General features: G+C 73.8%; 48 protein-coding genes and 1 riboswitch (1 of these 49 running past the window's edge). Of the genes, 26 read left to right on the forward strand and 22 right to left on the reverse strand.

Annotation, left to right across the window (positions count from 1 at the left end; all coding sequences use genetic code 11):
* From ACGFNF_RS23320 to ACGFNF_RS23335, 4 genes are all read right to left on the reverse strand, one after another.
* A partial coding sequence (locus tag ACGFNF_RS23320; protein ID WP_357579502.1) for a non-ribosomal peptide synthetase occupies positions 1-1,820 on the reverse strand: 1,820 nt, incomplete at its 3' end.
* Positions 1,821-1,973: 153 nt separating this feature from the next.
* Entirely contained in the window at positions 1,974-2,576 is a 603-nt protein-coding gene (locus tag ACGFNF_RS23325) for a cysteine hydrolase (protein ID WP_357579503.1), read from the reverse strand.
* An 11-nt stretch (positions 2,577-2,587) separates the two neighbouring features.
* A complete protein-coding gene (locus tag ACGFNF_RS23330) occupies positions 2,588-4,669 on the reverse strand; it encodes a glycogen debranching N-terminal domain-containing protein (RefSeq protein WP_357579504.1) in 2,082 nt (693 codons plus the stop codon).
* Complete coding sequence (locus ACGFNF_RS23335; protein WP_357579505.1) at positions 4,662-5,033, reverse strand: SCP2 sterol-binding domain-containing protein; 372 nt, start codon at positions 5,031-5,033, stop codon at positions 4,662-4,664. Before ACGFNF_RS23335 ends, ACGFNF_RS23330 begins: the two co-directional genes overlap by 8 nt.
* 193 nt (positions 5,034-5,226) lie before the next feature.
* On the opposite strand from ACGFNF_RS23335, the gene ACGFNF_RS23340 reads away from it, so the two are divergent.
* On the forward strand, positions 5,227-5,988 hold the full coding sequence (locus tag ACGFNF_RS23340; RefSeq protein WP_357579506.1) for a sulfite exporter TauE/SafE family protein: 762 nt from the start codon (positions 5,227-5,229) through the stop codon (positions 5,986-5,988).
* A gap of 87 nt (positions 5,989-6,075) precedes the next feature.
* On the opposite strand, the gene ACGFNF_RS23345 is transcribed toward ACGFNF_RS23340, so the two are convergent.
* The gene (locus ACGFNF_RS23345; RefSeq protein WP_357579507.1) at positions 6,076-8,763 is read right to left on the reverse strand and encodes a sugar-binding protein; all 2,688 of its coding nucleotides are present in this window, start codon (positions 8,761-8,763) and stop codon (positions 6,076-6,078) included.
* A 417-nt stretch (positions 8,764-9,180) separates the two neighbouring features.
* Here ACGFNF_RS23345 and ACGFNF_RS23350 point away from each other — a divergent pair, with 417 nt between their 5' ends.
* The 11 genes from ACGFNF_RS23350 to ACGFNF_RS23400 all read left to right on the forward strand — a co-directional run bounded on the left by ACGFNF_RS23350 (position 9,181) and on the right by ACGFNF_RS23400 (position 23,015).
* On the forward strand, positions 9,181-10,350 hold the full coding sequence (locus tag ACGFNF_RS23350; protein WP_357579508.1) for an ROK family protein: 1,170 nt from the start codon (positions 9,181-9,183) through the stop codon (positions 10,348-10,350).
* 50 nt (positions 10,351-10,400) lie between these two features.
* Positions 10,401-11,453: an extracellular solute-binding protein gene (locus tag ACGFNF_RS23355; RefSeq protein WP_357579509.1), complete on the forward strand. Its 1,053-nt coding sequence runs from the start codon at positions 10,401-10,403 to the stop codon at positions 11,451-11,453.
* Between the two features lie 92 nt (positions 11,454-11,545).
* Entirely contained in the window at positions 11,546-12,619 is a 1,074-nt protein-coding gene (locus ACGFNF_RS23360) for an ABC transporter ATP-binding protein (protein ID WP_357579510.1), read from the forward strand.
* A complete protein-coding gene (locus ACGFNF_RS23365) occupies positions 12,616-14,409 on the forward strand; it encodes an iron ABC transporter permease (RefSeq protein ID WP_357579511.1) in 1,794 nt (597 codons plus the stop codon). Before ACGFNF_RS23360 ends, ACGFNF_RS23365 begins: the two co-directional genes overlap by 4 nt.
* Positions 14,406-15,380, forward strand: coding sequence for a creatininase family protein (locus ACGFNF_RS23370; protein ID WP_357579512.1), 975 nt, complete (start codon positions 14,406-14,408; stop codon positions 15,378-15,380). The genes ACGFNF_RS23365 and ACGFNF_RS23370 overlap by 4 nt, the downstream gene beginning before the upstream one ends.
* Complete coding sequence (locus ACGFNF_RS23375; protein ID WP_357579513.1) at positions 15,377-16,330, forward strand: amidohydrolase family protein; 954 nt, start codon at positions 15,377-15,379, stop codon at positions 16,328-16,330. Before ACGFNF_RS23370 ends, ACGFNF_RS23375 begins: the two co-directional genes overlap by 4 nt.
* Before the next feature lie 63 nt (positions 16,331-16,393).
* A complete protein-coding gene (locus tag ACGFNF_RS23380; RefSeq protein WP_357579514.1) occupies positions 16,394-17,851 on the forward strand; it encodes a lyase family protein in 1,458 nt (485 codons plus the stop codon).
* Between the two features lie 40 nt (positions 17,852-17,891).
* On the forward strand, positions 17,892-18,821 hold the full coding sequence (locus ACGFNF_RS23385) for an ROK family protein (protein WP_357579515.1): 930 nt from the start codon (positions 17,892-17,894) through the stop codon (positions 18,819-18,821).
* A gap of 271 nt (positions 18,822-19,092) precedes the next feature.
* On the forward strand, positions 19,093-21,516 hold the full coding sequence (locus tag ACGFNF_RS23390) for a carbohydrate-binding module family 20 domain-containing protein (protein WP_393170594.1): 2,424 nt from the start codon (positions 19,093-19,095) through the stop codon (positions 21,514-21,516).
* 181 nt (positions 21,517-21,697) lie between these two features.
* Positions 21,698-22,342 (forward strand): dihydrofolate reductase family protein, encoded by a 645-nt coding sequence (locus ACGFNF_RS23395; RefSeq protein ID WP_357579517.1) that lies wholly within the window; start codon positions 21,698-21,700, stop codon positions 22,340-22,342.
* Positions 22,343-22,454: 112 nt separating this feature from the next.
* Entirely contained in the window at positions 22,455-23,015 is a 561-nt protein-coding gene (locus tag ACGFNF_RS23400) for a dihydrofolate reductase family protein (RefSeq protein ID WP_357579518.1), read from the forward strand.
* Positions 23,016-23,046: 31 nt separating this feature from the next.
* Here the strand turns inward: ACGFNF_RS23400 and ACGFNF_RS23405 are convergent, their stop codons facing one another.
* From ACGFNF_RS23405 to ACGFNF_RS23415, 3 genes are all read right to left on the reverse strand, one after another.
* Complete coding sequence (locus ACGFNF_RS23405; protein WP_357579532.1) at positions 23,047-23,379, reverse strand: hypothetical protein; 333 nt, start codon at positions 23,377-23,379, stop codon at positions 23,047-23,049.
* A 165-nt stretch (positions 23,380-23,544) separates the two neighbouring features.
* On the reverse strand, positions 23,545-24,000 hold the full coding sequence (locus ACGFNF_RS23410; RefSeq protein WP_393170597.1) for a hypothetical protein: 456 nt from the start codon (positions 23,998-24,000) through the stop codon (positions 23,545-23,547).
* A 157-nt stretch (positions 24,001-24,157) separates the two neighbouring features.
* On the reverse strand, positions 24,158-24,643 hold the full coding sequence (locus ACGFNF_RS23415) for a hypothetical protein (protein WP_357579521.1): 486 nt from the start codon (positions 24,641-24,643) through the stop codon (positions 24,158-24,160).
* A 380-nt stretch (positions 24,644-25,023) separates the two neighbouring features.
* Between ACGFNF_RS23415 and ACGFNF_RS23420 the strand changes: the two genes are divergently transcribed.
* Together ACGFNF_RS23420 and ACGFNF_RS23425 are read left to right on the forward strand one after the other, a co-directional pair.
* Positions 25,024-27,456, forward strand: coding sequence for a M14 family zinc carboxypeptidase (locus ACGFNF_RS23420; RefSeq protein WP_393170599.1), 2,433 nt, complete (start codon positions 25,024-25,026; stop codon positions 27,454-27,456).
* A gap of 162 nt (positions 27,457-27,618) precedes the next feature.
* Positions 27,619-29,223: a Na+/H+ antiporter gene (locus ACGFNF_RS23425; RefSeq protein ID WP_357579523.1), complete on the forward strand. Its 1,605-nt coding sequence runs from the start codon at positions 27,619-27,621 to the stop codon at positions 29,221-29,223.
* A gap of 15 nt (positions 29,224-29,238) precedes the next feature.
* Here the strand turns inward: ACGFNF_RS23425 and dinB are convergent, their stop codons facing one another.
* The 12 genes from dinB to ACGFNF_RS23485 all read right to left on the reverse strand — a co-directional run bounded on the left by dinB (position 29,239) and on the right by ACGFNF_RS23485 (position 41,866).
* Complete coding sequence (gene dinB / locus ACGFNF_RS23430; protein ID WP_393170602.1) at positions 29,239-30,426, reverse strand: DNA polymerase IV; 1,188 nt, start codon at positions 30,424-30,426, stop codon at positions 29,239-29,241.
* Positions 30,427-30,526: 100 nt separating this feature from the next.
* The gene (locus ACGFNF_RS23435; RefSeq protein ID WP_393170604.1) at positions 30,527-31,051 is read right to left on the reverse strand and encodes a GNAT family N-acetyltransferase; all 525 of its coding nucleotides are present in this window, start codon (positions 31,049-31,051) and stop codon (positions 30,527-30,529) included.
* 70 nt (positions 31,052-31,121) lie between these two features.
* Positions 31,122-32,696, reverse strand: a complete 1,575-nt coding sequence (locus ACGFNF_RS23440) for a glutamate synthase-related protein (RefSeq protein WP_393170606.1) — start codon at positions 32,694-32,696, stop codon at positions 31,122-31,124.
* Positions 32,697-32,798: 102 nt separating this feature from the next.
* Positions 32,799-34,019, reverse strand: a complete 1,221-nt coding sequence (locus ACGFNF_RS23445; RefSeq protein ID WP_357579528.1) for a GAF domain-containing SpoIIE family protein phosphatase — start codon at positions 34,017-34,019, stop codon at positions 32,799-32,801.
* A gap of 99 nt (positions 34,020-34,118) precedes the next feature.
* Positions 34,119-36,266, reverse strand: a complete 2,148-nt coding sequence (locus tag ACGFNF_RS23450) for a glycogen debranching N-terminal domain-containing protein (RefSeq protein ID WP_393170608.1) — start codon at positions 36,264-36,266, stop codon at positions 34,119-34,121.
* A 215-nt stretch (positions 36,267-36,481) separates the two neighbouring features.
* A complete protein-coding gene (locus ACGFNF_RS23455) occupies positions 36,482-36,895 on the reverse strand; it encodes a VOC family protein (RefSeq protein ID WP_393170610.1) in 414 nt (137 codons plus the stop codon).
* A gap of 121 nt (positions 36,896-37,016) precedes the next feature.
* Entirely contained in the window at positions 37,017-38,147 is a 1,131-nt protein-coding gene (locus tag ACGFNF_RS23460; protein ID WP_393170612.1) for a peptidoglycan-binding protein, read from the reverse strand.
* Positions 38,148-38,253: 106 nt separating this feature from the next.
* On the reverse strand, positions 38,254-38,997 hold the full coding sequence (locus tag ACGFNF_RS23465) for an amino acid ABC transporter ATP-binding protein (protein ID WP_393170614.1): 744 nt from the start codon (positions 38,995-38,997) through the stop codon (positions 38,254-38,256).
* The gene (locus ACGFNF_RS23470) at positions 38,994-39,773 is read right to left on the reverse strand and encodes an amino acid ABC transporter permease (RefSeq protein WP_311413527.1); all 780 of its coding nucleotides are present in this window, start codon (positions 39,771-39,773) and stop codon (positions 38,994-38,996) included. The genes ACGFNF_RS23465 and ACGFNF_RS23470 overlap by 4 nt, the downstream gene beginning before the upstream one ends.
* A 40-nt stretch (positions 39,774-39,813) precedes the next feature.
* Positions 39,814-40,668: an ABC transporter substrate-binding protein gene (locus tag ACGFNF_RS23475; RefSeq protein ID WP_357580727.1), complete on the reverse strand. Its 855-nt coding sequence runs from the start codon at positions 40,666-40,668 to the stop codon at positions 39,814-39,816.
* A gap of 110 nt (positions 40,669-40,778) precedes the next feature.
* On the reverse strand, positions 40,779-40,910 hold the full coding sequence (locus tag ACGFNF_RS23480) for a hypothetical protein (RefSeq protein WP_357580726.1): 132 nt from the start codon (positions 40,908-40,910) through the stop codon (positions 40,779-40,781).
* Between the two features lie 31 nt (positions 40,911-40,941).
* Positions 40,942-41,053, reverse strand: a riboswitch (SAM riboswitch).
* An 81-nt stretch (positions 41,054-41,134) separates the two neighbouring features.
* The gene (locus tag ACGFNF_RS23485) at positions 41,135-41,866 is read right to left on the reverse strand and encodes an RraA family protein (RefSeq protein WP_393170618.1); all 732 of its coding nucleotides are present in this window, start codon (positions 41,864-41,866) and stop codon (positions 41,135-41,137) included.
* Between the two features lie 250 nt (positions 41,867-42,116).
* On the opposite strand from ACGFNF_RS23485, the gene ACGFNF_RS23490 reads away from it, so the two are divergent.
* Entirely contained in the window at positions 42,117-43,352 is a 1,236-nt protein-coding gene (locus ACGFNF_RS23490) for an MFS transporter (protein WP_357580724.1), read from the forward strand.
* Positions 43,353-43,446: 94 nt separating this feature from the next.
* Positions 43,447-44,286, forward strand: coding sequence for an SPFH domain-containing protein (locus ACGFNF_RS23495; protein WP_393170620.1), 840 nt, complete (start codon positions 43,447-43,449; stop codon positions 44,284-44,286).
* A gap of 21 nt (positions 44,287-44,307) precedes the next feature.
* On the opposite strand, the gene ACGFNF_RS23500 is transcribed toward ACGFNF_RS23495, so the two are convergent.
* The gene (locus tag ACGFNF_RS23500) at positions 44,308-45,909 is read right to left on the reverse strand and encodes an ATP-binding protein (protein WP_393170622.1); all 1,602 of its coding nucleotides are present in this window, start codon (positions 45,907-45,909) and stop codon (positions 44,308-44,310) included.
* 231 nt (positions 45,910-46,140) lie between these two features.
* On the opposite strand from ACGFNF_RS23500, the gene ACGFNF_RS23505 reads away from it, so the two are divergent.
* From ACGFNF_RS23505 to ACGFNF_RS23520, 4 genes are all read left to right on the forward strand, one after another.
* The gene (locus tag ACGFNF_RS23505) at positions 46,141-47,766 is read left to right on the forward strand and encodes a protein kinase (RefSeq protein WP_393170624.1); all 1,626 of its coding nucleotides are present in this window, start codon (positions 46,141-46,143) and stop codon (positions 47,764-47,766) included.
* 46 nt (positions 47,767-47,812) lie between these two features.
* Positions 47,813-48,862 (forward strand): hypothetical protein, encoded by a 1,050-nt coding sequence (locus tag ACGFNF_RS23510; RefSeq protein WP_393170626.1) that lies wholly within the window; start codon positions 47,813-47,815, stop codon positions 48,860-48,862.
* A gap of 52 nt (positions 48,863-48,914) precedes the next feature.
* Complete coding sequence (locus tag ACGFNF_RS23515) at positions 48,915-49,964, forward strand: hypothetical protein (protein WP_393170628.1); 1,050 nt, start codon at positions 48,915-48,917, stop codon at positions 49,962-49,964.
* A 193-nt stretch (positions 49,965-50,157) separates the two neighbouring features.
* Positions 50,158-51,558: an MFS transporter gene (locus ACGFNF_RS23520; RefSeq protein ID WP_393170630.1), complete on the forward strand. Its 1,401-nt coding sequence runs from the start codon at positions 50,158-50,160 to the stop codon at positions 51,556-51,558.
* A 158-nt stretch (positions 51,559-51,716) separates the two neighbouring features.
* Here ACGFNF_RS23520 and ACGFNF_RS23525 read toward each other — a convergent pair whose 3' ends face one another.
* The gene (locus tag ACGFNF_RS23525; protein WP_393170632.1) at positions 51,717-52,478 is read right to left on the reverse strand and encodes a FadR/GntR family transcriptional regulator; all 762 of its coding nucleotides are present in this window, start codon (positions 52,476-52,478) and stop codon (positions 51,717-51,719) included.
* Between the two features lie 146 nt (positions 52,479-52,624).
* On the opposite strand from ACGFNF_RS23525, the gene ACGFNF_RS23530 reads away from it, so the two are divergent.
* The 6 genes from ACGFNF_RS23530 to ACGFNF_RS23555 all read left to right on the forward strand — a co-directional run.
* Complete coding sequence (locus tag ACGFNF_RS23530) at positions 52,625-53,914, forward strand: ABC transporter substrate-binding protein (protein ID WP_393170634.1); 1,290 nt, start codon at positions 52,625-52,627, stop codon at positions 53,912-53,914.
* A gap of 77 nt (positions 53,915-53,991) precedes the next feature.
* Positions 53,992-54,942, forward strand: coding sequence for a carbohydrate ABC transporter permease (locus ACGFNF_RS23535; RefSeq protein ID WP_207914545.1), 951 nt, complete (start codon positions 53,992-53,994; stop codon positions 54,940-54,942).
* Positions 54,939-55,754: a carbohydrate ABC transporter permease gene (locus ACGFNF_RS23540; RefSeq protein ID WP_151453636.1), complete on the forward strand. Its 816-nt coding sequence runs from the start codon at positions 54,939-54,941 to the stop codon at positions 55,752-55,754. The genes ACGFNF_RS23535 and ACGFNF_RS23540 overlap by 4 nt, the downstream gene beginning before the upstream one ends.
* Before the next feature lie 7 nt (positions 55,755-55,761).
* Positions 55,762-56,910, forward strand: a complete 1,149-nt coding sequence (gene dgoD / locus ACGFNF_RS23545; RefSeq protein WP_393170637.1) for a galactonate dehydratase — start codon at positions 55,762-55,764, stop codon at positions 56,908-56,910.
* Between the two features lie 4 nt (positions 56,911-56,914).
* Entirely contained in the window at positions 56,915-57,553 is a 639-nt protein-coding gene (locus tag ACGFNF_RS23550; RefSeq protein WP_393170639.1) for a bifunctional 4-hydroxy-2-oxoglutarate aldolase/2-dehydro-3-deoxy-phosphogluconate aldolase, read from the forward strand.
* Positions 57,550-57,671: the 5' portion of a sugar kinase gene (locus ACGFNF_RS23555; protein ID WP_393170641.1), read on the forward strand. The gene runs 832 nt beyond the window's last position; the window shows 122 of its 954 coding nt (coding positions 1-122); it begins with the start codon at positions 57,550-57,552; the stop codon falls past the right edge of the window. Before ACGFNF_RS23550 ends, ACGFNF_RS23555 begins: the two co-directional genes overlap by 4 nt.

Below are 57,671 nucleotides of genomic sequence, written 5' to 3' on the forward strand. Positions count from 1 at the left end.
TCGTTCTCGCCGCCGGCGGTCGTCGGATCGGCCAGCACTTCGTCCCGTAGGCGGTCGGCCATCGCGGCCACGGTCTGCGCCTCGAACACGATCGCGGCGGAGATCGGCAGCCCGAACCGCTCGCGCAGCCGGACGGCGACCATCGTTGCCCGCAGCGAGTGCCCGCCCAGGGAGAAGAAGTTGTCGTCGCGGCCCGGCGACCTGCCGAGCACCTCCGCCCACACCTGGGCCACCCGCCGCTCCAGGTCGTCGCGGGGCGCCTCGCCGACCCGCTCCGCCGGTGCGGGGAGCGCGGCCCGGTCCAGCTTGCCGTGCGGCGTGAGCGGCAGGGCGGCGAGCCGGACCCACGCGGCGGGAACCATGGTCGCCGGCAGGTACCGGGCCGCGTGCTCGGCGAGCGCCACGTCGTCCGGGCCGGCCTCGGGCACGACGTACCCGACGAGCCGGGGGCCGGCCGTGCCCTCGTGCAGCCCGACGGCGGCGGCCCGTACGCCCGGATGACGCAGCAGCACGCTCTCGATCTCGCCCAGCTCGATCCGGTGGCCGTGCAGCTTCACCTGGTCGTCGACCCGGCCGGCGAAGTGGTAGGTGCCGTCCGGTAGCTGGCGCGCCAGGTCGCCGGTGCGGTAGAGGCGGCTGCCCGGCGGCCCGTACGGGTCGGGCGGGAAGCGCTCGGCGGTCAGGGCGGGACGGTCGTGGTACCCCCGGGCCACGCCCGGCCCACCGATGAACACCTCGCCCAGGCTGCCGGCGGGCACCGGACGCAGGTCGTCGGTGAGCAGCCGGATGGTGGCGCCCGCGGCCGGATGCCCGAGCGACGGCGGGCCGTCGCCCTCGACCGCCACCTCCCCGGCCATCGCCAGCACGGTGGCCTCGGTGGGCCCGTACAGGTTGACGGTGGTGAACGTGTGCTCGGGGCGGGGGCGGGCCAGCAGCTGCTGGCCCCCCGCGCCGAGGATGCGCAGTGCCCCGTCGGGCGGCGTCGGCCGGGTCAGCACGGCCTCGGCGAGCGGGGTGGGCAGCGTCGCCGAGGTGATCGCGTGCGCGGCGAGCCAGTCCACCAGCCGGTCGGGATCGACGCGGGTCGCGTCGTCGGGCATCCAGAGGCTGGCGCCGGCCACCAGCGGCGCCCAGATGTCCCACACCGACGCGTCGAAGCCGGGGGAGAACAGGTGCAGGCAGCGGTCGTCGGGACCGAGGCGCTCCGCGTCGGCCCGCCACCGGGCCAGCCCGCGCAGCGAGCCGTGCTCGACCATGACCCCCTTCGGCAGGCCGGTGGACCCGGAGGTGTAGATCACGTAGGCGAGGTCACCCGGGCCGACCGGCACGGCCGGCGGGCGGTCGGGGTACGCGGCGAGCGTGGCCCGGTCGTCGTCGAGCAGGACGACCGGGGTGCCCGCAACCACCAGGTCGGGCCGGACCAGCGACCGTACGGTGACGAGCACCCGCGCCCGGGAGTCGGTGAGCATGTGCCGGACCCGCTGCGGCGGGTAGCCCGCGTCGATGGGCAGGTACGCCGCGCCGGCGGTGAGCGCCGCCAGCACGCTGACGATCCCGTCGACACCGCGGGGCAGCAGGACGGCGACGAGGTCGCCTCGGCGTACCCCGGTGGCCCGCAGGTGCCGGGCCAGCCGGTTGCTGCGTGCGCGCAACTCCCCGTAGGTGACGAGGGCGTCGTCCGTGCCCAGCGCCACCGCGTCGGCGGGATGCCGGCCGATCGCCTCATGGACGAGGTCCGCGTGGTGTGGCTCGCCCCCGGCGGGCTGGCCGGACGGCCGGGCGGGGACGGGGGGCGCTGACCAACCGCTTTCCTTGATCATGATGCGCCGGATGCTGCCAGCGCGGCACGTCCGTCGTCAATGCAAACGGGCCGGGCTAGGGGCTGTCCGGGCAGTTGTCGGGGCTGGCCGGCCGCCCACCGGAGCGGCCCGGCCGGGGCGGCCGCCGGGCGACGGGCGGCCCGGCCCGACTGCTCACCTCGACAGGCGGTCGACGGCCTCGGCGGTGGTGACCACCTCGCCGAGTTGCCCCAGCGTCTCCAGGCTCGCCCGGTGCGCCTCGTCGGTCGCGGCGGTGCACGCGTCGGAGACCACCACCGGCCGGTAGCCGAGGTTGACCGCCTCGAACGCGGTGCCGGTGACGGAGAGGTTGGTGGCGACGCCGGTGAACAGGACGGTGTCCACGCCCCGGCGCCGCAGCACGGTGTCGAGTTCGCTGCCGAAGAAGCCGGTGAGCCGGACGTGGGTGATGACGACGTCGCCGGCCTCCGGCGCGAGTTCGTCGACGATCCGGGCCTTGGGCGCGCCCTCGAGGAAGGCCTGCCGCTCCCGGAGCATGGCGAAGCTGGGCGTGTTGGGGATGAGGTCCGGGTATCCGGGCCGGTGCGCGACCCGCGTGTAGATGACGAGGCCGCCACTGGCGCGCACCGCCGCGGCGACCTGCGCCGCGTACGAGGCGACGCGGTGCCGGGAGACCTGCGCGGCGAAGAACGGACCGAACACCCCGTCGGGACTGACGACCTCGTGCTGCCAGTGGACGCCGACGACGGCTGTCCGCATCGGGTCGAGTTCTCGCATCGTCCCTCCCGTCACGGGGCGGAGAGCTGCTGCGGCGCCGGCTGGTGGCCGCGTCCGCCCGCGCCGGCCGGCCCTCTGCCGTACGCGTCGAGGCGCCCCCACCGCCCGGGAATGTCCAGCAGCGCCACGAAGTCGAGACTAGCGGGCAGAGCGGGCCTGATCACGAGGTCTTCGCCGACCGGTTGCAGCCCGAGCATCGTGCGCAACAGCAGCAGGGTGGCCCCGGCGGACCACGCCTGCGGGCTGCACGCGGTGGGATAGTTGACCGGATACTTGGTCTCGGCCCGGGGGTAGCCGGCGAACGCCTCGGGCAGCCGGCCGTCGTAGAAGGCCGCCGCGTCCAGGATCCCGGCGGCGATCCGGGCCGCCTCGTCGGCGTACCCGTAGCGGCGCAGGCCCCAGGCGATGAACGAGTTGTCGAACGGCCAGATCGTCCCGACGTGGTACCCGATCGGGTTGTAGCGGCTCGCGCTCTCGGCCAGCGTGCGCACCCCCCAGCCGCTGAACAGCGCGGGCGACATCAGGTGTCGCGCCAGGGCGGCGGCCTTCGGCTCGTCGACGATGCCGCTCCACAGCAGGTGGCCGATGTTTGACGACAGCGCGTCCACCTGGCGGCCGTCACCGTCGAGCGCGAGGGCCATGTACTGCCCGTCGGCGACCCAGAAGTCGCGGTTGAAGCGCTGCCTGAGCTCGGCGGCGTCCCGTTCCAGCCGGTCCGCGTACGCCGGGTCGTCCCAGATCGTCCGGGCGAGCCGGGCGGTGCGCATCTTCGCGTCGTACGCGTACCCCTGCAGCTCGCAGGTCGCCCGGGGGAAGCCGGGCAGCCGCCCGTCCTGGTACGAGATGCCGTCCCAGGAGTCCTTCCAGCACTGGTTCTCCAGGCCGTTGCGGGTGTTGCGCCGCTCGTAGGAGATGTAGCCGCTGCCCGTCAGGTCGGCGTAGTCGTCGATCCAGTCGATCGCCGCCCGCGCCTCCTGTTCGACCGAGCGGACGAGCGCGGCGTCGCCGGTCCAGCGTTCGTACTCGTCGAGCAGCACCAGGAACAGGGGAGTGGCGTCGGCACTGCCGAAGTAGGGAGTGTGCGGCGTCTCCTCGAACACGCTCATCTCCCCGTACCGCATCTCGTGCAGGATCCGGCCGGGCTCCTCCTCCCGGAAGTCGTCGACCCGGCTGCCCTGCCGCAGCGCGAGCACCCTGAGGGTGGTGGCGGCGAGATCGGGCGCGAACGGCAGCGCCTGGAGGCTGGTGAGGATGCTGTCCCGGCCGAACAGGCTCATGAACCAGGGCAGGCCGGCGGCCGGCACGCTCCGGTCCTCGGCGAGGAACGGGCTGAACCGCAGCGCGGCCAGGTCGATCAGGCTGCGCCGGTACGCGCCGCGCAGGGGCTCGAAGCCGGATTCCAGCCGGGGCGCCTCCGCCAGCCAGTCCTTGAGCCGGCGCTCCTTGTCCCGGCTGCGCGCCCGTCCCGGAATCGTGAGCCGTTCCAGCCCTCGCGGCATCGGCAGGTCCGGCTCCGCGGTCAGCCTGGTCCGCCACCTGCCGTGCGGTTCGAGGTGGACCGCGAACGTCAGCCCGTCCTCGTCCAGTTCCGCCGGCGTCGTCGCGGAGACGATCGTCTCCCGCCGGAACCGTTCCCGCTCGTAGCCGAGGACGAGGCGCCCGTCGTCGACGCGCCGGTAGTGCCGGCCCTTCTTCCGCGCCGTCGCGTCCTTGACCTCGAAGACGTCCGCGAAGTCGGCGTCCACCTCGACCCGGACGGTCAGGTCGACCGGCTGGCCGGCATGGTTGGTGATGCTCAGCTCCTCGTGCAGGCCGGCGTCGAGCGTGTGTGCCCGCCGCACGGAGAGCGTGCTGTTGACGTAGACGTCCTGGTGGCCGGGGACCAGGTAGAACCGGTTCTCGAAGTAGTGGATGTCGTCGATGGCGAGGGTGCTCAACCGCTCCCCGTCGATCGTGAGCACCCACTTCGACAGCAGGCGCGTGTCGTGGGCGAAGAGGCCGAGCGGGGTGTCGGGCGACGGGAGGATGTCGCCGGCCCGGTCGCAGACCAGGAACGTGGTGCCGTCCAGGATGCCCACCTGGTCGTCACTCATGGCCGCCTCCCCGGCGGCGCGCGTCCCGGGACGTGGGCGGCGGCGGAAAGAGCTTCCGGACGGTCGCGAAGAGCCGGGGGCTGCCCGCCACGGCCGCCTCGCCGCGCAGCACGGTGGTCAGGAAGTACGCCTCCCCGCTGGCGATCCGGTCGAACACCGCCCGGTCCGCCTCGACGACCGCGTCCCCGCCGGTCGCCTCCTCGGAGACCCTGACGTCGCCCTTGTCGATGGAGACCAGCCAGTGCGCGGTCCGGCCGTCACGGCTGATGTCGAAGCGCACGCTGCCCTCGTCGATCGCCCTGAGCCGGCGGTCGTGCCCACGGCGCGCGAGGCCGTGGAAGAAATCCTCGGTGGCATCCGCCATCGCGACCCTCCTCACCGGCCACCATTCCCCGGAAACGTCGCCACCGCCTCACCCGGAGAAGGTGAACTTCGCGCGGCCCCACCGGGGGTCGCGCCCACCGCCGGCCGGCCCCGAACCGTCCCACGCGTTGCGGGCCGGGCGGCCCGGCCGACACCCGCCCCGCCGCCGGGCATCGCCACTAGCCTGGGATCCGATGGATCCCATCCAGGCGACGCTGCTCGTCGCCGCCGGTGTCGCCACGGGCGCCTTCAACGCGGTCGCGGGCGGCGGTTCCCTGATCGCCTTCTCGGCGCTGATCGCTGCCGGCATCCCGCCGCTCACCGCCAAGCTGACCAGCACCGTCGCCGTCTTCCCCGGCAACGTGGCGAGCGTCGCCGGAGGGTACCGGGACCTGCCGCCCCGCGGCGACGTACGACGCGTCCTGCCCGCGGCGGTCGTCGGCGGCGTCGCCGGGTCGGTGCTGCTGCTGGTGACGCCCACCCGCGTCTTCGACATGATCGTGCCGTTCCTGGTGCTCGCCGCGTCGGCCGTCCTCGGTCTGCGGGGCTGGCTGGACGGCCTGGTCCGGCGCTCCGCGCTGCGGGACCGGCGGGCACACCCGGCGGCCCTGCAACTCTCCGTCGCCCTGGGCGGCCTCTACGGCGGTTACGTCGGCGCCGGGTTCGGCATCGTCCTGGTCGCCGGCCTGGCGCTCCTCCAGCACGAGCCGCTCACCAGGACGATCGCCCTGAAGAACCTGCTGTCGGCCGTCATCTCGTTCACGGCGGTGGTGCTCTACGTCCTCTTCGGCACCGTCAACTGGGCGGGGGTGGCAGTCGTCGCCCCGGCGACCGTCGTCGGCGGCTACGTCGGCGCCCGATTGCTCCGCAGACTCCCCGAGGGCCCGCTCAGGGCGGTGGTCGTCGCGTTCGGGGTGCTCTTCGGGCTGTTCCTGCTGAGGCGCAACGTCCTGTAGACCGCGCTGCCGCCGGGGAGTCTCGGCCCCGACGACGGTACGGGCCCCTGCCGTCCGCTCGGATGGCAGGGGCCCGTCGCGCACCGGTCAGGCCAGCGGGACCTGGCGGGCGAGCGCGGCGCCGCCGGCCTCGAAGGCCGCCAGGACCGAGGTGGGCGTGCCACCGGTCGCCGGGACCACGACGGTCACCGGCCGGCCGGAGGACACCTGCACCGAACGCTCACCGAGCGACCGGTCGCCGTCCCAGGTGTGCAGGTACACCGTGCCGGCGCGGTCGGCCCGGACGGTCACCCGCACGCCGCCGGCCACCTGCCGCTGGTCGGTCAGCCGCAGCGCCCGCTCGGGCAGCCGGGTGACGGCGGCCGGAGCCACGCCGTCCACCGCCGACTGCGCGATGGTCTGCGGGCTGTGCACGCTGCGGGCGGCGGTGTCCGGGAAGACCGGGGCACTGGGCTGCCGCTGGGCCGGGGTGAGGCCGGGCAGGGTGACCAGGCCGTAGCGGTACGGGTCGGCCCGCACGCCGGTGAAGGTGGACCAGCCCAGCCGGGACTGGGAGCTGAGGTCCTGGGTGTCCGAGTCGTACACCAGCACGTTGAAGCCCATCCGCGCCGGGTCGATGGCGTCGGGCAGCACCGCGAACGGGATGCGCGCCTCGATGGTGTAGCCGGTGTACGGCGCGGTGACCTTGCTGACGACGGTCATCCCCGGGGCGGTCGTGGCGCCCGGTCCTTGTCGGTTGTCGGCGTCGCGCTGCCAGCAGGGCGGGTCGCCGTTGGCGGGGTCGTCGGTGACCGGGAAGATGCCCGCCTTGAACACGGTGGAGGTGTCCGTCGAGTTCCCCTTCGGGTCGACGATGATCTCCACGCTGTCGGTGCGCCGCTGCCGCTTGCAGTCCTGCGGCACCACCTTCTTGCCGAGCACGTCGTCGGTGACCTGTACGAACACGACGAGCGCGTCCTCGGTGAAGGCGATCCGGCCGGTGGCCGAGGCGTCCTGTGGCGTGGTGGCCTGTCCCTCCCAGATGCGGGACAGGTCCAGGTCCTCGCCGGGGTACTCGCCCGGGGAGGCCACCCCGTCGACGGCGTGGTCGTGCCCGGCGTGCGGCACCTCGCTGGTCGGCACGATCTCCAGGGCGCCGGTCTCCACGGTGCTGCCGGCGGCGCTGGTGGTGGTGATGGTGATGCCGTAGTCGCCGCCCTCGTTGGCGGTCGGCAGGCTGGCGTCGCTGTTGGTGACGGTGAAGGTGACCGCCCCGGTCGCGCCCGGCGCCAGGGCCGCGTAGCTCTTGGTCGGCGCGTCGGCGGTGAAGCCGGCCGGCAGGCCGAGGGCAACGGTGCCACTCTGAGCGGTTTCGCCGTGGTTGCGCAGGTCGACCCGGACCGTCCGGCTCTTGCCGGAGCCGAGGGTCAGCACCGGCTTGATCAGGGTGTCCAGCTGCGGGTAGCCGCTGTCGCCGGCCCAGGTGCGGAACAGCCCCACCTCGGGCAGCGGCTCCAGGGTGCCGCGCACGTCGGCGACCACCCGGACCGCGCGGTCCGTACGGCCGGCGCCCTGCCCGGTGGTGAGGGACGCGCCGACGAGGTGCTGCTCGTTGGTGTCGGCGCCGGCGGGGACGGTCACGGTGAAGGTGACGGTCCGCTCCTTGCCGGCCGGTACGGCGCCGCGCACCGCACCGGAGCCGCTGGCGGTCCAGCCCTGCGGCAGCCGCAGGGAGACCCGGGGCGAGGTGAGGGCCCGGTTGCCGGGCGCCCGCACGTGCGCGGTGACCTCGACGCTCTGCCCGGGGGCGAGGTCGAACCGGTCGGCGGTCAGGTAGAGCTCGGTGCCCTTGGGCAGCCCACCGGCGGCCGGGGGCAGGACCGAGCCGCGCAGGATCGCCTCGGGCGAGGTGTCCGCCGGGTCGTACGGGACGCGGCTGTCGACCAGGGTGTAGAAGTCGCAGCGGATCTTCGCGGGGTCGGTGGGGGCGGCGGCGGTGTTGGCCCAGCCCTGGGTCACGTAGTCCCGGCGGGCGTCGACCTCGACCTCGGCCCAGGTCTTGCCGCCGGCGCTGCGGGCGCCCTCCCAGACGCCGAACACCTGGTCGGTCGGGACGGCCGGCACGAAGCCGGTGGCGCACTGCGGCCCGGTCGTCGAGCTGCCGCTGCCGCCCGTACGCAGGAACTTCGCCGCCCGGAACGGCTTGAGCCCCTCCTTGGTGACCTGCTCCGGGAACGCCTTCGGGTCGGCGGCGGCGTGGAACGCCTCGGCGGCGAAGCGGGCGGCCTGCTGGTGGTTGCCGTGGTTGCCGGGCGTGGGCGACGGGTTCATCGTCATGACGATCTCGGGCCGGGTCTGCCGGATCACCCGGACGATCTGGGCGAGGGTGTCGTCGTGCCCCCAGATCTGCTCGGACAGGGGCGCGGACGCGGTGTACCAGAAGTCGACGCGGTCGAGGTTGTAGAGGTTCTCCACCCCGGCGCGGCCGATCGCGGTGCGTTCCTCGCGCTCGCGGATGATGCCCAGCGGCGGGCCCTCCTCCAGGCCGACGGCGTTGCCGCCGCCCTCGCCGCGGGTGATGGTGACGACGCCGGCCTTGGCGCCGTGCTTCTCCTTCCACTGGCCGAGGGTGGCGAGGCTGCCGGCCTCGTCGTCGGGGTGCGCGCTGACGAAGAGGACGTCCAGGTCGACGGCGTCGGTCGGCCGGGCGTCGGTGGGTGCGGCGAGGGCCACGGCCGGTGTCCCGGACAGGGCCAGGGCGAGCGCCGTGGGTAGCAGGAACGCCTTGAGACGCATGCGGATCCTTTCGCGTGACGCGAGGTCCGGGCAGCGGCCGGCGACGTCGGACGCGGGGCGTCGACGTGGGGGTCGCGGTCGGACGGTGAGAGGGCGGGCAGGGGCGCCGGGGCACGAGGGAGCGCCGGCGTCACCTCAGGTACGCAGCGGCACGGGGGTCCGTACACACTGGAAGGCCTTCGCCCGGTGACGCTAGGGACCGGCGCGAGGGCCCGTCAATGCTTTGCAAGGTCTTTCTTTATTTGCGAAAGAAACTAACCCCCCGCCGTCCGAGGTGTTGCGGGTGGTGAGCGCGCCCGTCCGGCGGCCTCCCCGAGGCCCAAGGAAGGGCGTTTCTGCTGCTCAAGAAGGAGGCCGCAAGGTAACGAGACGGTTTCGTTACTTGACTCGATAGTTCGTTCGCCGTAGGAAGGAAGTGTGACTGACGTGGTGACGCCACCAACGAGCCCGGTGAGCCGGGAGCGGTCGAAGGAGATCAAGCGGTTGTCCGTGATCTCCACCGCCCGCCAGGTGCGGGTGCTCTCCCGCGCCGAGCTGACCGAGCTCACCGGGCTGAGCCCCGCCACGCTCACCCCGCTCGTGCGCGAGCTGATCGCCGAGGGGTACCTCATCGAGCGCGGGCCCGGGACCGGGACCTCCCGCACCGGCCGACCACGGGCGATGCTGGAGTTCAACCCCCGGGCCGAGCTGGTCGCCGCCGTCTCCCTGGAGCCGTCCCGGATCAGCTGCGAGATCGCCGACAGCGACGGCGCCGTCATCGCCCACCGCGCGGTCCGGCTCGCCGGCGACATCGTCGACACCATCTGCCGCTCGGTGCCCGAACTCGCCGGCGACGGGCTGCCGGCGCTGCGCGGGGTGGCCATCGCCGCGCCCGGCATCTCCACCGGCGGCGCCGTGCGCCTGGCCCCCTCGGTCGGCCTCGTCGAGGGCCGGCCGGTGGGGGAGTCGGTGCAGCGGCGGCTCGGGGTGCCGGTGGTGGTGGACAACGACGTGAACCTGATGGCGGCCGGCGAGCACGCCGTCGGCGCGGGCAGCGACGTCGCCGACCTGCTGCTGCTGCACGTGGCCGACGGCATCGGCGCCGGCCTGGTGCTCGACGGGCAGGTCCGCCGGGGCGCCGGCGGGGCCGCCGGCGAGGTCGGCTTCCTGCCACTGGACCCGACCGACCGGGGCCACGACGGGATCGGTCCGTTCGAGGCCCGCTGGTCGGAGAACGCCATCGCCGAGCGGATGGTGGCGCTGGCCCCCGGGCGGCGGCCGGATTCGCCCGTGGCCGACCTGGTGGCGCTGGCGGCCATCGACGACCGGGCCGCCGCCTACCTGGACGACGTGCTCGCGGCCTGGTCGCGGCTCATCGTCTCCTGCGTCTGCGTCGTCGACCCCGGGCGGGTGCTGCTCAGCGGGGCCGCCGCCCACCTCGACGACGCCGCCGTCGACCGGCTCCAGGCGCTGGTCACCGCCGCCGCGCCGAGCAGCACCGAGGTGCGCCGGGCCGTGCTCGGCGACCGGGCGGTGCTGCACGGGGCGGTCAGCTACGCCCTCTCCGCGGCTGCCGCCGGCATGCCGACCCTGCTGCCGACTCCTTGACCACACACCACGCACACCGCAGTTCCCCCCACACCCCTCGGAGGTACCCCATGAGACGTCGACTTCTCCTCGCCGGTGCGCTCGCCACCGTGCTCGCCGCCGGCACCGCCTGCGGCGGCGGCGGTGGTGGTGACGACGCGGCCGGCGGCGCGAGCGCCGAGAAGCTGACCATCTACACGGCCCGCGACAAGAAGGTCTCCACCTACGTCGTCGACCAGTTCACCGCCAAGTACCCCGAGTACAAGGGCAAGGTCGAGATCCTCAACCTGGGCGCCCAGGAGATCCTGGAGCGGGTCCGCGCCGAGAAGGCCAACCCGCAGGCCGACGTCTGGTGGGGCGGCACCCAGCAGGGGCTCTCCGCCGGCGCCGGCGAGGACCTGCTGACCTCCTGGCAGCCGGCGTTCGCCGCCAAGATGGACCCGAAGTACAAGGACGCCGAGGGCCGCTGGTTCGGGGAGATCCTGCTCCCCGAGGTCATCATGTACAACAACAAGGCGCTCACCCCGGAGCAGGCCCCGAAGGACTGGGACGACCTGCTGAAGCCGGAGTGGAAGGACAAGATCATCATCCGGGACGTGGCCGCGTCCGGCACGATGCGGTCGATCTACGCCGCCATGATCATGCGGCAGTCCCCGGACGGCAGCAACCCGCAGCCCGGCTACGACTGGCTCAAGAAGCTCGACGCCAACACCGGCGCGTACGCGGCCAACCCGACCGACCTCTACCTGAAGCTCTCCCGCCAGCAGGGCGTGCTCAGCGCCTGGAACCTGCAGGACGTCCTGCTCCAGGCCAACCAGTCGAACATGCCGTTCGGCTACGTGATGCCCGCCTCCGGCGCCCCGGTGCTGGTCGACGGCATCGCCGCGGTCAAGGGCGGCAACACGACCGGCGCCCAGAAGTTCATGGAGTTCCTCTTCGACGACAAGCTCCGCGCCGACCTGGCCAAGGACTACTACCAGATCCCGGCCGTGGACATCGCCGAGAAGCCGGAGTGGCTGGCCCAGCTCGGCCTCAAGCCGCTGGACGTCAACTGGGACGTCATCGGCAAGAACGAGACCGAGTGGATCAACCACTGGAACGGCCAGATCAAGAACAAGGGCTGACCGCCCGGGCGTTTCGGGGGCGGGCCCGTCCCGCCCCCGCGCCCCCACCTGACGACCGTCCAGGTCCGGTACCGCACGAAGGAGAGGACCTCATGATCGATGTCACGCTCGAGTCGGTGAGCAAGCGCTTCGCGCGCGGCGGCGACACCGCGGCCGTGGACGACGTCGACATCACCATCGCCGCCGGGGAGTTCTTCACGCTGCTCGGCCCGAGCGGCTGCGGCAAGACCACCACCCTGCGCATGGTGGCCGGGTTCTACTTCCCCACCTCCGGCCGGATCCGGTTCGGCACCGAGGACGTCACCCGCCGGCCGCCGAACAAGCGCGACACCGGCATGGTGTTCCAGAACTACGCCCTCTTCCCGCACATGAGCGTCGCGCAGAACGTCGCGTACGGCCTGAAGATCCGCAAGGTCGGGCGGGTCGAGGCGCGCCGGCGGGTCGAGGAGGCGCTCGGCCAGGTGCACCTCGCCGGCTACGGCGACCGGCGCATCGACGAGCTCTCCGGCGGCCAGCAGCAGCGCGTCGCCCTGGCCCGGGCGCTGGTGATCCGGCCCCGCACCCTGCTGCTCGACGAGCCGCTGTCGAACCTCGACGCCAAGCTGCGCGAGGAGACCCGGGTCGAGATCCGCCGCATCCAGCGCGAGGCCGGCACCACCTCCATCTACGTCACCCACGACCAGGCCGAGGCGATGGCCATGTCGGACCGGATCGCGGTCATGCAGTCCGGCCGGGTGCAGCAGATCGGCGCCCCGCAGGAGATCTACCACCGCCCGGCGACCAGCTTCGTGGCCCGCTTCATCGGCCGCAGCAACGTGCTCACCCTGCCGGTGGTCGCCGCCGACGCGCAGAGCGTCACCGTGGGCCTGCCCGCCGGCGGCGAGATCGCCGCGCCCGCCCCGACCGACCACGGCCTGCGCCAGGGCGACACCGCGTCGGTCTCCGTCCGGCCCGAGCACATCGGGCTGACCTCGGCCACCGAGGCGGGCGCACTGCCCGGCCGCGTCACCGAGGTGGAGTTCACCGGCATGGCGACCAACCTCGTGGTCGACGTGGCCGGCGAGCCCGTGCAGGTCGCCGCGATCGACGTGCCGGCCGGGATCGCCGCCGGCGACCAGGTCGGGCTGCGGCTGAACCGGGAGCGGATGTGGGTGGTGCGCCCGTGAGCACCCTCCCCGCCACCCCCAGCCCGGCGACCGTCGCGCCGATCACCGGCGAGCCAACGCCGCCGCGCGGCCCGCGTCGCCGGTTCGCCGACCGGTTCGCCGGCGGCACCGGCTCGCGCTGGTTCCCGTACGTCCTGGTCTTCCCGCTCGCCCTGATCCTCTTCGGGTACGTGGTGCAGCCGATGTTCGCCACCTTCGCCGAGAGCGTCGGCGTGGACGGGGTGGAGAACTACGGCAGCTTCGTCACCGGCGGCGGGGTCGCCCGCTCCTCCCTGGTCACCTCGCTGATCATCTCCGCGGCCAGCGTGCTGCTCTGCGGCGTCGTCGGCGTGGCGATGGCCTTCCTGCTCAAGCGCTTCTCCTTCCCGGGCCGCAAGCTGATCGAGGCGATCATCCTGGTGCCGGCGGCGCTGCCGCCGCTGATCGGGGCGATCTCGTTCCAACTGCTCTACAGCGAGACCGGCATCCTGCCGCGCGGCCTCCAGCAGCTCTTCGGCGCCGAGAACCCGGTGCTGCCGTTCAGCGGCATCGCCGGCGTGCTGGTCGTGCACACGTTCACCATGTACCCGTACTTCTACCTGTCCGCCTCGGCCGCGCTGTCGGGCATGGACCCGTCGGTGGAGGAGGCGGCGTACAACCTGGGCGCCGGCCGGGTCCGCGTGTGGCGCACGGTGCTGCTGCCGATGCTCACCCCGGCGCTGGTCTCCGCCTCGCTGCTGGTCTTCATGACCTCGCTGGCGTCGTACACCGCCCCGCTGCTGTTCGGGGTGGACCAGACGATGACGATGCAGATCTACATCAACCGCACCAACGGCGACCTGCCGATGGCCTCCACGTACGCCTCGGTGCTCGGCGTGGTCTCGGTGCTGTTCCTGCTCGGCATGCGCTGGTACGAGGGGCGGCGCAGCTACCGCTCCCAGTCCAAGGGCGTCGCCGCGCACCGGCGCGAGATCACCAACCCGCTTGGCAAGTGGCTCGCCCTGGTCGCCTCGGTCCTGGCCACCGCGGTCCTGCTCGCGCCGGTGGCGACCATCGCCCTGGTCGCGTTCTCCGAGGACGGCTCCTGGACGACCGAGGTCATCCCGGCGGCGTACACCACGCAGAACTTCGTCACGATCTTCTCCGACCCGGCGGCGTTCCAGCCGATCCTCAACTCGCTGCAGATGAGCCTCATCGCCACCGTCGCCTGCGTCGTCGTCGGCGTGCTCATCGCGTACGCGGTGCGCCGGCTGGACTTCCGCGGCCGGGGACTGCTGGACGTGGCGGTCATGCTGGCCTGGGCGCTGCCCGGCACGGTGGTGGCGATCAACCTGATCTCGGCGTTCAGCACGGGCAACGCGTTCAGCTTCGGCCAGGTGCTGATCGGCACCTTCTGGATCATGCCGCTGGCGTACTTCGTGCGGTTCCTGCCGCTGGTGTTCCGGTCCAGCTCGGCCGCCCTGGCGCAGCTCGACCCGTCGCTGGAGGAGGCCGCGCGCAACCTGGGCGCGTCCTGGTGGCGGGCGTTCGGCACGGTCACCCTGCGGTTGATGCTGCCCGGCGTGGTGGCCGGCGCGCTGCTCGCCTTCGTGCACGGCGTCGGCGAGTTCGTCGCCTCGGTGCTGATCTACACCTCCGACACCGCGCCGATCTCGGTGGAGATCAACAATCGGATGTACTCGTTCGAGGTCGGCACCGCCGCCGCGTACGGCATGCTCCAGGTTGTCCTGATCTTCGTGGTGATGGTGGTCTCCGGTCGCCTGGAGGGCGGCCGGCGGTCGAGTCGGGAGGCGGCCAAGTGGACGGCGTGAGCGCGGCCTGGCCGGCGGGCGGCGGGCTGGTCCCCGCCGCCCGGATCCCCGGCGGGGAACTGGCGGCGGTCGCCGAAGCGGCGGACTTCGCGGTGCTCCCGGTCGGCGCGGTCGAGTGGCACGGCCCGCACCTGCCGCTCGGCACCGACCTGATCCTCGCCGAGGGCTTCGCCGCCGAGAGCGCCCTCGGCGGCGACGACGCGGCGGCGCCCGGCGACGGCGGCGCGACTCCGGCCGGCGATCGGGCCACCCCGGCGGGCCCGCGCGGGGTGCTCTTTCCCGCCGTGCCGTACGCCGCCTGCCCCGGCCAGACCCGGCCGTGGCCGGGCACGGTGTCGATCCGGCCCGAGATCGCGGTCGGCTACCTCGCCGACGTGATCGAGGGGATCGTCGCCGCCGGCTTCCCCCGGCTGCTGATCGTCAACGGACACGACGCGAACATGTCGACCGTCCGCGCCGCCATGGAGTGGGTCTCCGGGCGGCGCACGGCGAGCCTGCTGCTGGTCAACTGGTTCCAGCTGGTCACCCCGGCCGAGACCGCCGAGCTGTACGGGCCGCTGCCGGCGCGCGGGCACGGCGGCGCGTACGAGACCTCCGGTGTGCTCGGCTTCGACCCCGGCGCGGTCCGCCTCGACGCGGTCGCCGACCTGCCGCCGAAGCCGAAGCTGCCGGTCACCCACCCGTACGTGCTGGTGGAGTCCCGGCCCGACCCGTGGCAGGGCTGGTCCGGGCACATCTCGCTGGCCGGCGAGGAGGTGGGCCGCCGCGTCCGGCAGCTGGCCGGCGCCCGGCTGCGCGAGGTGATCGCCGCCTGGGTGGCCGCCCCGCCGCCCGCCCCGCCCACCGACGCCCCGCTGCCCACGGACGTCCCGCTGCCCGCCGAGGCCCCGCTGCCCACCGTCGCCCCGCCGGCCGCCGACGCGCCACCGGCCGCGCCGGCCGGCGGACCCGAGCCCGAGGAGGCGCCGTGACCGTCGACCGTGGACTGGACGTCGTCGACTTCCACCTGCACTTCCGCATCGGCGCCGACGAGACCATCCGGGCCTGCGAGCACGCCGCCGACATGCACCCCGGCGGCGAGCACGAGCGGGCGGTCCGCGCCGCCGGCTCCGCCCCGTACGCGCGGCAGTGGCGGCAGGCGTGGGGCTTCCCCGACCCGGAGCCGCCCGCCGAGCGCTGGCAGGACGAGGCGGACCGCTGGGCCGAGGAGCTGCGCGCCGTGAACGTGCGCCGGGCGGTCTTCGTCACCGGCGGCGGCAACGACACCGTCGCCGACGTGGTGGACCGCCACCCCGACCTGCTGCTCGGCTTCGCCCACCACGACCCGTACGGCGCCGGCGCCGCCGCCGAGCTGGAACGCGCCGTCACCGAGCGCGGCCTGCGCGGGCTGAAGCTCTTCGCCCCGCTGCTGCGCGGCCCGCTCGACGACGAGGCCCTCGACCCGCTCTGGGGCGCCGCCCAGCGCCTCGGCGTCCCGGTACTGATCCACATCGGACACTACGGCAGCGCCGGCGGCCTGTCCCACGGCCGGTACGGGGGCCCGGACGAGCTGGCCCGGATGGCCCGCCGCTTCCCCGAGCTGGCCGTGGTGGTGCCGCACTTCGGCGTCCAGCACGTGCAGGACCTGCTCTTCGCCGCGTGGGGCTGCCCGAACATCCACGTCGACACCTCCGGGTCTAACCAGTGGGTGCGCTGGATGCCGTACAAGCTGACGCTGGACGAGCTGTTCCGGCGCTGCTACGAGACCATCGGCCCGCACCGGATCGTGTTCGGCAGCGACTCGTCGTGGTTCCCGCGCGGGTACGTCACCCGCTACCTCGACGACCAGCTGCGGATCTGCCGCGAGCTGGGGCTGCCCGACGACCACCTACGCGCGATCTTCGCCGGGAACGCCGAGCGCCTGCTCGGCCTGGACGACTGACCGGCTGACGCCCGGACGCGACGCGCGCCGCCGCGCCCGGCACGGAAGGAAGTAGAGACCGTCATGAGCACACCCGCGCTGACCACCTATCAGCGGCACCACCTCCGGCCGACCTACGACCACCACGTCGGGTACCTCTTCCCGGCGATGGTGCGGGCCAGCCAGGCCCACGTGGTGATGCTGGTCGAGCAGGGGCTGGTGCCCGCCGAGCGGGGCGCCCGGCTGCTGCGCGGGCTGGCCGAACTGCGCGCCGACACCGCCGGCGCGCCCGAGTTCGACGGCACCTTCGAGGACACCTACTACCTGATGGAGAAGCGGCTGGCGCAGGCGTGCGGCATCCCCACCTCCGAGCTCGACGTGCAGATGGCCCGCAGCCGCAACGACCTCGACGCCGGGGTGTTCCGGATGCTGCTGCGCGAGCAGCTCCTCGGCGTCCTCGACCGGGTGCTCGCCGCCGGCGCGACCGCCCTGGACTCCGCGCACCGGTACGCCGACGTGGTGATCACCGGATACACCCACCGCCGGCCGGCGCAGCCCACCACCATCGGGCACGCCCTCGCCGGCTACGCCGAGGCCCTCGCCGGGGAGGCCGTCGCCTACGCCGAGCTGATCGACCAGCTCAACGTCTCGCCGCTGGGCTCCTGCGCCTTCGCGGGCACCGACCTCGACATCGCCCCCGCCCGGGTGGCCGAGCTGCTCGGCTTCGACGGCCTGGTCACCAACTCGTACGAGGCGGTGGCCGGCGCCGATCATCTCGTGCGGGTCGGCACCCTCAACGCCCAGGCCCTCGCGACCGGCGCCCGGCTGGCCCGCACCCTCATGGACTGGCTGAGCTGGCGCTGGGTGAGCACGCCCGGCGACTTCACCCAGGGCAGCAGCATCATGCCGCAGAAGCGCAACCCGGTGGTGCTGGAGCACCTCGTCTCGATGGCCGGCGCCACCGCCGCCGACGCCGCCAGCGTGCTCAACAACGTCGGCGCCGCCTGGTGGGAGGACTCCAACAACGCCACCACCGACGTGCAGGTGCGGCTCTGGGAGAGCAACGACCGCACCGACCGGTTCTTCGCCCTGCTCGGCGGCTTCCTCGCCGAGATCGAGCCGCTGGAGCCGCCGTCGGCCGAGGAGATCGTCGCCTCCGGCGCCACCACCACCGCCGCGGCCGACGCGCTGACCCGGCACGGGGTGCCGTTCCGGGCCGCCCACTCGGTGGTCGGCCGGCTGGTGCGGGGCGGGGCCCCGGCCACCTGGACCGCGCAGACCGTCCGGGCGGCGGCGGAGGGGATCGCCGACGGGCTGACCGACGCGGCGGTCGCCGACCTGATCGCCGCCGCCGTACGCCCGGAACTCGTGCTCGACCGCGCCCAGGTCGACGGTCCCGGCGCGGACGCGGTGCGCGCCCAGGTGGCGGTGCTGCGCGGCACGTTCGACACCGTCGCCGGCCGGCTGGCCGCCGTCCGCGACCGCCTCGCCGCCGCCGACGAGGCGCTGGATGCGGTCGCCGCGCAGGGGGCGGCCCGATGAGGGCCCGCGACGCGGCGGCCGGGACGGCGGGGGTGGTCCGGTGAGCGTGCGACTCGCCGGCCGGGCCGCCCAGTCCGCGCCGCCGGCCGGCGACGAGGGCGTGCTGCTCGGCATCGACTTCGGCGGCACCAAGATGGCGGTCGGGGTGGCCGACGGCGAGGGCCGGCTGCTGGCCCGCGAGCGGGTGCCGACGTACGCCGAGCGGGGTGCCCCGCAGGCCCTGGACCGCGCCCTGGAGCTGGCCGCGAAGCTGGTGGGGGAGGTCGGCGCGCCGGTCGCGGCGGCCGGGATCGCCTCGCCCGGCGTGGTCCGCTCCGACGGCATCGACCTGGCGCCGAACGTGCCCGGCTGGGACGGGCTGCGCCTGGCCGACGCGGTCCGGGACCGGCTGGCGGTGCCGGCAGTGGCGGTCGACAACGACCTGAACGCCGCCGCCCTGGCCGAGCTGCGGCTCGGCGCGCTCCGCGACGCCGACCCCGGTCTGGTGGTGGGCCTGGGCACCGGCGTGGCGGCGGCGGTCACGGTCCGCGGGTCGGTGCTGGCCGGTCACCACGGGGCGGCCGGCGAGATCGGGTACGCCGTGGCCGGTGGCCCCTGGCCGGGCACGATGCTGGAGCTGGGCTTCTCCGGCCGGGCGCTGGACCGGCTCGCCGAGTCGCTCGGCGTGCCGGGCGGGGCGCGGGGGCTGGCCGCCGCCGCCGAGCGGCCCGGCCCGGCCCGGGACGCGCTGACCGCCCGCGCCGACGAGCTGGCCCGGCACCTGGTCACCTGCTGCCTGCTGCTCGACCCGCAGCGGGTGGTGCTGGTCGGCGGGGTGGCCGGCAACGCGTTGATCCGCGGCCTGCTGGGGGAGCGGATGGCGGCGGTCCTGCCGTACCCGCCGGAGGTGGTGCTGTCGCGGTTCGCCGACGACGCCGCGTTGCTCGGCGCCGTCATCCTCGCCCGCGAGGCGGTGCCGACCCCCCGCTGACCGGCCCGGCCGGCGCCGCCGTCAAGCACGCCGGCGCTTGCAAGGACTTGCAGAGTGCGAAGCCGACGATCCACCATGGACCGTCGGCTTCGTGGCTTTTGGGGGCTATGAACGAGACCTGTTGGGGCCGTCGGCAATGTTGCCATGAAATTTCGAGAAGTTTGCTGCAAGGTATTGCAGGGCCTGCCGTCAATCGAGCATTGTCTTTGCTACCCGACGGCCGTCCCTTCTCGTCAGTGCCTCTTCGTCCCCGGAAGTAGGTCCTCCTGTCATGGCACGATCCACACCGCCGCCCCTGCGCGCCCGCATCCCCCGCCTGCTCCTCGCCGCCGCCGTCGTCGCGTCCGGCGCCACCCCGCTCGTGGCGACCGCCGCCGCGCCCGCCCACGCCGCCGTCGCCCTCAACGACAGCGAGGTGACGGCCAACCTGTGGGAGTGGAACTGGAACTCGGTCGCCGCGGCCTGCACCGACCACCTCGGCCCCGCGGGCTACGGCGCCGTCCAGGTCGCGCCGCCGCAGGAGTCGGTGAGCCTGCCCAACAGTGCCGACGGGGCGCACCCCTGGTACGAGGTGTACCAGCCGGTGTCCTACAAGCTGGAGAGCCGCTTCGGCAACCGCCAGCAGTTCGCCGCCATGGTCACCGCGTGCCACGCCGCCGGCGTGCGCGTCTACGTCGACGCGGTCGTCAACCACATGGCCGGCGTCAACAACGCGGCCGGCACCGTCGGCTACGCCGGCACGACCTTCACCGGCTACGACTACCCGGCGGTCCCGTACGGCTACGGCGACTTCCACCACCCCGGCGACAACTGCCCGACCTCCGGCGGCATCACCGACTGGAACAACGAGTCCCAGGTGACCAGCTGCGAGCTGCTCTCCCTGTCGGACCTGTACACCGAGAAGGAGCACGTCCGCAACAAGATCGCCGCGTACCTCAACGACCTCATCGGGCTGGGCGTGGACGGGTTCCGCGTCGACGCGGTCAAGCACGTCAAGAAGGCCGACTTCGCGGCCATCCTCGGCAAGCTGAACAACACCGTCGCGGAGAACAAGCGCCCGTACGTCGCCCAGGAGATCTTCGACGGCGCCTCCAACGACGCGCTCAAGGCGCGGGCGTTCATCGGCAACGGCGACGTGCTCGACTTCGGGTACGCCAAGGGCCTGCGCTCCAGCTTCCAGGGCTCCATCGCGAACCTCGCCAACGTTCCCAACTGGAACCTCGACGCGCCCAGCGCCAACGTCTTCGCCATGGTCACCAACCACGACCTCGAACGCGACGGGGTGGTGCTGTCCTACAAGAACGGCAGCGACTACACCCTGGCCAACTACTTCGCGCTGGCGTACCCGCACGGCAAGCCCTCGGTCTACGACAGCTTCACCTGGTCGAACCGCAACCAGTCGCCGCCGGCCACCGGCAGCGGCCACGTGACCGACACCGTCTGCGGCGGTGCCTGGACCTGCCTGACCCGGTCCACCGGGATCAAGGGCATGGTCGGCTGGGCCAACACCGCCCGCAACGTCAAGACCGTCTCGGACTTCACCGTCGTCAACAGCAACGTCATCGGCTTCCACCGGGGCGACCGCGGGTGGATCGGCATCAACGACTCCGCCGCCGCCAGCACCGCCCAGTTCGTCACCGGCCTCGCCGACGGCGCGTACTGCGACGTCATCTCCGGCGCCGCCTCGACCGCCGGGTGCACCGGCGCCACGGTCACCGTGACCGGCGGCCGGGCCACCGTCACCATCCCCGCCAACGGCGCCGTCGCCATCCACGCCAACGCCCGCGGCGGCCCCGCCGCGAAGGTCGCCACCACGTTCACGACCACCGCCGCGCTGCCCGCCGACCGGACGCTGCACCTCGTGGGCGACACCCCCGCGCTCGGCAACGGCGACCCGGCCAGCTCCGTGCCGCTCACCCGCACCGCCACCGGCGCGTGGACCACGACTGTCGACCTGCCGGCGGCCACCGCCGTCTCCTACCGGTACCTGGTCAAGAGCGGGTCCACCGTGGTCGAGCAGGAGGCCGCCAGCCGCACCTTCACCACCCCCGCAGGCGGTACGACGACCCGGACCGACACCTACGTGCCGGGGCCCGTGGGGGACACCGTCGCCACGACCTTCACCGTCACCGCCACCGTGGCCACCGGCCAGGAGGTCTACGTCGTCGGCGGCGTACCGGCGCTGGGCAACTGGGCGCCGGCGAACGCGGTGCGGCTGCCCGCCACCGGCGGGGTGTTCCGCGGCGTGGTCGACCTGCCCCGGTCCGCCACCGTCGAGTACAAGTTCATCAAGAAGACCGCGGCCGGGGTCGTCACCTGGGAGTCCGGCGCGAACCGGAGCCTCACCACCCCGGCGGGCGGCACCCACACCGTCACCGAGACCTTCCGCGGCGACACCGCCGGACCGGTCGCCACCGCCTTCCACGCCACCGCCACCACCTCCTTCGGCCAGAAGGTGTACGTCGTCGGCAACCTGCCCGCCCTCGGCGGCTGGAACCCGGCGAACGCCGTCGCGCTCTCCCCGGCCGACTACCCGATCTGGCGGGCCACCGTCAGCCTGCCGCCGAACACCGCCGTCGAGTACAAGTACCTGAAGAAGAACGCCGACGGCTCCGTCACCTGGGAGTCCGGCGGCAACCGGAGCTTCACCACCCCGGCGGGCGGCACCCACAACCGCACCGACACCTGGCGCTGACGCCACCGGGTGGCCGGCCCCGCCGGGGCCGGCCACCCGGTCGTCCGGGCCAAGCGTCGCGCCGTCCGGGAGATCTTCGCTCGGCACGCCGCAGCGCGCGCGGTCACCCGTCCGGACACGGTGCGTGATCTATCGTGAGTGCCGAGTGCCGGACCGAACACCAACTCACCGGGGGTAGGACGTGGGCCTGATCCACATCGAACTGTTCGCGACCCTCGACCTCGTCGCCCAGGCGCCCGGCGGCCCCGACGAGGACCCGGTGGGGTTCCCGTTCGGCGGCTGGCAGGCGCCCCTGCTGGACGCGGCCTCCGGGGCGCAGGTCGCTGCCGCCTACGAGGGCACCGACGCCCTCCTGCTCGGCCGGCGGACGTACGACATCTTCGCCGCCTACTGGCCGCACCAGGAGGGCGGCGAGGACGACGAGATCGCCACGCTCTTCAACAGGGTCCCGAAGTACGTGGCCTCCCGCGGCAGGCCCGACCTCTCGTGGGCCGGGTCCACGCAGCTCGGCCCGGACCTGGCCGGCGCGGTGCGCGAGATCCGCGACCGGCACGAGCACGTGAAGGTCGTCGGGAGCCTGAACCTGGTGCAGACCCTCCTGCGCGAGAAGCTCTTCGACCGTCTCGACCTCTGGGTGCACCCGATCGTGCTCGGCGTCGGGAAGAAGGTGTTCGACGGTGGCGCGGTGCCCACGAACGTCACCCTGCTCGAACCGCCGGTGGCCGGCCCGAAGGGCACCGTCTACCTGCGCTACGGGCTCGCCGACGGCACGCCCGCGACGGGGGACATGAGCGCGCCCGAGCGCGGTGCCGGACGCGACGACTGAAGCCGCCCGACAGGTGGCCCGGACGGCCCGCCGGATTGTCGGGCCCCCGTCTCATACTGGGCCACCAGGCTGCCAACGGTCGCACGAGACGACCCGACAACGAGGCGGAGAGATGGCCAAGCTGATCAACACCGACATCGTGTCCCTCGACGGCTACGTCAACGACGAGAACGGCAAGTTCGGCTGGAGCGAGCCGGTCGAAGAGGTGCACCGCTTCCTCAACGACCTGGACCGGGGCATCGGCACCCACCTGTACGGCCGCCGGCTCTACGACGTGATGTCCTACTGGGAGACCGCCCACGAGCAGCCCGGCCACCCCGACTACATCCTCGACTACAGCGAGATCTGGCGCTCCGCCGACAAGATCGTGTATTCGTCCACGCTGGAGGAGCCGCGCAGCGCCCGCACCCGCATCGAGCGCACGTTCGACCCGGAGGCGGTCCGCGCCCTCAAGGAGTCCGCCACGCGCGACCTGGCGATCGGCGGCGCCAACCTGGCCGCCCAGGCCCACCGGGCCGGCCTGGTCGACGAGATCTGCCTCGTCATCTGCCCGGTGCTCGTCGGCGGTGGCACGCGCGCCCTCCCCGACCGGGTCCGCCGCAACCTGACCCTGCTCGACCAGCACACCTTCTCGCAGGGCACGATCTTCGCGCGCTACCGCGTGGACGGTTGACCCGGCGTCACCGGCACTGCCACGACACGGCCTAGGCGGCCGACGCCGCCCGCGGGTCGTTCGGCCGGATGCGCTGCGCCAACCCGGGCACCGAGAGGTCGGAGCGGCCCTGGCCGCCAGCCGGCCGTGTCGCGTGCGGCGCCGGCTGCCCGGAGCCGGTGCGGGCCATGCGCAGGGCGCGCTGGGCGTTGTTCCAGGCCGGGCAGGGCCAGGCCTGGCCCGCGCAGAGCAGGTTGCGGCAACCACCGTCCCCGTCCGGCTCGTGGGCGTCGGCCACGTCCAGGGCGAGCTTCCACAGCAGCGGGTCGGTCACCTCGGCGGGACGGTCTGCCTGACGGTCGGACCGGGCGGTGGTGTCGGACACGAGTTGATCCCCCTTGAGCGCAGATGCGATCTTCACCTTCTCCAGTCTGCCTGCCGACGAAACCTCGACACCCCTTCCAGGCTGCGCAACAGGGCGCCGGAGGGCGCGCAGGCCGGGGCCGGGTGAGCCAGATCACGGAGCAGCCGTGCCGAGACGGCCGGCGGGCTACCGCAGGTCCGACAGTTGCGGTGGCACCTGGCAGACCAGGCCGGTCGAGTTCATGCGGTCGGTGATCGCGACCCCGTCGACGACCGGAACGACGAACTGGGGCTTGCGACCGGTGGACAGCGCTGCGGCATGGCGTTCCCGGCTGTCGACCAGGCTCTCCCAGTCCGACAGCCAGTCGGCGGTCGGGCGGTCGTCGCGCAGCCGGGCACTCCCCAGGCGCCGTACCTCTGCCACCATGGCGCGCACCGCGTCGTTCTGCTGCCGGATCGCGCCCACCTTAACCTCCGTCGCGGCCCGCGGTGGTGCGGCCCGCACCGCCACGGCGGCCCGCATGGCGGTGCAGGCGCGCTCCGCGACCTCGGCCACCTCGGGGCTGTCGATCAGCCCTGGACGGTCGTGGCCGCCGTACGTGTGGACGAACAGGCCCAACAGGCACAGGCACGAGGCCACCACGGCGACACCTGCCGCGAGAACGGCGCCCGGTGACGCCCCGGGCTGACCTTCCGGGCGGACGCGGGGATCGACGCCCGGCGGTGGGGGCGGAAGGGTCACAGGGTCGTCTCCGATCGCCGGTGCAGGCTCTTGGCCGTTCTCTCCGACGGCCCGGTCGTCACTCGGCGCGGTGCGGGGCTCGCGGCGGCCGGTTCCGGCGCATCCGCAGCGCCGCGACTGCGGCGACGATCAGCAGGACCGCCAGGGTCGGTCCACCCGCGATGACCATGAGCCCCGCTCCGATGTTGGCGCCGATCCCGCCGGCGGTCAGCACCCGCCAGGCGAGGCCGAGGAGGACGCCGGCCGCGACGAGCGGCGCCAGCACCCACCACCACCGGCGATCGAGACGGCGGCGTGCGGTGGCCCGGATCAACCAGGCGAGCGCGAGGGCGACGCCGACGCACGCCAGGACGCCGACGATCCGGTCTCCCGCCGCACCGAGGCTCACCGGCCGGATCGCGTAGTCCAACTCGACGCCCTCGGCGGCGAGCTGTCGGGCCTCGTCGCCGGTCAGGTCCCCGATGAGCCACCAGGCGGCCACCGGGGTGCACAGGACCAGGACGAGCGCGGTGATCGGAGACGTCGGTCGGTGCTGCTTCGTCATGCCTGTGGCCTTCTCCCGGCGATCTTGTCCAACCAGCTCGGGTAAGTATGTGGGTGGCCTCCGGGCGGGGCGTGAGCACACCTACTCAGGGCGGCCCGCGGGTCGACCGGCGGCGCGGACGGGACATCGACGGGGATTGACAGATCACTTTGTGTGCGCTGAGGATGACCCAATCCACCGACCTCGACCGGAACGGCTCTCGGCCACCAGCCTGACGACGCTTCCCGCGCCCGGCGGCGTCGGTCCGTCGCATCCGGACACCCCATCTCTGCTCCGCCGGGTCGCGACCCTGCGGTCGGGCGCGCGAACTGCCGCGCACCCCCGGGCGGCCCCTCGGCCATCCCGTCCGGTCACCCTGCCGACACCAGAAGGGCGGACACATGCGTGATCCCCTAGCTCCCCGGTGGCGACGCCGCCTACCCGTCCCGGCCGCGCTCGCCGCCGCCACGGCGGTGGTGCTGCTGGTCAGCCCCGCCTCGGCCGTCGTGCCCGCCGCAGAACCCCCCGTCGAGCTGGTGCGCGTCGCCGACGAGGAGGCGAACGTCGTCGAGGTGCTGCTCGCCGGCACCGCCCAACTGGACGCCCTCGTCGCCACCGGCGTCGACCTCGACCACCACGTCACCCGCACCGGGAACGGGGTCGTCGCGCACGCGGTCGTCACCGCCAGCGAGGCCGCGGCGCTGACCAGGGCCGGTTTCACCCTCGGCAAGGTGCTGCACCGTCCCGCCGACGCCCGCGCCCGGGTGGCCGAACGCGAGGCGACCATCGCCGGGCACGTCGCCCAGAACCGCCGGTTCGCCGCCGCGACGGGCGGCCCGAGCGCGTCCGCCGCCACCGACGTCAAGATCATCCGGGCGGACTACTACACCTCCGGCACGAGCCAGATCCTCTCCGTCGAGGCCAAGTGGGCGCAGGGCCAGACCGCCGCCGACGCCCTCACCGTCGAGCGGGACAGCGGCCCGGGCACCGAGATCGGCTCCGGCGGTACACAGACGATCTCCCGCTTCGTCGACGCCGGGGTCTACCTCTACCACCGCGGCGCCGCGCCCGTGACCAGCCGGCCCCACCGGATCCGGATCACCAGCCCGACCGGCGACGTGGCCGTGGCCGAGGTCCGCGAGTGGCTGCCCACCCCGGGCGACGGCCCCGAGGGCCCGGGATACCAGAAGGACTTCGTCACCAGCTACCTGACGCCGACCGAGCTGTACGCGCGGATCCACCAGCTGGCGGCCGAGTTCCCCCGGCTGGCGGAGGTCGTCGAACTGCCGCACCGGACCAACGGCTACCGGCGGCACGCCCAGGCCGTGCTGGGCACCGCCACCGACAGCCGGGTCGCGGTGGACTCCCTGGCCTGGGGGCACGAGGGCGGCAACGACGTCTCCGTGGAACTGGCCGACCCGGGCGCCGCGGACACCCCGCTGTCGGTGACCGTCGCCGGCGCGGCCGTCCGGGTCACGCTCGGCACCGACGGCGAGGGCGCGGTGACCAGCACGGCCGCCCAGGTCGTCGCGGCACTCAACGCGGAAGCCGGGACGCTCGTGCGGGCGTACACCTATCGGGGCAGCCCGGGCGGCGGCGTGGTCGCGCCGGCCGCGCGGACCCCGCTCAGCGACGGCCTGAGCGCGCCGGCGAGCGTCTCGCGCGACCCGCATCCGGTGTACGCCATCCGCATCGGCAAGCACCGGGACGGCTCGAAGCTCGGCGTGCTCGCCTACGCGCAGGAACACGCCCGCGAGTGGGTCCCCCCGCTGGTGACCGTCGAGACCGCCGAGCGGCTGCTGCGCAACTACGCCCACGACGGGCGGACCCGGCAACTGCTCGACAGCCTCGACATCTGGATCGCCCCCTCGATCAACCCCGACGGCGGCCACTACTCCTTCTACGACTTCAACTCCCAGCGCAAGAACATGACAAACCACTGCCCGACGACCGGGGCGGCCGACTTCCTGGCCCGCAACTCCTGGGGCGTGGACAACAACCGCAACTACACCGAGTACAGCCTCTTCGACGGCTACTCGGGTGCGTCGACGAGCTGCACCAGCGGCACGTACGCCGGGCCGGGCGAGCTCTCCGAGCCGGAGAACCGCAACCTCGACTGGCTGGCCTCCCGCCCCAACATCCGGTTCTCGATGAACCTGCACTCCTCGGGCAACTACTTCATGTGGTCGCCGGGGGCGTACGCGCTGCCCGACCGGGTCTCCGCGCCCCGCCCGACGCTCGCCGAGGAGTCGGCCTTCTGGGGCGCGTCCTCGCGGATCCTGGCCGCCATCAAGCGGCACCGCAACATGGCGGTCACCCCGGCGCGCACCGGCCCGATCTCCGACGTGCTCTACTCGGCGGCCGGCAACTCCGGGGACATGCTCTGGTACAAGTACGGCATCTACGCCTGGAACTTCGAGGTCGGCACCTCCTTCCAGCCCGAGTGGGACGAGGCGCACGCCGAGGCGCTGGAGTTCGCCAACGGCCTGGTCGAGCTGATGCGGGTGGCCCGGGACTTCGCCAGGGACCGGACCAGGCCGAGCAGCACGCTGGCGGTCGCGCCCAGCGCGACGCCGGGCATGGTGGACGTGACCTTCTCCACCAGCGAGCCGGCCGCCGTCTTCTACACCCTCGACCGGGCCGCCCCCACGTACGCGTCGAAGCTCTACGGCTCGGCCGGCATCCGGGAGGGCGGCGAGACGCTGACCGTCCCGGCGGGAACGCGGATCCACTGGTTCTCGGTGGACTCGGCGGGCAACGTCGAGAACAACTACCGCCCCGACGGCAACGGCCGCAACTACCGCAAGGGCACCGCCGTACCGCCGACGCGCTGACGGCCGGGTCGCTGACGGGGGTGCGTCGGGGTCCCACCCGGCGCACCCCCGCCGCCCGTCGCCCCGCCCCGGGCGAGGGGAGGCGCGCTGCCCGGCCACCGCCGCAGGACCGGGTTACGGTGGTGCCCGGGGCGGAGGCCGACAGCGGGAGGGACCGGCGGGATGGGCGAGCTGGTGGCGTTGGCCCTCGGCGGCCTCGTCGTGGTCGTCCTGACCAACGCCCTGGCCCGCCGCACCCACCTGCCGGCGTCGGTGCTGCTGGTGCTCGCCGGGATCGGCTACGGCTACCTGCCCGGCCCGAACCTGGAACTCGATCCCGAGGTCGTGCTCTACCTCGTCATCCCCCCGCTGCTCTACGGCGCCGCCCTCCAGTCGAGCCTGACGGCGCTGCGCCGCAACGCCCGCACCGTGATCGGCCTGTCGGTGGCGCTCGTCCTGGTCACGGCGCTCGCCGTGGGTTTCGGGCTCAACGCGGTGGTGGCCGCCGTCCCGCTGAGCTTCGCCATCGCGGTGGGCGCGGCGGTCTCCCCGCCGGACCCGGTGGCGGCGCTGTCGATCGGCCGGCGTGCCGGCATGTCGCCCCGGCTGACCACGCTGGTCGAGGGGGAGGGGCTGCTCAACGACGCGACCGCCCTGACGATCCTGCAGGTCGCCGTGGCGACGGCGATCGGCGGCAGGTTCTCCGTCGGGCACGCCGTGGGCGACTTCCTGTTCGTCGCCGCCGGTGGGCTGGCCGTCGGCATGGCCGTCGCGTGGGTCATCGCGTACCTGCGGAAGATGGCCTCCGATCCGCTGACCGACAACGCCCTGTCCCTGGGCACCCCGTTCGCCGCCTACGTGGCGGCCGAGAGCCTGCACGTCTCCGGCGTCCTGGCGGTCGTCGTGGCCGGCCTCTGGCTGGGCCACCGCAGCGCGTCCCTGCAGTCCAGCGGCGCGCGGTTGCAGACCCGTTCGGTCTGGCACCTGGTGGAGTACCTCCTCGAGGGCTACGTGTTCCTGCTCATCGGCCAGCAGTTGCCCGCCGTCGTACGCGGGCTGGCCGCCTACGACCTGGGCACCGTCGTCGCGGCGGGGGCCGTCACCGTCGGCATCGTGCTGCTGGTGCGTCCGTTGTGGCTGCTGGCCGCCGCGCACCTGCCCGCCCGGATGCACGCCCGCCTCGGCGGCGACCCCCGTCCCGACAACCCGCCGTTGTCCGGTCGGGAGCTGCTCGCGCTGAGCTGGGCGGGCACCCGGGGCGTCATCACCCTCGCGGCGGCGTTCACGCTGCCCGCGAGCACGCCCGCCCGGGACCTGCTGCTGTTCTGCGCGTACCTGGTCGTGCTGGTCACGCTCGTCGGTCAGGGCCTGACCTTCGCGCCGCTGCTGCGCCGGCTGCGGCTGCCGGGCACCGCCGTCAGCCGGGCGCTGACCCGCAACGAGGCGCGCGCCGCGGCGGTGCAGGCCGCCCTCGACCGGCTGACCGCCCTGGCCGAGGCCGACCCGGGCGTACGCGACGTCGCCGCCCCGCTGCGCCGGGCCGCCGAGGGCCGGCACAAGCGCTACACCGAACGGGTCGCACTGCTCTCCCACGTCGAGGACCAGGTGCTGCCGGTGGACGACCGCTACCGGGCGGCCCTGCTGGCCCGCCGGGAGATGATCGCCGCCGAGCGGGACGAACTGCTCGCCTGGCGGGACGCGGGCCGCCTCGCCGACGCCGACATGCGCATCCTGGAGCGGGAGCTGGACCACGAGGAGAGCGTCCTGCCGCCGCTGCCGCCGTCCTGACTCGCCGCCCCGTGCTCAGTCCGGCAGCAGCGGCATCTCCAGGCCGGGGTCCCGGCCGAGCAGCACCGCCCGGGTGAGCGCCCCCGACCCGAACCGGTCGCGTACGGCGTCCACGGCCGCGTCCAGGTCCGCCCCCGGATCGCGGTCGAACGGCAGCGGCGGCTGGACGGGGGAGTCGTCCAGGTTCCCGACCGAGACGCCGAGCAGGGTCACGCCCCGCCGTTCGATCTCGGGCAGCGCGGCCCGCAGCAGCGTCCGCGCCGCGGCGAGCAGCGGGGCCGTGTCGGCGGTCGCCTTGGCCACCGTGTGGGAGCGGGTCGCGCGGGTGTAGTCGCCGAACCGCAGGCGCAGCGTCACCGTCCGGCCGGCCCGCGTCGCCGCCCGCATCCGCCGGGTCACCCGGTCGACCAGGCCGGCGAGGACCGCCTCCAACTCGGCGGGGGAGTGCGGAACGGCGGCGAGGGCGTGCTGCGCGCCCATCGAGGAGCGCCGGCGGCCGACCTGCACCGGCCGGGGGTCGCGGTTGTGCGCCAGGGCGTGCAGGTGCCGACCGGCGCCCGCGCCGAGCAGCGAGACCAGCGTCGCCTCGCCGAGGCGGGCGACCTGCCCGACCGTACGGATGCGCCGCTCGCGCAGCTTCGTCGCGGTCACCGGCCCGACGCCCCACAGCCGCTCCACCGGCAGCGGGTGCAGGAACGCCAGCTCCCTGTCCGGCGGGACGACCAGCAGGCCGTCGGGCTTGGCGACGCCGCTGGCCACCTTGGCGAGGAACTTCGTGCGGGCCACGCCCACCGTGATCGGCAGGCCGACCCCCTCGCGTACGTCCCGGCGCAGCCGGGCGGCGATGTCGGCGGGCGGCCCGACCAGCCGGCGCAGTCCGCCCACGTCGAGGAACGCCTCGTCGATGGAAAGCCCCTCGACGACCGGGGTGGTCCGTCGGAAGATCTCGAACACCGCGCGGCTCGCCGCCGTGTAGGCCGCCATCCTCGGCGGCACGACGATCGCCTCGGGGCAGAGCCGCCGGGCCTGCCGGCCGCCCATCGCGCTGCGGACGCCGCGGGCCTTCGCCTCGTAGCTGCACGCGAGGACCACGCCCCCGCCGACGATCACCGGCCGGCCGCGCAGGCGCGGATCGTCCCGCTGCTCGACCGACGCGTAGAACGCGTCCAGGTCGGCGTGCAGGATGCTGGCCTCTCGCGACACGAACACATGTTCGCACGCGGACCCGCGACTGCGGCACTGACCTGCCCGAACGTCGCCGGAGAGCATCGTTCGGCCGCCGGTCAGGCCGCTGGCGGCTCGCCTACAGCTCGTCGAACGGGCGGGCGTAGCTGAACCCGCCGCGGATCGACGACCGCCACGCGCTCAGCGGGCGGGCCATGAAGTATTGCGGCCCCCACGGCTGCGGCGGGGTGACGCCGAGGTCGACCGCCGGGCGGAACCCGAAGCGCGGGTAGTAGTCGGGGTGCCCGAGTAGCACCACCAGGGCCTCCTCGCGCGCGTCGGCCGCGCCGAGCACGGCGTGCATCAGCGCGGAGCCGACCCCGCGCCGCTGCCAGGCGGGCAACACGCCGAGCGGGCCCAACCCCAGCGCGACCGGCTCGCCGGCGACCCGGCCACGGGTGCACACCACGTGCCCGACCACCCGCCCGGCGTCGTCGGCCGCGACGAGGGAGAGGGCCGGCAGCCACCCGTCGTCCGCCCGCAGCGCGTCCACCAACCCCGCCTCGACGGGTACGGCGTCCGGCTTCTCCGGGTCGGCGAAGGCGGCGAGGTGCACCGCCCGGATCGCGTCGACGTCGGCGGGGGTCTCGCGTCTGATCAACACCGGGCCACGATAGGCGCAGCGGTGCACCCGGTGCGCGCCATTATCGGCGGCCGGTGGCGTACCGGGCGGGTCAGGACATCGCGGTCGGCGAGGGCGGGGCGGTGCCGCCCTGCGGGGCCTCCGCCGTCATCAGCCGGGCGATCTGCGCCCGGTCGGCGGCGGACGGCAGGCCCCACCCGGGGCGGTAGCCGTACACCTCGTGCAGGGGGTGCGAGGCGGTCCGGCCGTCGAGGATCTCGATCGCGTCGGTGTCGATGAGGCCCGGGTGCTCGACGCCGCACGCCTCGGCGACCTTGACCAGGTCGCGGCGCAGTGTCCGGACGTAGTTGGCCGCGCGGACCGACTTCGAGCCCGGGTCCACGCCCCGGGCGAGCCACTGGTTCTGGGTGGCCACACCGGTGGGGCAGGTGTCGGTGTGGCACTTCTGGGCCTGGATGCAGCCGATCGCCAGCATCGCCTCCCGGCCGACGTTGACCATGTCGCAGCCGAGCGCGAACGCCACCACCGCGTTGTCGGGCAGGCCGAGCTTGCCGGCGCCGACGAACACCACCTGCTCGTGCAGGTCGCGCTCGGCGAAGACCTTGTAGACCCGGGTGAAACCCTGCTGGAACGGCAGCGACACCGAGTCCGTGAAGATCAGTGGCGCGGCGCCGGTGCCGCCCTCGCCGCCGTCGACGGTGACGAAGTCGACCCCACGCCCGGTGTCGCGCATCAGGGTGGTCAGCTCCTCCCAGAAGCCGAGGTCGCCCACCGCGGACTTGATGCCGACCGGCAGGCCCGTCTCGGCGGCGAGCAGCTCCACCCAGTCGAGCAGACTGTCGCAGTCGGAGAACTCGGCGTGCCGCGACGGGCTGACGCAGTCGCGCCCCTGCGGGATGCCCCGGGTCGCCGCGATCTCCGCCGAGACCTTGGCCGCCGGCAGCAGGCCGCCGAGGCTGGGCTTCGCGCCCTGGCTGAGCTTGATCTCCAGCGCCCGCACCGGCGCGCCGGCGACCAGGTCCCTGAGCCGGTCCAGGCTGAACCGGCCGCGTTCGTCGCGGCAGCCGAAGTACGCGGTGCCGATCTGGAAGACCAGGTCACCGCCCTTGCGGTGGTACGGCGACAGCCCGCCCTCGCCGGTGTTCTGCAGGCAGCCGGCCAGGGCGGCGCCCCGGTTGAGCGCCTCGACGGCATTGCCGGACAACGAGCCGAAGCTCATCCCGGAGATGTTCACCACCGACTCGGGCCGGAACGCGTGGGCGCGGCCCCGCGCGGCGCCGAGCACCTTGGCGCACGGCAGCCGTACGTCGTGTCCGGCGCCCGGCGTCGACGGCGGGACGGCCCGGCCGAAGGTGCGGTGCTTGATGATCGGATATCCGGGCGTGAACTCGATGTCGTTGTCGGTGCCGAAGCCGAAGTAGTTGTTCTGCTGCTTCGCCGACGCGTACACCCAGCGGCGCTGGTCGCGGGTGAACGGCCGCTCCTCGTTGTTGCCCGCGACGATGTACTGGCGCAGCTCCGGCCCGATGGACTCCAGCAGGTACCGGGCCCGGCCGAGGACCGGGAAGTTGCGCAGCAACGCGTGGTCGCGCTGGATCAGGTCACGTGCGGCGAGGGCCGCGACGGCGGCGACGGCGGCGGGTACGGCTCGGCTTGCCCACTTCATGCCCGCCACTCTTTCCGCGATCGCCTCCCGCCAAACGGGCCGGCGACCACGCGGCCGGCGTCGCCCGTCCGGACGGCGCGCCTGGGCGGGCGGTCTGACGGATCAGTGCGGGGTCAGGAGCCGGTGGACGACCAGCATGGCGATGTCGTCGGTCGGCTGCTCGGTGCCGAGGGCGTCCATGACCTCGGCGCACACCTGCTCGGCCGGTGCCGGCCGGACCACGTCGGCGAGCTGGTCGAGGCCGACGTCGATGACCTCGTGGCGGCGTTCGACGAGGCCGTCGGTGAAGCAGACGAGCACCGCGCCCGGCGGGAAGTCCACCTCCGCCTGCTGCCGGGGCGGCGGCCGGCGACCCGTGCCGAGCGGGGGATCGGCGTGGACCGGGACGGGCGCGCCCGGCTGGCCCGGCACGGCGAGGACGGGGCGCAGGTGCCCGGCGGTGGAGAGCCGGATGCGGGTCCGGTCGGGGGAGATCATGGCGTAGAGCGCCGTGGTGAGGTTTCCGGCCTCGAAGTGGCTGACCTTGCGGTCGAGGAGCGTCAACGCCTCCGCCGGGTCATCGCAGACCAGCGCGTAGGCGCGCAGCGCGCTGCGGACGCGCCCCATGACCACGGCCGACTGCAGGCCGTGGCCCGACACGTCGCCGATGACCAGGCCCAGCCAGCCCGAGGGCAGGACGAACACGTCGTACCAGTCGCCGCCGATCCCGGCGACGTGCCCGGGCACGTACCGGGCGGCCATGTCCAGGCCCGGCAGGCTGGGCAGCTGGGCGGGCAGCAGGCTGCGTTGCAGGGCGAGGGCGGCGTTGTGGTCGAGGTTGGTGGACCGGGCGAGGTTGGCCAGGCTGGCCCGGTCGGCGACCAGCTCCAGCAGGCGTACGTCGTCGGTGGTGAACCGGCGCTGGCTCAGCGTGCCGACGTGCAGCACGCCGATCAGCTCGCCCCTGGCGAACATCGGCACGCCGAGCAGCGACCGCAGCCCCATCGACAGCAGGACCGGGTTGACCACGACGTCGGGGGTGACCTCCTCGACGATCACCGGCCGTCCGGTCAGGGCGATCCGGCCGGCGAACCCGCGGCCCACGGAGACGCGGAACCCCTGCCGGACCTCCTCCTCCAGCCCCTTGGCCGCGGTGGCCACGAGCTGCTGGGAGTGCATGTCCAGCATGAGGATGGCCGCCGTGTCGACGTCGAGCAGGTCCCGGACGCGGTCGAGGAGCTCGTCGAAGAGGTCGGCCGCGTCGAGGCGGGACAGCGTCGCGTCGGTCACCGCCTCGATGCGGCGCAACCGTTCGTCGTCCTGGATGAGCCCTTGACCGCCCACCACCGGATCCTAGCCCTGACGGCTGCGACCGCCGATTCCGCGTTGTGCCGGCGGGCCCGGGCGCGGCGTCTCCACGGACCCGGTCCGGGCATCGGCCGGTCAGGACCGGCGGCGGGTCGCCGAGGCCTGGAGCGTGGGCCGGCGGACCACCGCGATCCGGTCGCCCCGGGCGCGCAGCGACGTGCGCCCGCCGCGCCCGCGGCGTACGGTCAGGTCGACGGTGCGCCCGCCCACGCGCACGCCCTCCAGCGTGAGGTCCGGCAGCCACTCCGGCAGGTGCGGGTCGACGAAGATCGTCCGCAGCGGCGCGGCCGGGCGCAGCGCCAGCAGCGCCTGGATCAGCGCGACGACCGCGCTGGCGGACCAGGCCTGCGGGGAGCAGGAGTCCGGGTAGACGCCGGGGTGCGGATGGGCGTCGTCGCGGGGCAGTCCACTGAGCACCTCCGGCAGGCGGTGTTCCGTGAAGAGCGCCGCCGCGGAGAACATCCCCTCCGCGAGCCGGTGCAGGTGCTCCCAGCAGCCGTACCGGGCCAGCCCCAGGCCGATCGTGCCCGCCTCGACCGGCCAGACGCTGCCCCGGTGGTAGCTGAACGGGTCGTACGCCGGGTGCGCCGAGGACAGGGTGCGCACCCCCCAGCCGCTGAACATGTCGGGGGCGAGCAGCCGGTCGGCGACCAGGGGCGCGATGCGGGCGGGCACGATCCCGGTGGCCAGCAGGTGGCCGTCGTTGGAGTTCACCGAGCGCACCTGCTGCTTGTCCGGCCCCAGCGCCAACGCGTGGCAGCCCCGGTCCGGCATCCAGTAGGCCCGGTGGAAGCGGCGCCGCAGGGCGGCGGCCCGGCGGACCAGTCCGGCGCCGTACGCGGGATGGCCGGCCGCGGCGAACACCATCCCGGCGTGCCGCAGCGCGGCGTACCAGTACGCCTGCAACTCGCTGGTCGCGATCGGGTTCGGCACCACCTCGCCGTGCTCGTCGACGATGGCGGTGTCCGAGTCCTTCCACCCCTGGTTCTTCAGGCCGGCGGGGGAGCGGCGGTGGTATTCGAGGAAGCCGTCCCGGTCGAGGTCGCCGAACCGGTCGATCCAGCCCAGCACGCGCCGCGCGGTCGGCAGCAGGTCCCGTACCGTGTCGAGGTCCCCGGTCCAGGCCAGGTACTGGCCGAGGAAGACCAGGAAGTCCGGCGCGGTCGACCAGTCGCCGTAGTAGCCGTCGAACGGGTCGATCCCGAGCGCGGACACCGGGCCCCGCCGGGCCTCGTGCAACGGCTTGCCGGGTTCCTCGTCGCGCCAGTCGTCGACGCGCCGCCCGAGGTGGTGGGCGTTGAGCCGCAGGCTGTCCGCCAGCATCGTCGGCCCGGCGAGCAGGGACTGCCACGAGGCGGTCATCGTGTCGCGGCCGAAGATCTCCTGGTAGATGGGCAGGCCCGCCATGGGCGCCGTCGGGCCCTCCGGTTCGCCCAGCGGCAGCACGGATAGGTCGTCGACCGCGCACCGCCAGGCGGCGGTGACGTCGAAGTTGCTGCTGGCGAGCCGCGCGAGTTCGCCGGCCAGGGTGCCCCGGGCGCGCGCGGCCGCGTCGTCCGGCTCGGCGAAGGTCGGTGGCGGCGCGGCGAGGCGCTGCCCGTCGAAGACGGGTTCGACGAGGAGTTCCACCCGGCGGGACCCCCGGGGCGGCACCGCGAGGTCGACCGTCAGGGCGGCGTCGGCGTACCGGACGGGCGTGTCGGCCCGTACGCCGATCGCCACCGCCCGGTCGAGGCCGTCGCACCGGTAGGTCAGGCGGAGCTCCCGGTTCCGGTCGTCCCAGCTCGCGTCGACCGTGCCGGACTGCACCCGGCGGCCGGTCTCGGCCTCGCTGGTGTCGGCGAAGTCGGCGGCGAGGTGGATCCGCAGCCGCAGGTCCAGCGGCACGGCCGCGTAGCTGACCACGGTCAGCCGGGTCCGCAGCCCCGCGCCGACGAAGCGCTCCACCAGCAGGTAGGCCGCGCGGGAGGGCAGTGTGTCACCGTCGCCGAGGGCGGCGTACGAGAGCTGGGCGTGCCCGGCCACGTTGGCCGTGCTGAACGGGACCGGCTCGCGGCCGTCCACGCTGAGGCGTTCGGTGCTGAGCACCCGGGTGTTGCGGGCGAAGAAGCCCTGCGGGTCGACGCCGGTGATCCGGCCGCGCACGTCGGTCACCAGGGTGCTCCAGCCGCTCGCCACGTAGAGCAGGTCCGGGCGGACGCGCAGGTTCCGGACGCGGGTCATCGCGGCCGGGGCGCGCCCGGGCGGGGGCGGTCGTCGGCGCCGACGCCAGCGCCACCAACGCGCCGGGCGAGGTGAGCGGGCCGTGGGTGCGCGGGCGGCGACAGCATCGGGGCACCCCTCCGGCCGGCGGCTGCGGGCCGGGGCCGCGCCGGTGGGGCGCCGCCCGGGCCCGCCGGACAGCGGTCCCTACCCGTTCGCGCCGCCGCTACACCCCGTCAGCCCTGCGGCTGGCCGATGTTCATCATCCAGCCGATGCCGTAGCGGTCGACGCACATGCCGAACTCGTCGCCCCACATCTGCTTCTCCAGCGGCACGCTCACCGTGCCGCCGTCGGCGAGCTGCTCCCAGTAGCCGCGCAGCTCGTCGGCGTCGTCGCCGCTGAGGCTCACGGAGACGTTGTTGCCGGGTTCGTGCTCCATCCCCGGCGCGGTGTCCGAGCCCATCAGGGTGAAGCCCCGGTCGGTCTCCAGCATCGCGTGCATGATCTTGTCGGCCAGCGCGGGATCGTCGGTGCCCATCGCGCCGAAGGTGCTCGTCGACAGCGAACCGCCGAACACGCGCTGGTAGAACTCCATTGCCTTCCGCGCGTTGCCCGGGAAGCTGAAGTACGGGTTGAGTCGAGACGCCACGGCACCCTCCTCCGGTCGCGACGGACCCATCGTCGCAGATCAGGGGCCTGGCGGGGGTGAGGTGCGACCGCGTTTCGCCGGCCCGCCGGTGCGGACCGCCCCGGCGGGCCGGCGGCGGTGGTCAGTGGCGGAACGACCGGCGTACGACGCCGCCGACGAGCGCGCACCAGGTGTCGAGGTCCAGCTTGCCGTGGGCCGGCAGCCCGTGGACGCGCTGGACGTCCTTGACGGCCGTCCTGGTCGGGTGGTCGTACTCGCCGGTGACGGTGACCCCGGGGTGGCCCCGGAAGTTCAGCAGGAACTGCACGGCGGTGACCGGGAGGCCGGTGGCGTCCTTGCCCAGCTCCGGCACCAGGGTCTCCCAGGTGGGCGCGGTGAGGGTGGCGTCGACGTCGACCGCGATGCCGTTGCGGTACTGCCAGTCCTGCACGGCGGCGACGGTGGCGGCGTCGAAGACGCTGTTGACCGGCACGGTGTAGCCGCGGTGGGCCAGCAGGTACTGCACCACCCGGACGCTGGGGGAGCCGACGAAGCGCCACAGGTCCGGCCAGCGGCGGGCCGGCACGTCGGCGAGGTCGGTGCCGAGGGCCTCGAAGACCCGGCGGCGCAGGGCGGGGAACTGACCGTAGAAGGCGGCCCCGGGGCACAGGGTGGTGCGGAAGTCCCAGTGGCCGAAGATGTCGTGGGCGTGCAGCCCGTACCGCCGGCAGATGGTCGCGCAGAGCGTGACCAGCGAGTCCAGCAGCGCCTCCGGCGGGGTCTCGGTGACGTACGTGCCCTCGTTCTCGATGCCGATGGCCCGGCCGTTCTCTCCCGGGCAGTGCGCCGAGATCATCTGCCGGTCGCCGGCGCGCAACCGCTCCAGGCTGCCCCGGCGTCCCTCCATGACGTACCCGCCGCGGCTGATCGTGAAGTGCTGGCCGGTGTCGGACCAGCCGTTGCCGTCCATGTGCAGGTTCTGGCAGTCGCGGGCCAGCTTGACCGCCTGTGCCTCGGAGTAGTCGGTGACGTTCGGGAACGCCATGTGGTGCACGATGATCTTGTTGGTGGGGATGGCGCTGACCGCCAGCGGGTCGGCCGGCGGGCGCGCGCCCCACTCGTCGCAGCTGTAGATCCAGTCCAGGTCGGTGCCGGGGTCCGCCTGTGCGGCGGTGGGGAGGGCGAGTTGGCTGCCGACGACCGCGACCGTGGCGGCGCCGAGGCCGGCCCGCAGCAGGGTCCGGCGGTCCAGTGCGGAATTCTCGACGTGCATGGCGTCTCTCCTCTGCGGCCGGAGGTGGGGGCGGGGGCGGCCCCATGAAAAGGAACTCCAGGCGTCGCGTGTGCAGTGGAGGATATTGCCAAGCGTCGGCCGGGCGCTAGAGCACCTGGGAGAGGAAGCGGCGCAGCCGGGGATGCTCGGCCCGCTCGAAGATCGCGGCCGGCTCGCCGGCCTCCAGCACCACGCCGCGGTCCATGAACGCCACCGTGTCGGCGACCTCGCGGGCGAAGCCCATCTCGTGGGTGACCACCACCATCGTCATGCCCCCGGCGGACAGCTCGGCCATCAGCCCGAGCACGCCCTTTACCAGCTCCGGGTCCAGGGCGGAGGTCGCCTCGTCGAAGAGCATCACCTGCGGGCGCAACGCCAGCGCGCGGGCGATCGCGACCCGCTGCTGCTGCCCGCCCGACAGGTGCGCCGGGCGGGCGTCGGCCTTGGCCGCCAGCCCCACCAGCTCCAGGTGCTCGCGGGCGACGGCCACCGCCTCGTCCTCACCGAGCTTGCGGATGCGGCGCAGCGCGAGGGTGACGTTGCGCAGCACGGTCATGTGCGGGAAGAGGTTGAACTGCTGGAAGACCATGCCGATCCGCTGCCGCAGGGCGTCCGGGTCGTCGGCCAGCACGCTGCGCCCGTCCAGCAGCACGTCGCCACGGTCGGGCTCGATCAGCCGGTTGATCGTGCGCAGCAGGGTGGACTTGCCCGACCCGGACGGGCCGATCACGCAGGCCGTCGCGCCGCGCGCCACGTCCAGGTCCACCCCGCGCAGCACCCGGTGCGACCCGAAGGCCAGGTGCACGTCGCGGACGCTCAGGCTCACCGAGGTCGTCGTGTCGATGCTCATCGTTGGTTCCCTCCCGCCGCGCCCGGCAGCGCCAGGTCGAGGTCGTCGTCGCCGTCAGCGGGCGCGGCGGCCTGCCGGCCGTGCCGCAGCCGCCGGTCGATCCAGTTGACGGCGTGCGTCAGCGGAACCGTCAGCGTCAGGTAGAACAGCCCGGCCAGCAGCAGCGCCGACTGGTTACCGGTGTTCGCCGCGTAGTCCTGCCCGATCCGGAACAGCTCCCGCTGGCTGGCCAGCAGGCCGAGGAAGTAGACCAGGCTGGAGTCCTTGATGAGCGCGATCAGCTGGTTCACCCAGGCCGGCAGCACCCGCCGGATCCCCTGCGGCACGATCACCAGGCGCATCGCCTCGCCCCAGGACAGGCCCAGCGCCCGGGCCCCCTCCAACTGGGCGGCCTCCACCGACTGGATGCCGGAGCGGAAGATCTCGCCGATGTAGGCCGCCGCGATCAGCGACAGCGCCAGGATGCCCAGCGGATACGGGTTGGGCCCCCACACCTGCATGCCCAGCGGCGCCAGGCCGACGCCGATGAGCAGGATCGTCGCCGCGGCGGGCAGGCCGCGGAACACGTCGGTGTAGACCCGCGCCGGCCACCGCAACCATCGCGTACGCGAGATGCCCGCGACGGCCAGCGCCATGCCCAGCACCGAGCCGAGCAGGGCGGCGGAGATCGCCAGGATCAGCGTGTTGGGCAGCCCCACCGTCAGCATCTCGGGCAGCGCCTCGCGCATGGAGTCGGCGTCGAAGAAGGTCTCCCACAGGGTGCTCAACGGATCCATCGTCGCTCCTACCGCCCCGCTCGCTCGTCGTCCGTACGTCTCAGGAGGTGGCCGACGCCGACGGCACCGCGACCGTGCCGCTGCCCGGCGTGAAGTCGGCCGGGATCGGGCGGCCCGGGTAGTACTGGGCCTGCAGGCGGCTCCACGTGCCGTCCGCGATCACCTCGTCGAGGCCCTTGTCGAGCGCCTCGCGCAGCTTGTCGTTGCCCTTGGCGAACGCGTACGCCGTCGGGGCCGGGCTGAGCAGCTTGGCCGCCACGGTGATCTTGCCGGCGCTGTCGGCGGCCGACTTGTCGCCGATCTCGGCGGGGGCGATCCAGGCGTCGGCCGTGCCGGCCTTGAGCTGGTTGATCGCGCCGTTGTAGTCGGGCACCCGCACCGGGTCGAGCCCCTCGCCGGTGGCGTAGTCGTCCTGGACGGTGCCCTGCACGACCACGACCCGCTTGCCGGCGAGCTGGTCGAAGCCGGTGATCGACGAGCCGGCCGGCACGTCGAGTCCGAAGTGGCCGAAGTCGTAGCCGTTGCCGAAGTCGACGGTCTTCCTGCGCGCCTCCGTGATCGTGATCGAGGAGCTGCCGACGTCGAACTTGCGGTTGTTGACCTGGGAGAGCAGGGCGGAGAAGTCGGTGCCGACGAACTCCACCTTCAGGCCGACCTTCCCGGCGACCGCGACGAGCAGGTCGTTGTCGAAGCCGGTGAACTTGCCGTCCTTGAGGTAGACGTTCGGCGGGGCGTCGGTGAGCGTGCCGGTGCGCAGCACGCCCGGCTGGAGCAGGCCGTACGGGTTGTCGGCCGCGCCGGCCGCGTCGTCGCCGCAGGCGGTCAGGGCGGTGGCGGCCAGGACGGCGGCCACGCCGAGGGCGGCGGCGCGGGTGAGGGAGGAAAGGACTCGCACAGGTGTCTCCGATGAGGTGTCTGCGGCGACGGGCACGGGGCGCGCGTCGCCGACGGTGCGCCCGGTGGGCGTACCGCTGGAATGGTTCGGGGAAAGAAGGGGTGGCGCGGCTAGCGCGCGTCGCCGGGGCGACAGGAGGTGGCGCAGACCCGCATCATGTCGATGTGGCGGCGCCGGATCAGCGCCGGCGACGTCGGGGCCACGGCGGGGACCGCCGGTGGGGCGCAGATGCGGAAGGACATGGCTCTCCTCGGTCGGGACGACCTGGGAACCAGGCCGCGCTTGCACCGGAGCCGCTCCGGTGCCTGGTCCTCACCCGGGGCACCCCTGCGCGGACGAGGGTTGCCGGCCAGCGAGCCGGGGCTTGACGCTGGCGCTCATGACCTGCCGACGAGGCTAGCAGCCCGCCACGGTGGGGCGTCCAGCCGCTATGACCACCCTCACGCGCGCCTGCGGTGACACCCGGTCACTCCTCGATCGCCCCGCCGACCTGCCGCAGGTGCTGCCGGAAGGTGTGGGCGGGGTCGGCGGCGCGGCGGGCCAGGTAGTCGGCGAAGGCGGTCTGCTCCCGCAGCGTCTCCCCGGCGCGGATCCGCCGCGCCTGGACCCGCTCGACGGTCCCGATGCGCTCCGCCGCCGCGAACAGCTCCGCGGCCCGTGCGGCGGGCACGAACAGCACCCCGTCGTCGTCGGCGACGACGAGGTCGTCGGCGGTCACCACGTGCGGCCCGACCCGGGCGCTGGTGAGCGTCTCCGGCTCCCGCGCGTCGAGGCGGCCCGGGCCTGACGGGAGGCTGCCGTAGCTGAAGACGGGCAGGCCGATCTCCACCAGCTCGGGCGTGTCCCGGTGCAGGCCCCAGACGACGAGCCCGGCGATCCCGGCCGCGACGCCCTCCAGCACCGCCAGGTCCCCGACGCACGCCTCGTCGCTCCGGCCGCCGTTGTCGATCACGAGCACGTCGCCCGGGGTCGCGTTCTCGTACGCCTCCAGGAACACGTCCACGCTGCCGTGGTGGCGCACCGGCAGCGCCCGGCCCACGAGGCGGTGACCGGGGACGACCGCCCGGATCCCGGCCGGCGCCGCGCGCGGGGGCACGCCGAGGCGTACGCAGGCGTCGGCGATCAGCGGCGTGGACAGGTCGGCGAAGCGCTCCCGCATGACGTCCTCCCGGCGGTGCGGCGAGTCGTGGGCCGTCATCGTAGGGGGGTCGGTCGGCGCGGTGGCCAGGGCCAATCCGGCGCGGCTGGCCCCCACCGGTGGCGGCGTTCGGGTCTAGACTGTCCAGCGTGATCCCGCCGCATGCCGTCGCCGCCGTGCACGGCCTCTGGGTCACCCCGGACCTCCCGCTCTACGGCGACGGTCACGATCGCTCCGACTACGTTCCCTGACCGGCCCGGCACTCCACCGCCCCCCGGTCCATCTCCGCCACGCTCGGGAGCGCTCAGTCATGCCCGGATCCGATCACCGCCAACTCGTACCGCCCGCCGACCACCCGCCCGCCGACCCCACCGACACCTCCGCCCTCGCGGTGCTGCGGGCGCCGCAGACCGCCCGGGTCCTGGCGGCCAGCCTGCTCGGCCGGCTCCCGCTCGGCGCGGCGCCCCTGGCCCTGCTCGTCTTCGCCCGCGAGACGATGACGCTGACCGTCGCGGGCCTGCTGGTCGGCGCGTTCACCGCCGGCACCGCCGTGGGCCAGCCGATGCTCGCCCGGATGGCGCAGCGCTGGCGGCAGCCGCCGGTGCTGTGGCTCTCCGTGGCGGCGTCGACGATCGGCTTCGCCCTCACCGCCGCGCACGTCAACCTGCCGGTCACCGTGTTCGCCGCCGCCCTGGCCGGGGCGGGCGCGCCCCCGTTCGAGTCGTGCCTGCGGGTGCTCTGGCGCGACCTGCTCCCCGCGCACCGGGTGCAGACCGCGTACACCCTGGACATCGCCGTCCAGGAGCTGATCTTCATCCTCGGCCCGGTGGTCACGCTCGCCGCCGTGGGCCTGGCCGGCCCGACCGGCGGCCTGGCCGCCGCCGCGGGCTTCCAGGCCGCCGGCACCGCGTGGTTCGCCACGACCGACGCGGTCCGGCGCTGGCGGGGCGAGCCGGCGGTACGCCACTGGGCCGGGCCGCTGCGCGCCGGCCGGCTCCGACTGGTCCTCGGGGCGCTGCTGCTGGTCGGCGCGGCGGTGGGGAGCGTGACAGTCGCCGCGACCGGATACGCCGAGGCGGCCGGGGCCCGGTCCTGGGCCGGCTGGCTGCTCGCCGCGCAGGCGACCGGGGCGCTGGTCGGCGGCCTGCTCTACGTGCGCTTCGGCGGACTGCGCCGGCACGCCACGCTGCCGCGCGTGGTCGGCGTCTTCGCCGCCGGCTACCTGCCGTTGCTGCTCACCCCGGCCCCGCCCGCGATGCTGGCGCTGATGGCGGTCAGCGGGCTCGCGCTGCCGGCGCTGCTGACCATCGCCTTCGTCGCGATCGACGACGTGGCGCCCACCGGCACGGTGGCCGAGGCGTTCGCCTGGGCGGCCACGGCGTTCTCGGTGGGCAGCGCGGGCGGCGCGGCGGTGACCGGTGTGGTGCTGGACGCGGCGGGCGAGGTGACCGTCGGCTTCCTGATCGCCCCGCTGAGCGCCGTCGCGGCGTGCGGGATCGCGCTGGTTTCCGCCCGCCTCTCCGGCCGCGGCGGGTCGGCCGGCTGATCCGGCGGGCCGGCCGGCCACCCGCTGCGCCGGGACTACTTCCCGGCGCAGCGGGAAAGGGGCGGCCCGGGGAGCCGTTCGGATCGGGGGTGCCGTGGAAGCGGTCGTGGTCGGCGTGGTGATCGTGGCCGCGCTCCTGGCGCTCGTCGGCGCGCTGAGCGTCCGGCTGGTGCAGCAGTACCAGCGCGGCGTCGTCTTCCGCTTCGGCCGGGTGCTGACGCCGGTCCGGGAGCCCGGCCTGCGGCTGATCGTCCCGGTCGCCGACCGGATGGTCCGGGTCAGCATGCAGACGACCGTCATCGGGGTGCCTCCGCAGGGGGCGATCACCCGGGACAACGTCACCCTCACCGTCGACGCGGTGGTCTACTACCGGGTCGTCGACCCGGTGAAGGCGCTGGTGAACGTCCACGACTACCCCTCGGCCGTGCTCCAGGTGGCACAGACCGCCCTGCGTTCGGTGATCGGCAAGGCCGACCTGGACACCGTGCTCGGCGACCGGGACCGGGTCAACGCCGAGCTGAAGGCGGTCATCGACGCGCCGACGGAGGGGCCGTGGGGGCTGCTGATCGAGCGGGTCGAGGTCAAGGACGTCGCGCTGCCCGAGGGGATGAAACGGTCGATGTCCCGCCAGGCCGAGGCGGAACGCGAACGCCGCGCCCGGGTGATCGCCGCCGACGGCGAGTACCAGGCGTCCCGCCGGCTCGCCGACGCGTCCCGGGCGATGGCGGGCACGCCGGGGGCCTACCAGCTGCGGCTGTTGCAGACGGTGGTGGACGTGGCGGCCGAGAAGAACAGCACGCTGGTGATGCCGTTCCCGGTGGAGCTGCTGCGCTTCTTCGACAAGTTCACCCGGGACGCGGAGCCACCGGCGGCGCAGCGCCCGGAACCCGCCGCGCCGGTGCCCGGTGACGGCCACCGGCGCCCGCAGGCCTGACCCGGGGCGGCGGGCAGTCTCTCAGACCCCGGCCGCCGACTCCGCGGCCGGCTCGCCGGGCTGCGCGGGTACGACCGCCGTCGGCAGCCGCGGCATCGTGAACACGAAGCGGGTCCCGTCGCGGTACGCCTCGTCCAGGCTCAACGTGCCGCCGTGGAACTCGACGACCTTCTTGCACACCGCGAGCCCGATGCCGGTGCCCGGGTACGTGCCACGGGGGTGCAGGCGCTGGAAGATGACGAAGATCTTCTCGGCGTACCGGGGGTCGATGCCGATGCCGTTGTCCTCGACGGCGAAGGACCAGTCCTGCGGGGTCTCCGTCACCGTCACCCGGATCAGCGGCGCCCGGTCGGGGCTGCGGAACTTGACCGCGTTGCCCAGCAGGTTCTGCCAGAGCATGGTCAGCAGGGTCGGTTCGCCCCGCACGGTGGGCAGCGGGTCGCGGGTGATCGTCGCGCCGGACTCGTCCACCGCCCGGGACAGGTTCGACTCGGCCTGCGCGAACACCTCGGCCAGGTCGACCTCCCGCAGCTCACCGTAGACCCGGCCGATCCGGGAGAACGTCAGCAGGTCGTTGATCAGCTCCTGCATCCGGCTGGCCCCGTCGACGGCGAAGCCGATGTACTGCCGGGCGCGGTCGTCGAGCTGGTCGGCGTAGCGGCGCTCCAGCATCTGGCAGAACGACGCCACCTTGCGCAGCGGCTCCTGCAGGTCGTGCGACGCCACGTACGCGAACTGCTCCAGGTCCTCGTTGGAGCGGCGCAGCTCGGCCGCCTGCTGTTCCAGGGCGTCCCGGTCGTGCTGGCTGCGCTCCCACGCCTCCACCACGGTGCGGCGCATCGTCTCCACGTCACTTGTCAGCCGGGCGATGTCGGCGGGGCCGTCGGGCCGCAGCCGGTGCCGGAAGTCGCCGCCGGCCACCTGCCGCACCGAGGCGCCCAGCCGGTCCAACGGGCGCAGCACCCGCGTGCGCACCAGCACGGATCCGACGATCCCGCACAGCAGCAGGGCCGCCAGGATCGCCACGAAGGTCAGGTCCCGCAGCGCCCGGGCCCGGTCGAGGTCGTCCCGGCCGGCGTCCCGGATCCCGTCGAGGCGGGCGACCAGCCCGGTCAGCTCGGCGCGTACCGCCGCGAAGGTCTCCGCGTCCCCGGTCACCAGCGGCGCCAGCTCCTCCGGCGTCCCGCCGGCCTGCCGGGCGGCGACCAGGCGTTCGGCGTACTCGGTGCGCCAGCGGTCGGCCAGCCGCTGCGCCCGGTCGAGGTCGGCCAGCGCCTCCGGCTCGCCGGCGAGCAGCTCGTGCAGCCGGGACATGGTCGCGCGTTCGCTCTCGACGCCCCGCCGGTACGCGTCGAGGAAGCGCGGGTCGGCGGTGACGACGTGGCCGCGTACGGCCGCCGCCTGGGCGAGCAGGCCGCTGTCGAGCTGGCCGACCGCCGTACGGGCCGGGGCGACCTGGTCGGCGAGGTGGTTGGAGACCGCGGCGGTGTGCCTCAGCGCGGCGGCGCCGGCGCCCCCGCCGAGCAGGACCAGGGCGGTCATCGTCAGCAACAGGACAGTGAGCCACCGCCGGGTCGTCATCGGCCGACGGGTCGCTGCCTCGGGAGTCGCCTCGCTGCCCACGGCCTGCACCCTAGTCCAGCCGGCCCGGCTGGGAGCGCCGTGGCGCGGTGCGGTTGCCGGCGGGTGGTACCAGTGACGTGTGTCCGTAACCGACCATGCCGCCACCCGCCGGGACGCCCCGGACGTCCGGGGGCCGGAAGCAGCCGTTGCGCCGATGGCCGCGCCGGCTCCCGCGACCACAATGGCGACCGGGGGACGGCCCCACCGTCCCCAGAACGGGGAGGTGCACGCGTGACCGGCTGGCAGGTCTCCGGCTACCGCCCGGTGCGGCAGCTCGGCGCCGGCGCGTCCGGCCGGGTGGACCTCGCCGTGCACGAGGCGACCGGCACCCCGGTGGCGATCAAGTACCTCACCGGCGGCATCGGTGACGACCCGGCGTTCCGCACCGCGTTCCGCGCCGAGGCCCGGCTGCTGGCCGGCATCGACGACCCGCACGTCTCCCGCCTCTACGAGTACGTCGAGTCGCCCGGCGGCGCGGCGATCGTCATGGAACTGGTGAACGGCGTGTCGCTGCGGCAGCTGCTGCGCGCGCACGGAGCGACGACGCCGGAGTCGGCGCTCTGCGTCCTCAAGGGCTCGCTGGCCGGGCTCGGCGCGGCGCACGCCCGGGGCGTCGTGCACCGCGACTACAAGCCGGAGAACGTCCTGGTCACCGCCGAGGGCGCCAGCAAACTGGCCGATTTCGGCATCGCCATGCCGGTGGGCGAGAGCTCCGGGGTCAGCGTCACCGGCACTCCCCGCTACATGGCCCCCGAGCAGTGGACGGGCGCCCCGGCGAGCCCGGCCTGCGACATCTACGCGGCCACCGCCACCTTCTACGAGTGCCTCACTGGCCACCCGCCCTTCGACGGGCGGGACCTGCTCACCCTGCGCCAGCAGCACGCCCACGCGCCGATCCCCACCGAACCGGCCCCCGAGCCGGTGCACGAACTGCTGCGGCACGGCATGGCCAAGCAACCGGCCGAGCGGCCGCAACCCGCCCAGGTCTTCCTCGCCGTGCTGGAGCGGGTGGCGGCCGACGCGTACGGCCGGCGGTGGGAAGAGCGTGGCCTGCGCGAGCTGGCCAGGAGGGCGGCCCTGCTCGCCGCACTCCTGCCGTTCCCGGACGGCACCGGCGGGGCCACCAGCGTGGCCAGCACCGCGTTCGGCGAGGCGACGGACCGGTGGACGTGGCTGCGGTCCGGGCGGGCCCGCGCGGCGCTGGTCGGCGGCGGGCTGGCGGCGGCGCTGCTGCTCGGCGGCGCCGGGTTCAGCTACGCCGGCCGCGAGGAGCCGCTGCCCGCTGCCGGGACGCCCGCACCCGAGGCGCCGGCGGAGCCGACGGGTGCGCCCTCCGAGTCGGCCCCCGCGCCGAGCCCGACGGCCGGGACGACGCCCAGCCCGACGCCTCCCGTCGCACCGACGGCGACGACGGCCGCACCGGAGCCGGCCGGTACCGGCGCGCCGACGACGTCGGCCCCCGCCCCGCCGACCGCGTCGGCCAGCGCCAGCGCCGCGCCGGCGGACACCGTCGCGCCCTCCGTCGACCGGGTCGCGGCCAGCCCGGGCGAACTCGACCCGCGCGGCTGCCCGTACGGGCCGACGTCCAGCACGATCTCCGCGGTCGTCGCCGACGACCGTACGGCCACCGGGGAGCTGAGGGTGAGCCTGCGGTACACGCTGGACGGTCGCACCACCGAGGTGCCCATGGCGTCGGGCGCGCGCGGGGTGTTCCGGGGCGTCCTGGGCGAGCTGTCCCAGCCGAAGAGCAGCACCCGGATCCCGGTCCGGGTCGTCGCCGTGGACGAGGCCGGCAACGCCTCGCCCGAGGGCCCGCCGGTGTACGTGACGCTGCGCTCGTTCTGCACGCCGGGCTGAAACCGGACACTTCGATGCCGACCACGACGACGGAGGGCGGGCCGCCGTGACCCAGCCGAACGACCCGACCGAGGCGCTGCCCGCCCGCCGCCAGCCGGACGACGGCGCCGCGACCGCCCGCCTGAACGTCCACCAGCCGCAGCCACAGGCGGAGCCCACCGCGCACCTGCCCTCGCGCGACGCGACGGTGCACCTGGCCGGTGGGCAGCCGACCGCGCGCCTTGCCTCCGATGAGGCGACCGTGCGCCTGGCGGCGGGGGAGCCGACGACGCACCCGCCTTCGCGCGACACGACCATGTACCTGGCGGGGACGGCACCGTCCCCGGCTTCGGGTGAGGCGACCGTGCGCCTGGCGGCGGGGGAGCCGACGGCGTCCCCGGCCCACGGTGCGGCGACCGTGCGTCCGGACCTCGGCGAGGCGACGATGCCGCAGCGCGCCCTGGGCGGGGGCCCCGGGCCGTGGCCGGCGGCGCGGCACGCGCCGGGGGAGTGGACCGCCCGGGCGACGGCCACGGAGGTCGGGCACGTGGCCGGTGCCGGGCGTACCACCGCGCCCGGTCCGGGGACGCAGCTCGGCCAGCCCGGCGGGCACGCCGTCCCGCCCGGCGGGGAGGTGCGGTTCGGGCCGGGCGTGCCGACGACCCCACCACCGGCACCCGCGTGGCCGGCGCCGGCGCGACGGCGGTCGCCGTGGCGGACGGCGGCCTCGGTGCTGTCGACCCTGCTGACCGTCGCGCTGCTCGCCGCCGTCGGCCTCTACCTCTGGCAGCGGATCAGTCCGCTCGAGGTGACCGGGGTGACGGTGGCGGTGCCGCAGCCGGCCGGCGACCGGTGCGACGTCACCGTCGACGTGGTCGCCACCGTGTCGACAAACGGCCGGGCGGGGGAGATCCGTTACCAGTGGCTGCGTACCGGCAGCGCGCCCGGCAGCCTGCTCACCGAGCGGGTCGGGTACGGCCAGCGCACCGTCGAGTTGACGCTGCGCTGGACCTTCAGCGGCGTGGGCAGCACGACCGAGACGGCCACGGTCAACATCACCTCACCGGCTCCGGTGCAGGCCCAGGCCCCGGTGTCCTACGGGTGCCGGCGCCGCTGACCGGGCGTTTCCCCGGTCGCCGCCGGGGGTAGGTCGGGCCGGACGAACCCGGATGCCGTGTGGAGGAATTCCGATGAGAGACAACTTCGGCGACGCGGTGGGGGACGCCCTCCGGTCGGTGATGCTGTTCCTGCCCAAGGCCGTCGCCTTCGTGGCGATCCTGGTGGCCGGCTGGCTGATCGCCAAGGCCGTGCTGAAGATCGTGGACAAGGTGCTGGAGCGGGTGGGCTTCGACCGTGCCGTGGAACGCGGCGGGGTCCGCCGGGCCCTGGCCCGCTCCCGGTACGACGCCAGCGACATCGTCGCCAAGCTCGCCTACTACGGGGTGCTGCTGGTGACCCTCCAGCTGGCCTTCGGCATCTGGGGACCGAACCCCATCTCCGACCTGATCGCTGGTGTGATCGCCTGGCTGCCCCGGGCCTTCGTCGCGATCGTCATCGTCGTGGTGGCCGCCGCCATCGCCAACGCGGTGAAGGACATCATCAGCGGCGCCCTCGGCGGGCTGTCGTACGGCCGGCTCCTGGCCAGCATCGCCTCCGTGTTCATCCTCGGCCTGGGCGTCATCGCCGCGCTCAACCAGATCGGCGTGGCCACCGCGGTCACCACTCCGGTGCTGATCGCGGTGCTGGCCACCGTCGGCGGCATCCTCGTCGTCGGGGTGGGCGGCGGGCTGGTCCGTCCCATGCAGAGCCGCTGGGAGTCGTGGCTGAGCCGGGCCGAGCAGGAGTCGCGGCTGATCGCCACGCACGCGCGCGCCTACCAGGCCGGACGCCGCGACAGCGAGGCCCACCTCGCCGCGGCGGCCACGCACGGCGGCGACCCGGACGCCACGCAGGTGGTCTCGGGCCCGCGCGTCGACACCGACCCGGAGGCCACCCAGGTGGTCTCCGCCCCGCGCGTCGGGGCGGACCCGGACGCCACGCAGGTGGTCTCCGGTCCCCGCGTCGACACCGACCCGACCGTGCCCGTGCCGCGACAGGGCGACCCGGACGCCACCCGGGTCACCTCGGGCGGCGCCACCGTCCCGGCCCGCCCGGCCGGCGAGGACAGCGAGGCCACCATGGTGATCCCGCCGCTGGAGGGCGAGCAACGCCGCCGCTGACCACACCGCCGGGGTGGGATCCACATCGGATCCCACCCCGGCGCGTGTCCGGCGAAGGGCGTGACGGCCCGGGCCGGCGCGGCTACCATCGCGGCATGACGTGGCGATGTTGATGCACTGCTAGGGGCCACTGCCGTGGGCCGCCGCGGTCGCCGTACGTCCGGCGTCCGCTTCGTCCTCACGGGAAGGTCCCATGACTGTCCACCCTCCGCGCGCGTCCGACGCGCGCGTCCGCCGGCTGGCGGCCACCCTCTACGGGTACGCGTTCCTCAGCGAACTCGTCCTGCTCTATCCGCTGTACGCGCTGCTGTTCAGCGACACCGGCCTGTCGGTGTGGCAGATCTCGTCGCTGTTCGTGATCTGGTCGGCCGCCAGCATCCTGCTGGAGGTGCCCTCCGGCGCGTTCGCCGACGCGGTCTCCCGGCGGCTGCTGCTCAGCCTCGCGCCGGTGCTCACCGCCGCCGGCTTCGCCCTCTGGGTGCTCGTGCCCTCGTACCCGGCCTTCGCCGTCGGGTTCGTGCTCTGGGGCGCCGGCGGGGCGCTCGCCTCGGGCGCGCTGGAGGCGCTGGTCTTCACCGAACTCGACCGCCTGGGCGCCGCCGGCCGCTACGCCCGCGTCATCGGCCGGGCGAAGACGGCCGGGACGACCGGCGTGCTCGCCTCGATCCTGCTGGCCGGTCCCGTGTTCGCTGTTGGCGGCTACCCGGCCGTCGGTGTGGCGAGCGTGCTCGCCTGCCTGCTCGCCGCCGCCGTCGCCACCCGCCTCCCCGAACACCGCCGACCCGAGACCGCCGATCTCGACGCCGACTCCGTCCGGGCCGACGCCCACTCCGTCCGGGCCGACACCGACTCCGTCCGGGCCGACGCCGCGCCCGCCCTCGTCGTGGGCGACGGCGGACCGGACGGGCCCGGGCGCGACGGGGGACCGGAGCGGACCGGGCACGACGGCGGGGCGGACGACGACGAGGACCTCGGCTGGTGGGCGAGCCTGCGGGCGGGGCTCGCCGAGGTCCGCGCCGACCGGACCGTGCGCGCGGCGGTGCTGCTGGTCGCGGTCGTCGCGGCGGTCTGGGGCGCCCTCGACGAGTACACGTCGCTGCTGGCCCGGGACACCGGCGTCGGCGAGGCGACCGTGCCGCTGCTGCTCCTGCTCACCTGGTTCGGGGTGGCCGTGGGCGGCCTGCTGGCCCCGGCGGGGGAGCGGCTGACCGCCCGGGGGTACGCCGGTCTGCTGGCGCTGTCGGCCCTGGCCCTGGTCGCGGGGGCGCTGTCCGCCCGGCCGGCCGGCTTCGCGCTGGTCGCGGCGGCATTCTGCGGCTTCCAGCTCGCCACCGTGCTCGCCGACGCCCGGTTGCAGGCCCGGATCACCGGGGGCAGCCGCGCCACCGTCACCTCGCTGGCCGGGATGGCCACCGACGTGACGGTCATCGCGGTCTACGCCGGCTACGGCCTGCTCGCCACCGGGGCCGGCAACGGAGTCGCGTTCGCGGTGGCCGCGGTGCCGTACCTGATCGTGGCGCTGCTGCTGGTGACCCGCGGGAGCCGCGCGGCCCGCCGCGGGCCGGCGCGGACGACCGCCGGGCACGCCGGCTGACCACGGCCCTGCGGCGGTCCGTGCGACCGCCGCAGGGCCCGCCGCCCGTCAGCCGGAACGACCACCGGTGGCCGTCGAGGTCCCGGAGCGCGGGCCAGCGCAGGCTCGTCGGCGGCGAGCCGCTCGCGCCGGTACGCCGCCAGCCCGGCGGGTCGCGCTCAGGCGCCGGCGGTCTCGCCGGTCTGCTCCCAGATCGAGCTCATCTCGTCGAAGGCCTGCTCCATGAGCTGCACCATGGCCTGTCGGGCGCGGTCGCCGTCGCGCCGCTGGATCGCCTGGGCCACCTCGGCGTGCAGTTGGAGGGCCTGCTCGTGCGGGTGGTGCGGCATGAGGTGGTGCTGGTGCCGGCCGGTGAGCACCTCGGCGATCAGGTCCTGCAACCGGACGAACATCTCGTTGCCTGAGGCGACCAGGATCCGGCGGTGGAATTCTATGTCGAGCCGGAGGAAGCGTTCCTCGTCGCCGGCCTTGCCGGCGGCCCACATCTTCGCCGCGAGCCCGACCAGGTCGCTCGCCTCGTCGTGGCCGACGCGGCTGGCGGCGAGCCAGGCGGCGTGCGGCTCGACGGCGGTACGCAGCTCGGTGATCGAGCGGAGCTGGACGATGCGGCCGGCCGAGGCGAGCCGCCAGCGGATCACCTGCGGATCGAAGACGTTCCAGTGCTCCGACGGGCGGATCATGACCCCGACGCGGCGGCGGGTCTCGATGAACCCGATGGAGGCGAGCACCCGCAGCACCTCGCGGACGACCGAGCGGGACACGGCGTAGCGGTCGACCAGGTCGTCGATGTTGAGGACCGACCCGGGTGTCAGCTCGCCGTCACAGATGGCCGTGCCGAGGCGATCGAGGACGCGCGCGTGCAGGCCGGCCTCGACAGGGGCGAGCTGGGCGGCCACAGCCCCCGGGGAGGACGATTTCACGTCACGGAGCATATCAGTTGGGTCTACCCCTTGTATAAATCTGTTTTTTCGGCCTAGCATCCGGTTGTTAAGCGGATGTAAACCGCGAGGTGGCGGCCCACCCGGTCAGGGCGGCGGCCACGGCCACGGCATAAGGAGAGATGGACGTGAGACGTCGATCAGTTATTGGGACTTCCCTGGCGATGGTCGTCGCCCTCGGCCTGTCCGCCTGTGGTGGCGGCGGGGACGACGCCGGCGGCTCGAACACCGTTCGCGTGACGCTGGTGAACCACGTCTGGACGGAGAACATCAAGAAGGCCCTGCCGGAGTTCGAGAAGCAGTCGGGCCTGAAGGTGGAGGTCACCCAGCTCGGTGAGGACCAGCTCTCCGACCAGTACAACGTCAAGCTGAACGCGGGGTCCAAGGACCTGGACGTGATGATGTACCGGCCGCTGCAGGAGGGGAAGCTGTTCGCCAAGAACAAGTACCTCGCCGACCTGACCGAGAAGAGCAAGTCGGACAGCGCGTTCGAGGTCGGCGACTTCCAGTCCGGACCGGTGCAGGCCACCACGTACGAGGACAAGGTGGTCGGCGTGCCGATCATCACCGAGCAGGAGGTCCTCTACTACCGCAAGGACCTGCTCGAGAAGTCCGGCTTCACCGCCCCGCCGAAGACCCTCGACGAGCTCAAGGCGCAGGCGGCGAAGGTCGAGGCGGACAACCCGGGTGTGGCGGGCTTCGTGGCCCGCACCGGCAAGTCGGCCGCGGTCACCCAGTTCTCCAGCTTCCTCTACAGCTTCGGCGGCGACTTCGTCGACGCCAGCGGCAAGGCCTCGATCAACACCGAGCAGGCCAAGCAGGCGTACGCCTACTACGGCGGGCTGCTGCGTGAGCACGGCCCGGAGAACATCAGCACCGACATGAGCTGGTCCGAGGCGATGGCGATCTTCACCCAGGGCAAGGCGGCCTTCTACACCGAGGCCAACTCGCTCTACAAGAACGCCACCGACCCGGCCAAGTCGAAGGTCTCCGACACCGTCGGGTTCGCGGCCTTCCCGGCCGGCCCGGCCGGCTCGAAGCCGTACAACGTCCCGTCCTGGGCGCTGGGCGTCAACGAGGCGTCGCAGAACCAGGACAACGCCTGGAAGTTCATCCAGTGGGCGGCCGGCAAGGAGCAGGCGCTGGCGCAGCAGAAGGCCGGCGTGCCCAGCGCCCGTACCTCCGTCTGGGAGAACCCGGAGGGCGCGGCGACCTACCCGAAGGACCTCGCCGAGGCCACCACGGTCAGCACCGCCAACGGCGTGGGCCACGACCGGCCGCTGGTCGAGAAGGTCGCCCAGGCGCGGGAGATCGTCGGCCAGCCGATCGTCGACGCGATCACCGGCAAGGACGCGGCCGCCTCGGCGGACGCGGCCAACGAGGCGTTCCAGAAGTTCCTCGACGACGAGGCGAAGTAGCCCGAAGCGCAGGTGGCGGAGCCGACCGGCTCCGCCACCCCGCGTCGGGCCGCTGCCCTGACCCACCCGGAGACCACATGTCAGCCGTCACCACACCAGTCAAAAGATCGCCCGAGGCGCGTCCGGCGTCCCCGGAGACCTCGGCCTGGTCGCGCTGGGCCAACGCGCACCGCAAGTGGCTCTTCGCGGCACCCGCCATGTTGTTCGTCGCCGTGCTGATCATCTTTCCGGTGGCGTGGACCGGGTACCTCAGCCTGACCGACGCCGAGGGGTCGGTCCGCGCCGAGAGCTCGTTCATCGGCTTCCAGAACTACCTCGACGTGCTCGGCGACACCGACCGGTTCTGGCCAGCCGTGTGGCGCACCGCCCTCTTCACCGGCGTCGTGCTCTTCTTCGAGGTCGTCCTCGGCATGGCGATCGCCCTGCTGCTGTGGCGGCCGTTCCGCGGTGAGAAGTGGGTCCGGGTCGCGATCCTGCTGCCGCTGGTGGCCACCCCGGTCGCGGTCGGCATGATGTGGCGGCTGATCTTCGACCCCAACATCGGCATGGCCAACCAGGTGCTCGGCTGGGTCGGGATCGACCCCCAGCCCTGGCTCTCCGGGCAGAACTCGGCCCTGCCGACGACGATGTTCATCGACATCTGGCAGTGGACCCCGATGGTCGTGCTGATCCTGCTCGCCGGCCTGACGTCGCTGTCCGACGAGCCGCAGGAGGCGGCGCTGATCGACGGCGCCAGCACCTGGCAGCGGTTCCGGCACGTCACTTTGCCGCTGCTGATGCCCACCGTGATCGTCGCGATCCTGCTGCGCGGCATCGACGCCCTGAAGACCTTCGACATCCTCTACGCCACCAAGGGGCGCGGCGGCGGGTCGTTCCACGAGGTGGAGACCCTCAACGTGTACGCCTATGGGCTCAGCTTCGACTACAACGACTACGGCGTCTCATCGACCGTCCTCATCATCTTCTTCCTGATCATCATCGGGGTGATGTGGGCCCTGACCTACCGCAAGAAGGGGCTGGACCGATGAAGCTGCGCAGGCCGTACAAGATCTTCCGCACGGTGGCCCTCGTCCTCGTCGTGCTGTCGCTGATCGCGCCGCTGGTGTGGATGGTCGCCGCGTCGTTGAAGACGAACGTCGACATCTACGACACCGACAAGGCGTTCGTCTTCTCGCCGACGATGGACAACTACTCCAACGTGCTCCAGCAGGCGAACTACATCCAGTTCATCGGCAACAGCCTCTGGGTGGCGCTCGCGGCCACCGTGCTGTCGCTGCTGCTCGGCGTGCCCGCCGCGTACTCGATGAGCCGCTTCAACATGAAGAAGTCCGCGCTCGTCGTGCTCATGGCGCGGGTCATCCCCGGCGTCTCGCTGCTGGTGCCCTGGTACTACGTCTTCTCGAACCTGCAGATGGTCGGCGGGTTCACCGTGCTGATCCTCAGCCACATGTTCGTGTCGCTGCCGCTGATCGTCTACATCATGATGGGCTACTTCGACGGCCTGCCGACCGAGCTCGAGGAGGCGGCGCTCGTCGACGGGCTGACCCACATCGGCGCGTTCCGGCGGATCACCCTGCCGCTGTCGGTGCCCGGCATCGCCACCGCCGGCATCCTGTCGTTCATCTTCTCCTGGAACAACTTCATGTTCGCCCTCGTGCTGTCCGGGGCCGACACCAAGACGCTCCCGGTGGCGATCTTCGACTTCGTCGGCTACGCCAGCATCGACTGGGGCGGCCTGATGGCGGCGGCCACGGTGGTCACCCTGCCGATCATGCTGATCGCCCTGTTCGTGCAGAAGTACGTCGTCTCCGGCCTCACCGCCGGCGCCACGAAGGGCTGAGGACACCATGACCACGATCGAACGGGTGGAGACCTTCCTCGTCGCGCCCCGCTGGCTGTTCGTCCGGGTCGAGACGTCCTCCGGGATCGTCGGCTGGGGCGAGGCGACCTGCGAGGGCCGCTCCGAGACCGTCCGCACCGCCGTCGAGCAGCTCAGCGAGCTGCTGGTCGGCCGGGACGCGCTGCGCATCGAGGACCACTGGCAGGCCATGACCAAGGGCTCGTTCTACCGGGGCGGGCCGATCCTGGCCAGCGCCGTGGCCGGGCTCGACCAGGCGCTGTGGGACATCGCCGGCAAGCACTTCGGCGCGCCGGTGCACCAGCTGCTCGGCGGCCCGGTCCGGGACCGGATCCGGGTCTACGGCTGGGTCGGCGGCGACGAGCCGAGCGAGGTACGCGACCAGATCGCCACCGCCGTCGCCACCGGCCTGACCGCGGTGAAGATGAACGCCTCCGGCCGGATGAGCACCGTGGCGTCCGTCGCCGAGATCGACGGCGTGGTGCAGCGGGTGGCCGCCGCCCGCGAGGTGCTCGGCGACGAGCGGGACGTGGCGGTCGACTTCCACGGCCGGTTCACCCTCGCCACCGCCCGCCGGGTCGCCCCGCTGCTCGAGCCGTACCGGCCGTTCTTCCTGGAGGAGCCGGTGGTGCCGGAGAACTCGCACCTCATCGGCGAGTTCGTCCGTTCCACCACCACGCCGGTGTCGACGGGGGAGCGGCTCTACAACCGGCAGGAGTTCCTGCCGGTGCTCCAGGCCGGCATCGCGGTCGCCCAGCCGGACCTCTCGCACGCCGGCGGCATCACCGAGGTGCGCAAGATCGCCGCGCTGGCCGAGGTGTACGACGTGCAGCTCGCCCCGCACTGCCCGCTCGGGCCGATCGCGCTCGCCGCCTGCCTCCAGGTCGGCTTCGCCACGCCGAACTACCTGATCCAGGAACAGAGCATCGGCATCCACTACAACCTCGGCGCCGAGGTGCTCGACTACTGCCTCGACAAGACCCCGCTGACGTTCGTCGACGGGTACGTCGAGCGGCTCACGGCACCCGGCCTCGGCATCGAGATCGACGAGCACGCCGTACGGGCGGCGGACAAGCGCGGACACGCGTGGCGCAGCCCCACGTGGCGGCACCGCGACGGCTCCTACGCGGAATGGTGATCACATGACCGTCGACCTGACCGCCGAACTGACCTCGGCCCGCATCCTCGCGATCATCCGCGGCACCGACACCGCCGCCGCGATCGCCGCCGGCACCGCGCTGCTCCAGGAGGGCGTACGCGTCGTCGAGGTGGCCCTGACCACGCCGGACGCCCTCGGGGCGATCGAGGCGCTGCGCGCGGCGGCCCCCGCCGGGGCGCTGGTCGGGGCCGGCACGGTGCTCACCACCGCCGACGTCGCCGACGTGGCCGCCGCGGGCGCGCAGTTCGTGGTGACGCCGGCCGTGGTCGAGTCGATCGCCGAGGCGGCGCGCCGCGGCCTCCCGGTGGCCGCCGGGGCGCTCACCCCGACCGAGGCCTACACCGCGGTGCGGATGGGGGCGTCGGTGGTCAAGCTCTTCCCGGCGTCGGTCGGCGGCCCGGCGTACCTCAGGGCGGTGCGCGACCCCTTCCCGGACATCCCGTTCGTCGCGGTCGGCGGCGTCGGCCGCGACGACGTGCCCGGCTACTTCCGGGCCGGCGCGATCGCGGTCGGCCTCGGCGGCCCCCTGGTCGGCGACGCCGCCTCCGGCGGCGACCTGGACGCCCTGCGGGCGCGGGCGCGCAGCTACCTCGCCACCGTGCGGGAGTCGACGCCGTCATGACCGCACCCGACCTGCTCACCGTCGGCGAGGCCCTGGTGTCGCTGCGCTCGTCCGGCCCGCTCGCCGCCGGGGGACCGCTGACCATGCACCTGGCCGGCGCCGAGTCCAACGTGGCCGT

Source organism: Micromonospora sp. NPDC048868 (genome assembly GCF_043198195.1).
GTDB lineage: Bacteria > Actinomycetota > Actinomycetes > Mycobacteriales > Micromonosporaceae > Micromonospora > Micromonospora reichwaldensis.

Bases quoted from the DNA above. Each gene is read 5' to 3' on its own strand.
- ACGFNF_RS23325 (WP_357579503.1), bottom strand. From the start codon at position 2,576: ATGCGAGAACTCGACCCGATGCGGACAGCCGTCGTCGGCGTCCACTGG.
- ACGFNF_RS23330 (WP_357579504.1), bottom strand. From the start codon at position 4,669: ATGAGTGACGACCAGGTGGGCATCCTGGACGGCACCACGTTCCTGGTC.
- ACGFNF_RS23335 (WP_357579505.1), bottom strand. From the start codon at position 5,033: ATGGCGGATGCCACCGAGGATTTCTTCCACGGCCTCGCGCGCCGTGGG.
- ACGFNF_RS23340 (WP_357579506.1), top strand. From the start codon at position 5,227: ATGGATCCCATCCAGGCGACGCTGCTCGTCGCCGCCGGTGTCGCCACG.
- ACGFNF_RS23345 (WP_357579507.1), bottom strand. From the start codon at position 8,763: ATGCGTCTCAAGGCGTTCCTGCTACCCACGGCGCTCGCCCTGGCCCTG.
- ACGFNF_RS23355 (WP_357579509.1), top strand. From the start codon at position 10,401: ATGAGACGTCGACTTCTCCTCGCCGGTGCGCTCGCCACCGTGCTCGCC.
- ACGFNF_RS23360 (WP_357579510.1), top strand. From the start codon at position 11,546: ATGATCGATGTCACGCTCGAGTCGGTGAGCAAGCGCTTCGCGCGCGGC.
- ACGFNF_RS23380 (WP_357579514.1), top strand. From the start codon at position 16,394: ATGAGCACACCCGCGCTGACCACCTATCAGCGGCACCACCTCCGGCCG.
- ACGFNF_RS23390 (WP_393170594.1), top strand. From the start codon at position 19,093: ATGGCACGATCCACACCGCCGCCCCTGCGCGCCCGCATCCCCCGCCTG.
- ACGFNF_RS23400 (WP_357579518.1), top strand. From the start codon at position 22,455: ATGGCCAAGCTGATCAACACCGACATCGTGTCCCTCGACGGCTACGTC.
- ACGFNF_RS23415 (WP_357579521.1), bottom strand. From the start codon at position 24,643: ATGACGAAGCAGCACCGACCGACGTCTCCGATCACCGCGCTCGTCCTG.
- ACGFNF_RS23420 (WP_393170599.1), top strand. From the start codon at position 25,024: ATGCGTGATCCCCTAGCTCCCCGGTGGCGACGCCGCCTACCCGTCCCG.
- ACGFNF_RS23425 (WP_357579523.1), top strand. From the start codon at position 27,619: ATGGGCGAGCTGGTGGCGTTGGCCCTCGGCGGCCTCGTCGTGGTCGTC.
- ACGFNF_RS23440 (WP_393170606.1), bottom strand. From the start codon at position 32,696: ATGAAGTGGGCAAGCCGAGCCGTACCCGCCGCCGTCGCCGCCGTCGCG.
- ACGFNF_RS23450 (WP_393170608.1), bottom strand. From the start codon at position 36,266: ATGACCCGCGTCCGGAACCTGCGCGTCCGCCCGGACCTGCTCTACGTG.
- ACGFNF_RS23460 (WP_393170612.1), bottom strand. From the start codon at position 38,147: ATGCACGTCGAGAATTCCGCACTGGACCGCCGGACCCTGCTGCGGGCC.
- ACGFNF_RS23465 (WP_393170614.1), bottom strand. From the start codon at position 38,997: ATGAGCATCGACACGACGACCTCGGTGAGCCTGAGCGTCCGCGACGTG.
- ACGFNF_RS23470 (WP_311413527.1), bottom strand. From the start codon at position 39,773: ATGGATCCGTTGAGCACCCTGTGGGAGACCTTCTTCGACGCCGACTCC.
- ACGFNF_RS23480 (WP_357580726.1), bottom strand. From the start codon at position 40,910: ATGTCCTTCCGCATCTGCGCCCCACCGGCGGTCCCCGCCGTGGCCCCG.
- ACGFNF_RS23485 (WP_393170618.1), bottom strand. From the start codon at position 41,866: ATGACGGCCCACGACTCGCCGCACCGCCGGGAGGACGTCATGCGGGAG.
- ACGFNF_RS23490 (WP_357580724.1), top strand. From the start codon at position 42,117: ATGCCCGGATCCGATCACCGCCAACTCGTACCGCCCGCCGACCACCCG.
- ACGFNF_RS23515 (WP_393170628.1), top strand. From the start codon at position 48,915: ATGCCGTGTGGAGGAATTCCGATGAGAGACAACTTCGGCGACGCGGTG.
- ACGFNF_RS23520 (WP_393170630.1), top strand. From the start codon at position 50,158: ATGACTGTCCACCCTCCGCGCGCGTCCGACGCGCGCGTCCGCCGGCTG.
- ACGFNF_RS23535 (WP_207914545.1), top strand. From the start codon at position 53,992: ATGTCAGCCGTCACCACACCAGTCAAAAGATCGCCCGAGGCGCGTCCG.
- ACGFNF_RS23540 (WP_151453636.1), top strand. From the start codon at position 54,939: ATGAAGCTGCGCAGGCCGTACAAGATCTTCCGCACGGTGGCCCTCGTC.
- dgoD (WP_393170637.1), top strand. From the start codon at position 55,762: ATGACCACGATCGAACGGGTGGAGACCTTCCTCGTCGCGCCCCGCTGG.
- ACGFNF_RS23550 (WP_393170639.1), top strand. From the start codon at position 56,915: ATGACCGTCGACCTGACCGCCGAACTGACCTCGGCCCGCATCCTCGCG.